Source organism: Maridesulfovibrio sp. (assembly GCF_963677005.1).
Classification (GTDB): domain Bacteria; phylum Desulfobacterota; class Desulfovibrionia; order Desulfovibrionales; family Desulfovibrionaceae; genus Maridesulfovibrio.
Genome location: NZ_OY781616.1, coordinates 230,687 through 287,367, shown reverse-complemented (window position 1 = coordinate 287,367; position 56,681 = coordinate 230,687). Strand labels below are relative to the sequence as shown.

At 50.1% G+C, this 56,681-nt stretch carries 62 protein-coding genes (2 of these 62 running past the window's edge); 18 read left to right on the top strand and 44 right to left on the bottom strand.

Annotated elements, in window-relative coordinates; translation table 11 throughout:
• The 3 genes from ACKU4E_RS01345 to ACKU4E_RS01335 all read left to right on the top strand — a co-directional run.
• Positions 1-2,235, top strand: the 3' portion of a protein-coding gene (locus ACKU4E_RS01345) for an EAL domain-containing protein (RefSeq protein WP_320169290.1). It extends 885 nt beyond the left edge of the window; 2,235 of the gene's 3,120 nt are visible here — the last part of the coding sequence; its start codon lies beyond the left edge, outside the window; its stop codon occupies positions 2,233-2,235.
• Positions 2,236-2,375: 140 nt separating this feature from the next.
• The gene (ilvN, locus tag ACKU4E_RS01340; protein ID WP_320169289.1) at positions 2,376-2,855 is read left to right on the top strand and encodes an acetolactate synthase small subunit; all 480 of its coding nucleotides are present in this window, start codon (positions 2,376-2,378) and stop codon (positions 2,853-2,855) included.
• A gap of 70 nt (positions 2,856-2,925) precedes the next feature.
• Positions 2,926-3,837 carry a phosphate acyltransferase gene (locus tag ACKU4E_RS01335; protein ID WP_320172602.1) on the top strand — a complete coding sequence of 304 codons (912 nt, stop codon included), beginning with the start codon at positions 2,926-2,928 and terminating at the stop codon, positions 3,835-3,837.
• A gap of 26 nt (positions 3,838-3,863) precedes the next feature.
• On the opposite strand, the gene ACKU4E_RS01330 is transcribed toward ACKU4E_RS01335, so the two are convergent.
• Positions 3,864-4,301, bottom strand: coding sequence for a hypothetical protein (locus tag ACKU4E_RS01330; protein ID WP_320169288.1), 438 nt, complete (start codon positions 4,299-4,301; stop codon positions 3,864-3,866).
• Between the two features lie 139 nt (positions 4,302-4,440).
• Here ACKU4E_RS01330 and ACKU4E_RS01325 point away from each other — a divergent pair, with 139 nt between their 5' ends.
• Both ACKU4E_RS01325 and ACKU4E_RS01320 read left to right on the top strand, forming a co-directional pair.
• Complete coding sequence (locus ACKU4E_RS01325; RefSeq protein WP_320169287.1) at positions 4,441-5,367, top strand: LysR family transcriptional regulator; 927 nt, start codon at positions 4,441-4,443, stop codon at positions 5,365-5,367.
• 162 nt (positions 5,368-5,529) lie between these two features.
• Positions 5,530-7,251, top strand: coding sequence for a bacteriohemerythrin (locus ACKU4E_RS01320; RefSeq protein WP_320169286.1), 1,722 nt, complete (start codon positions 5,530-5,532; stop codon positions 7,249-7,251).
• A gap of 249 nt (positions 7,252-7,500) precedes the next feature.
• Here the strand turns inward: ACKU4E_RS01320 and ACKU4E_RS01315 are convergent, their stop codons facing one another.
• Positions 7,501-9,465: a methyl-accepting chemotaxis protein gene (locus tag ACKU4E_RS01315; protein ID WP_320169285.1), complete on the bottom strand. Its 1,965-nt coding sequence runs from the start codon at positions 9,463-9,465 to the stop codon at positions 7,501-7,503.
• Between the two features lie 257 nt (positions 9,466-9,722).
• Here ACKU4E_RS01315 and ACKU4E_RS01310 point away from each other — a divergent pair, with 257 nt between their 5' ends.
• From ACKU4E_RS01310 to ACKU4E_RS01295, 4 genes are all read left to right on the top strand, one after another.
• Positions 9,723-10,826: an MlaE family lipid ABC transporter permease subunit gene (locus ACKU4E_RS01310; protein WP_320169284.1), complete on the top strand. Its 1,104-nt coding sequence runs from the start codon at positions 9,723-9,725 to the stop codon at positions 10,824-10,826.
• Position 10,827: 1 nt separating this feature from the next.
• Entirely contained in the window at positions 10,828-11,625 is a 798-nt protein-coding gene (locus tag ACKU4E_RS01305; protein ID WP_320169283.1) for an ATP-binding cassette domain-containing protein, read from the top strand.
• The gene (locus ACKU4E_RS01300; RefSeq protein WP_320169282.1) at positions 11,622-12,767 is read left to right on the top strand and encodes an MlaD family protein; all 1,146 of its coding nucleotides are present in this window, start codon (positions 11,622-11,624) and stop codon (positions 12,765-12,767) included. Before ACKU4E_RS01305 ends, ACKU4E_RS01300 begins: the two co-directional genes overlap by 4 nt.
• Before the next feature lie 197 nt (positions 12,768-12,964).
• Complete coding sequence (locus tag ACKU4E_RS01295; protein ID WP_320169281.1) at positions 12,965-13,612, top strand: hypothetical protein; 648 nt, start codon at positions 12,965-12,967, stop codon at positions 13,610-13,612.
• Between the two features lie 32 nt (positions 13,613-13,644).
• Here ACKU4E_RS01295 and ACKU4E_RS01290 read toward each other — a convergent pair whose 3' ends face one another.
• A complete protein-coding gene (locus ACKU4E_RS01290; protein WP_320169280.1) occupies positions 13,645-14,811 on the bottom strand; it encodes a diguanylate cyclase in 1,167 nt (388 codons plus the stop codon).
• A gap of 237 nt (positions 14,812-15,048) precedes the next feature.
• Between ACKU4E_RS01290 and ACKU4E_RS01285 the strand changes: the two genes are divergently transcribed.
• On the top strand, positions 15,049-15,651 hold the full coding sequence (locus tag ACKU4E_RS01285; RefSeq protein WP_320169279.1) for a DUF445 family protein: 603 nt from the start codon (positions 15,049-15,051) through the stop codon (positions 15,649-15,651).
• Positions 15,652-15,886: 235 nt separating this feature from the next.
• On the opposite strand, the gene ACKU4E_RS01280 is transcribed toward ACKU4E_RS01285, so the two are convergent.
• Entirely contained in the window at positions 15,887-18,907 is a 3,021-nt protein-coding gene (locus ACKU4E_RS01280) for a proline dehydrogenase family protein (protein WP_320169278.1), read from the bottom strand.
• A gap of 132 nt (positions 18,908-19,039) precedes the next feature.
• Complete coding sequence (locus ACKU4E_RS01275) at positions 19,040-19,516, bottom strand: Lrp/AsnC family transcriptional regulator (protein WP_320169277.1); 477 nt, start codon at positions 19,514-19,516, stop codon at positions 19,040-19,042.
• Between the two features lie 584 nt (positions 19,517-20,100).
• Between ACKU4E_RS01275 and ACKU4E_RS01270 the strand changes: the two genes are divergently transcribed.
• From ACKU4E_RS01270 to ACKU4E_RS01250, 5 genes are all read left to right on the top strand, one after another.
• A complete protein-coding gene (locus ACKU4E_RS01270; RefSeq protein WP_320169276.1) occupies positions 20,101-20,538 on the top strand; it encodes a C-GCAxxG-C-C family protein in 438 nt (145 codons plus the stop codon).
• A 5-nt stretch (positions 20,539-20,543) separates the two neighbouring features.
• Positions 20,544-21,428, top strand: coding sequence for an EamA family transporter (locus ACKU4E_RS01265; protein WP_320169275.1), 885 nt, complete (start codon positions 20,544-20,546; stop codon positions 21,426-21,428).
• Between the two features lie 73 nt (positions 21,429-21,501).
• Entirely contained in the window at positions 21,502-22,023 is a 522-nt protein-coding gene (yjgA, locus tag ACKU4E_RS01260; protein ID WP_320169274.1) for a ribosome biogenesis factor YjgA, read from the top strand.
• Positions 22,024-22,108: 85 nt separating this feature from the next.
• Positions 22,109-22,366, top strand: coding sequence for a hypothetical protein (locus ACKU4E_RS01255; RefSeq protein WP_320169273.1), 258 nt, complete (start codon positions 22,109-22,111; stop codon positions 22,364-22,366).
• A gap of 260 nt (positions 22,367-22,626) precedes the next feature.
• Positions 22,627-23,547 carry a DMT family transporter gene (locus ACKU4E_RS01250; RefSeq protein ID WP_320169272.1) on the top strand — a complete coding sequence of 307 codons (921 nt, stop codon included), beginning with the start codon at positions 22,627-22,629 and terminating at the stop codon, positions 23,545-23,547.
• A 9-nt stretch (positions 23,548-23,556) separates the two neighbouring features.
• On the opposite strand, the gene ACKU4E_RS01245 is transcribed toward ACKU4E_RS01250, so the two are convergent.
• Positions 23,557-24,405, bottom strand: coding sequence for a 1,4-dihydroxy-6-naphthoate synthase (locus tag ACKU4E_RS01245; protein ID WP_320169271.1), 849 nt, complete (start codon positions 24,403-24,405; stop codon positions 23,557-23,559).
• An 89-nt stretch (positions 24,406-24,494) separates the two neighbouring features.
• On the opposite strand from ACKU4E_RS01245, the gene mqnE reads away from it, so the two are divergent.
• From mqnE to ACKU4E_RS01230, 3 genes are all read left to right on the top strand, one after another.
• Positions 24,495-25,583: an aminofutalosine synthase MqnE gene (gene mqnE / locus ACKU4E_RS01240; RefSeq protein WP_320169270.1), complete on the top strand. Its 1,089-nt coding sequence runs from the start codon at positions 24,495-24,497 to the stop codon at positions 25,581-25,583.
• A 91-nt stretch (positions 25,584-25,674) separates the two neighbouring features.
• Positions 25,675-26,772, top strand: coding sequence for a cyclic dehypoxanthinyl futalosine synthase (gene mqnC / locus ACKU4E_RS01235; protein ID WP_320169269.1), 1,098 nt, complete (start codon positions 25,675-25,677; stop codon positions 26,770-26,772).
• A complete protein-coding gene (locus tag ACKU4E_RS01230; RefSeq protein WP_320169268.1) occupies positions 26,765-27,589 on the top strand; it encodes a menaquinone biosynthesis protein in 825 nt (274 codons plus the stop codon). Before mqnC ends, ACKU4E_RS01230 begins: the two co-directional genes overlap by 8 nt.
• A gap of 159 nt (positions 27,590-27,748) precedes the next feature.
• Here the strand turns inward: ACKU4E_RS01230 and ACKU4E_RS01225 are convergent, their stop codons facing one another.
• The 38 genes from ACKU4E_RS01225 to rplA form a co-directional block, all read right to left on the bottom strand.
• A complete protein-coding gene (locus tag ACKU4E_RS01225; protein ID WP_320169267.1) occupies positions 27,749-28,648 on the bottom strand; it encodes a selenium metabolism-associated LysR family transcriptional regulator in 900 nt (299 codons plus the stop codon).
• 87 nt (positions 28,649-28,735) lie between these two features.
• Positions 28,736-29,158 (bottom strand): 50S ribosomal protein L17, encoded by a 423-nt coding sequence (gene rplQ / locus ACKU4E_RS01220; protein WP_320169266.1) that lies wholly within the window; start codon positions 29,156-29,158, stop codon positions 28,736-28,738.
• Positions 29,148-30,188, bottom strand: coding sequence for a DNA-directed RNA polymerase subunit alpha (locus ACKU4E_RS01215; RefSeq protein WP_320169265.1), 1,041 nt, complete (start codon positions 30,186-30,188; stop codon positions 29,148-29,150). Before ACKU4E_RS01215 ends, rplQ begins: the two co-directional genes overlap by 11 nt.
• 13 nt (positions 30,189-30,201) lie before the next feature.
• Entirely contained in the window at positions 30,202-30,828 is a 627-nt protein-coding gene (gene rpsD / locus ACKU4E_RS01210; protein WP_320169264.1) for a 30S ribosomal protein S4, read from the bottom strand.
• Positions 30,829-30,846: 18 nt separating this feature from the next.
• Positions 30,847-31,236 carry a 30S ribosomal protein S11 gene (gene rpsK, locus ACKU4E_RS01205; protein ID WP_320169263.1) on the bottom strand — a complete coding sequence of 130 codons (390 nt, stop codon included), beginning with the start codon at positions 31,234-31,236 and terminating at the stop codon, positions 30,847-30,849.
• A 73-nt stretch (positions 31,237-31,309) separates the two neighbouring features.
• Positions 31,310-31,681 carry a 30S ribosomal protein S13 gene (rpsM, locus tag ACKU4E_RS01200; protein WP_320169262.1) on the bottom strand — a complete coding sequence of 124 codons (372 nt, stop codon included), beginning with the start codon at positions 31,679-31,681 and terminating at the stop codon, positions 31,310-31,312.
• Positions 31,682-31,693: 12 nt separating this feature from the next.
• The gene (rpmJ, locus tag ACKU4E_RS01195) at positions 31,694-31,807 is read right to left on the bottom strand and encodes a 50S ribosomal protein L36 (RefSeq protein ID WP_005027799.1); all 114 of its coding nucleotides are present in this window, start codon (positions 31,805-31,807) and stop codon (positions 31,694-31,696) included.
• Between the two features lie 197 nt (positions 31,808-32,004).
• The gene (map, locus tag ACKU4E_RS01190; protein ID WP_320169261.1) at positions 32,005-32,772 is read right to left on the bottom strand and encodes a type I methionyl aminopeptidase; all 768 of its coding nucleotides are present in this window, start codon (positions 32,770-32,772) and stop codon (positions 32,005-32,007) included.
• A 5-nt stretch (positions 32,773-32,777) separates the two neighbouring features.
• Positions 32,778-34,091, bottom strand: coding sequence for a preprotein translocase subunit SecY (gene secY, locus ACKU4E_RS01185; protein ID WP_320169260.1), 1,314 nt, complete (start codon positions 34,089-34,091; stop codon positions 32,778-32,780).
• Between the two features lie 3 nt (positions 34,092-34,094).
• Positions 34,095-34,541 carry a 50S ribosomal protein L15 gene (gene rplO / locus ACKU4E_RS01180; RefSeq protein ID WP_320169259.1) on the bottom strand — a complete coding sequence of 149 codons (447 nt, stop codon included), beginning with the start codon at positions 34,539-34,541 and terminating at the stop codon, positions 34,095-34,097.
• A complete protein-coding gene (gene rpmD, locus ACKU4E_RS01175; protein WP_320169258.1) occupies positions 34,538-34,711 on the bottom strand; it encodes a 50S ribosomal protein L30 in 174 nt (57 codons plus the stop codon). Before rpmD ends, rplO begins: the two co-directional genes overlap by 4 nt.
• Positions 34,712-34,722: 11 nt before the next feature.
• Positions 34,723-35,214 carry a 30S ribosomal protein S5 gene (rpsE, locus tag ACKU4E_RS01170; RefSeq protein WP_320169257.1) on the bottom strand — a complete coding sequence of 164 codons (492 nt, stop codon included), beginning with the start codon at positions 35,212-35,214 and terminating at the stop codon, positions 34,723-34,725.
• A 16-nt stretch (positions 35,215-35,230) separates the two neighbouring features.
• A complete protein-coding gene (gene rplR, locus ACKU4E_RS01165) occupies positions 35,231-35,590 on the bottom strand; it encodes a 50S ribosomal protein L18 (RefSeq protein WP_320169256.1) in 360 nt (119 codons plus the stop codon).
• 9 nt (positions 35,591-35,599) lie between these two features.
• Positions 35,600-36,139: a 50S ribosomal protein L6 gene (gene rplF / locus ACKU4E_RS01160; protein ID WP_320169255.1), complete on the bottom strand. Its 540-nt coding sequence runs from the start codon at positions 36,137-36,139 to the stop codon at positions 35,600-35,602.
• A 12-nt stretch (positions 36,140-36,151) separates the two neighbouring features.
• Complete coding sequence (gene rpsH / locus ACKU4E_RS01155; protein WP_320169254.1) at positions 36,152-36,535, bottom strand: 30S ribosomal protein S8; 384 nt, start codon at positions 36,533-36,535, stop codon at positions 36,152-36,154.
• Between the two features lie 15 nt (positions 36,536-36,550).
• Positions 36,551-36,736: a type Z 30S ribosomal protein S14 gene (locus ACKU4E_RS01150; RefSeq protein WP_015337847.1), complete on the bottom strand. Its 186-nt coding sequence runs from the start codon at positions 36,734-36,736 to the stop codon at positions 36,551-36,553.
• 11 nt (positions 36,737-36,747) lie between these two features.
• Complete coding sequence (rplE, locus tag ACKU4E_RS01145) at positions 36,748-37,287, bottom strand: 50S ribosomal protein L5 (protein WP_320169253.1); 540 nt, start codon at positions 37,285-37,287, stop codon at positions 36,748-36,750.
• 9 nt (positions 37,288-37,296) lie between these two features.
• Complete coding sequence (gene rplX / locus ACKU4E_RS01140; protein ID WP_320169252.1) at positions 37,297-37,614, bottom strand: 50S ribosomal protein L24; 318 nt, start codon at positions 37,612-37,614, stop codon at positions 37,297-37,299.
• Between the two features lie 25 nt (positions 37,615-37,639).
• Positions 37,640-38,008, bottom strand: coding sequence for a 50S ribosomal protein L14 (gene rplN, locus ACKU4E_RS01135; protein WP_320169251.1), 369 nt, complete (start codon positions 38,006-38,008; stop codon positions 37,640-37,642).
• A gap of 10 nt (positions 38,009-38,018) precedes the next feature.
• Complete coding sequence (gene rpsQ / locus ACKU4E_RS01130) at positions 38,019-38,285, bottom strand: 30S ribosomal protein S17 (RefSeq protein ID WP_320169250.1); 267 nt, start codon at positions 38,283-38,285, stop codon at positions 38,019-38,021.
• 3 nt (positions 38,286-38,288) lie between these two features.
• The gene (gene rpmC / locus ACKU4E_RS01125) at positions 38,289-38,483 is read right to left on the bottom strand and encodes a 50S ribosomal protein L29 (RefSeq protein ID WP_320169249.1); all 195 of its coding nucleotides are present in this window, start codon (positions 38,481-38,483) and stop codon (positions 38,289-38,291) included.
• Between the two features lies 1 nt (position 38,484).
• Entirely contained in the window at positions 38,485-38,898 is a 414-nt protein-coding gene (rplP, locus tag ACKU4E_RS01120) for a 50S ribosomal protein L16 (RefSeq protein ID WP_320169248.1), read from the bottom strand.
• Positions 38,898-39,539, bottom strand: coding sequence for a 30S ribosomal protein S3 (gene rpsC, locus ACKU4E_RS01115; RefSeq protein WP_320169247.1), 642 nt, complete (start codon positions 39,537-39,539; stop codon positions 38,898-38,900). Before rpsC ends, rplP begins: the two co-directional genes overlap by 1 nt.
• A gap of 9 nt (positions 39,540-39,548) precedes the next feature.
• The gene (gene rplV / locus ACKU4E_RS01110) at positions 39,549-39,881 is read right to left on the bottom strand and encodes a 50S ribosomal protein L22 (RefSeq protein ID WP_320169246.1); all 333 of its coding nucleotides are present in this window, start codon (positions 39,879-39,881) and stop codon (positions 39,549-39,551) included.
• Positions 39,882-39,894: 13 nt separating this feature from the next.
• Positions 39,895-40,176: a 30S ribosomal protein S19 gene (gene rpsS / locus ACKU4E_RS01105; RefSeq protein WP_015851071.1), complete on the bottom strand. Its 282-nt coding sequence runs from the start codon at positions 40,174-40,176 to the stop codon at positions 39,895-39,897.
• Between the two features lie 9 nt (positions 40,177-40,185).
• Positions 40,186-41,016: a 50S ribosomal protein L2 gene (gene rplB / locus ACKU4E_RS01100; protein WP_320169245.1), complete on the bottom strand. Its 831-nt coding sequence runs from the start codon at positions 41,014-41,016 to the stop codon at positions 40,186-40,188.
• A gap of 3 nt (positions 41,017-41,019) precedes the next feature.
• Entirely contained in the window at positions 41,020-41,310 is a 291-nt protein-coding gene (gene rplW / locus ACKU4E_RS01095) for a 50S ribosomal protein L23 (protein WP_320169244.1), read from the bottom strand.
• A gap of 2 nt (positions 41,311-41,312) precedes the next feature.
• The gene (rplD, locus tag ACKU4E_RS01090) at positions 41,313-41,933 is read right to left on the bottom strand and encodes a 50S ribosomal protein L4 (protein ID WP_320169243.1); all 621 of its coding nucleotides are present in this window, start codon (positions 41,931-41,933) and stop codon (positions 41,313-41,315) included.
• Between the two features lie 11 nt (positions 41,934-41,944).
• Positions 41,945-42,577 carry a 50S ribosomal protein L3 gene (gene rplC, locus ACKU4E_RS01085; protein WP_320169242.1) on the bottom strand — a complete coding sequence of 211 codons (633 nt, stop codon included), beginning with the start codon at positions 42,575-42,577 and terminating at the stop codon, positions 41,945-41,947.
• Between the two features lie 12 nt (positions 42,578-42,589).
• Positions 42,590-42,907: a 30S ribosomal protein S10 gene (gene rpsJ / locus ACKU4E_RS01080; RefSeq protein ID WP_320169241.1), complete on the bottom strand. Its 318-nt coding sequence runs from the start codon at positions 42,905-42,907 to the stop codon at positions 42,590-42,592.
• Between the two features lie 246 nt (positions 42,908-43,153).
• Positions 43,154-45,220, bottom strand: coding sequence for an elongation factor G (fusA, locus tag ACKU4E_RS01075; RefSeq protein ID WP_320169240.1), 2,067 nt, complete (start codon positions 45,218-45,220; stop codon positions 43,154-43,156).
• Positions 45,221-45,232: 12 nt separating this feature from the next.
• Complete coding sequence (gene rpsG / locus ACKU4E_RS01070; RefSeq protein WP_320169239.1) at positions 45,233-45,703, bottom strand: 30S ribosomal protein S7; 471 nt, start codon at positions 45,701-45,703, stop codon at positions 45,233-45,235.
• 25 nt (positions 45,704-45,728) lie between these two features.
• On the bottom strand, positions 45,729-46,100 hold the full coding sequence (gene rpsL / locus ACKU4E_RS01065; RefSeq protein WP_015337864.1) for a 30S ribosomal protein S12: 372 nt from the start codon (positions 46,098-46,100) through the stop codon (positions 45,729-45,731).
• A gap of 153 nt (positions 46,101-46,253) precedes the next feature.
• Positions 46,254-50,411, bottom strand: a complete 4,158-nt coding sequence (gene rpoC / locus ACKU4E_RS01060) for a DNA-directed RNA polymerase subunit beta' (RefSeq protein ID WP_320169238.1) — start codon at positions 50,409-50,411, stop codon at positions 46,254-46,256.
• 63 nt (positions 50,412-50,474) lie between these two features.
• On the bottom strand, positions 50,475-54,575 hold the full coding sequence (gene rpoB, locus ACKU4E_RS01055) for a DNA-directed RNA polymerase subunit beta (protein WP_320169237.1): 4,101 nt from the start codon (positions 54,573-54,575) through the stop codon (positions 50,475-50,477).
• A gap of 302 nt (positions 54,576-54,877) precedes the next feature.
• Positions 54,878-55,267 (bottom strand): 50S ribosomal protein L7/L12, encoded by a 390-nt coding sequence (gene rplL / locus ACKU4E_RS01050; protein ID WP_320169236.1) that lies wholly within the window; start codon positions 55,265-55,267, stop codon positions 54,878-54,880.
• A gap of 45 nt (positions 55,268-55,312) precedes the next feature.
• Positions 55,313-55,834, bottom strand: a complete 522-nt coding sequence (rplJ, locus tag ACKU4E_RS01045; RefSeq protein WP_320169235.1) for a 50S ribosomal protein L10 — start codon at positions 55,832-55,834, stop codon at positions 55,313-55,315.
• A gap of 147 nt (positions 55,835-55,981) precedes the next feature.
• Positions 55,982-56,681, bottom strand: partial view of a 50S ribosomal protein L1 gene (rplA, locus tag ACKU4E_RS01040; RefSeq protein ID WP_320169234.1) — the 3' portion only. It continues 5 nt past the right edge of the window; only the last 700 of its 705 coding nucleotides appear in the window; its start codon lies off the right edge, out of view; the stop codon is at positions 55,982-55,984.

Here is a 56,681-nt window from a genome sequence, read left to right as displayed (position 1 = left end):
CCGCTGAAATATCAGGGTGAAATTATGGGCGTAATGTCCATACAGTCCTACAGCAGGCGGTATGCGTACAACAATCAGGACATAGACATGATGGTGGCCATTTCCGAGCAGGTTGCCGCAGCGCTCCAGCGAAGCCAGACGGAATCGGCCCTTCTTGAGAGCGAAAAAAAATTCCGGTCTGTTTTCGAAAACGCTACCGTAGCTATCTTTCAGTTTTCGCGTAAGGGAAGAATCCTTATAGCCAATCCGGCCATGGCTTCCATTATGGGATACGGCAATGTGGATGAAATGATTGCCGAACGCCCTTCTGTATTCGATTATGTGTATAACCGCAGGAATCATTTCAAAATCCTGAGAAAACTGATCGCCGACGGTTCCATAAACGGGATGAGCGCCAGAGTAAGACACAGGTACGGAGAGGAAAAATGGATAACAATCAACGTACGGGCGCTGTTCGACAAAGACGGAAAACCGGAAATATATACAGGATCGGCTTTTGACTGCACGCCCCAGATCGTTGCGGAAAGAAAAATTTTTCGCCATAAATCCAGATTCATGCAGCTTTTCGAAAGCTCGCCCCAGGCTATAGCTCTCACTGATTCCAAGGGAAACGTGGTCGACATCAACAAGGCGTTTACCAGACTCTTCGGCTACACCACGGGAGAAATGGCCCCCTGCTGCAACAACTTATGCCCTGAAGGAAACGGAAGCATCAGGACAAATCTGAAAAAGATTCTGGCCGGAGAGACCTTCAGAACCGAAGCCCTGCGCCGGGCCAGAGACGGAAGCCTGGTACCGGTTTCCATACTCGGGTACCCTTTCATCTATGATGATGAAATCTCAGGCACATTCGTCATCTACGATGATATTTCACAGCGCAAGGAATATGAGCGGCAGCTTTCGCATCAGTCATTGCACGACGCTCTTACAGGGCTGCCCAACCGATCCTTTTTCCTGAAACGCCTTGAGCAGACAGTAAACCTCTCTCGGATGAATGCATCACACAACTTTGCCGTCCTGATGCTCGATATAGATATGTTCAAGCGCATTAACGACAGTCTTGGACACCATGCCGGGGACTCACTTCTCGTAAAGGTTGCAGAGCGGATAAATAACTGTGTGCGCAGCTCAGACACTGTTGCCCGTATGGGCGGAGATGAGTTTGCCGTGCTCATAGACGGATTCAGTACTCCGCAGCAGGTCATCCAGATAATCAGGGCAATCAGAAATGAAATATGCAAACCAGTTGCCATTGCCTCCAAGGAAATAGTCATAAGTTCAAGCATCGGAATTGTCTTCAAGACATCCAGCTATGAACAGCCGGAACACATTGTCCGGGATGCCGACATCAGCATGTACAAGGCCAAGGAACTGGGGGTAAACAAATTCAAGGTCTTCAACAAGGCCATGTATGAAAAGGCCCTCCAAAGCCTGATCGTTGAAACCGAGATCCGTCAGGGAATTCCAGAAAAAGAATTTTTTCCATATTTTCAACCTATCTACTGTCTGCGCTCCCGCAGACTGGCCGGTTTTGAAGCTCTGGTCCGCTGGAACCATCCGGAACGGGGGTTTCTGACCCCCAATCACATCATTCCCGTTGCAGAGGAAACAGGGCTCATCGTCGAACTGGACAGACTGATACTGCTTGAAGCGTGTAAAAGCCTCTCGCAATGGATGCGGCTGTATCCGGGTACGGATGATCTGTTCCTGACCGCAAACCTTTCGCCAAGCCAGTTATCCAAACCGGACCTTGCAGAATCAATAAAATCGATCATTGACCAGACCGGTGTATCACCGAAGAGCATCAAGCTCGAAATTACCGAATCAGCCATTATGGAACGCACGGCGACATCGATCCACAATCTTAAAAAGATTGAGGAAATGGGCATAAGACTCGCTGTGGACGACTTCGGTACCGGGTACTCTTCGCTGGCACAATTGCAGCGTTTTCCGGCATCCACGGTCAAAGTGGACCGCTCATTTGTCTGCCGCATGGCCGAAGACCACGAATCTCTGGAAATAGTCCGCGCCATCAATGCACTCGGCCACAGCCTGAACATGGACGTAATTGCCGAGGGAGTCGAAACCAGACAGCAACTGCTGCTTTTAAACGAAATCGGCTGCGACTGCGTACAGGGATTCTACTTCGACAAACCACAGGGAAAAGAAGACGCCGGAAAACTGGTCAAAATGCGCTCGGACGGATTCTGCCCCCCCGGTCTTACTTCCATCTGACCACCTGCCTCCCCCCGCCATCCAACGTATAACTGAATTCTCCTATCGCCGTATCACGACTATTAAACGATACGTCTTGTTAGTGCATGTATTTGCGTGTATGTTTCAACGCACTGCATACTGTCATTACAGGAGAAACAATGAAACGTACTATTTCCGCACTGGTAAAGAACAGGCCCGGCGTTCTGGCCGAATCATCAGCCGCCTTTCAGGACCATAAGATCAACATAACTTCCATTTCATGCGGAGAAACAGAAAACATGGATGTTTCACGCATGGTCATCTGCGCAGAAGGAAGTGAAGAAGACATAACAAAAGTCACGCACGAGCTTGCGGAAATGGACTTTGTCATCAAGCTTGACGACCTTGAACGCAGGGAATTTGTCGACCGCGAACTTGTCCTTATCAAAGTCGATGTCGACAAGGACAATATGTCCCAGATAATGCAGATTTTCGAAGTATTCAGAGCGGACGTTGTGGGCATGGGCCAAAAGACCATTACGGTTGAACTGAGCGGCGACCAGGAAAGAGTGGAAGGACTGATCAAAATCCTGCAACCCTTCGGAATAAGAAGCATGTGCCGAACCGGTATGATAGCCCTGAAACGCGGTGACGACTGAACCGGGACATCCAGTAATCCTGCCGAAAACAAATCATGAAACGGAATCTCCCGAACTGGAAGGTGCGCCCATGACCATTACCTCGCTGGCCGGAATAATCGAACATGTTCGCAGGGACACAAAGAAGCCCAGAGTAGCCATTGCCCCCTGTGCAGAGGAATTCGTTATTCGCTCCGCGCTGACGGCGTGTGCCGAAGGCATTGCGGAACCTATCTTTATCGGCAACAGGGAAAAAGCCATTAAAGTTGCGGCAGAGCACGACCTGAACATTGACGGCTATGAATTTCACGAAGAAAACGATGACCAGACCGCTGTTTCAATGGCCGTAAGATTTTTCAGGGAAGGCCGGGCCGACCTGATCATGAAAGGATTGATCAGCACCAGCGTGGTTCTAAAAGCGATCCTGAACAAACAGACCGGAGTACCCATCAGAGGAATAATCAGTCTGGTAACGGTCTTCGAAGCTCCGTCCGCAGGGAAACTGGTACTGATGACCGATGCCGGGGTAAATATCAAACCAAACCTGCAGCGCAAGGCGGACATACTGCGCAATGCGCTAGACGTGGCCCGTAAGCTGGGCATAGAAAAACCAAGGGCGGCAATACTGGCTGCAACGGAAAAGGTGAATTATCCGGCCATGCCTGCCACACTTGATGCAGACATACTTGCCAAAATGGGCGCAGAAGGAGCATTCGGCGATGCCAGGGTGGCCGGTCCGCTTGCTCTGGATATTGCAATATCCAGCACGGCGGCGGCCTGCAAAGGGGTGGACAGCCCGGTTGCAGGAGCGGCCGACATACTGCTTACCCCGGACATTGAGAGCGGAAATATTCTCTACAAGGCTCTGACCACAATAGCCGGAAAAACAATGGCCAGCGTGGTCGTCGGCAGTGATGTTCCCATAGTGGTTTCATCCCGCGGTGATTCGGACAGTTCCAAATTTCATTCCATCGCTCTGGCCTGCTATCTGGCAGGCTGCTGACCAGACAAGGGCACCGGAGGCATGAATCAGGCATGCCCGGAGGAAAGAATAAGCCAGATTCCGGAACCGATCAGCAAAAGCCCCAGCATGGAGGAAACCGTGACGGCCTCGCTGTAAATCAACGCTCCAAGCGGGACAAGACAGGCCATGACCACTCCGTTCACGATCATGGGCAGGGAATTTACATTGGCCCCGGACTTATATGTCAGAAGGACACCCACTTCTATGCCGAACACAGCCAGCCCCAAAACAGCCACCGGCCAGTTTCTCAGGCTGAACACCTCCCCTACTTCTATGCGACCGGTCTGGAAATACAATCCGGCAAGGCTGAAAAGCATGGCTATGCCGTAGGCCGCAGCCAGCGAACCGAAGACGGACCCGCCGGAGGCGAGACTTTTCTGGGCGATATGATATACAACTGTTGAGGCGACAGCTATCGCCAGGGAACCGTATAATGCAGACATTTCAATTTCCTTTTATCATCTTCTGGAAAACGCAACAGAACTGTTGCCAAAAACTACGTAATAAGCCGTAATAGCTGGGTTGTGTTTACGGATACTCCCGTCGGTATATTATGACCACTGAAAGGTATTCATCATCTGTATGAGCAAAACTAATCTGTCCAGCCTGGACCTCAACCTTCTGGTGATACTCGACCGGATATACACGGAACGTAGTCTTACCCAGGCCGGAAAAAGACTTTTCATGACCCAGTCGGCGGTGAGTCACGCCCTGGCCAAACTCCGCGATCACTTTGGAGACCGCCTGTTCATACGCAGGGGCAACAGAATGGACCCTACTCCGCTGTGTACAACCCTGCATAAGCGGATTTCATCGTCCCTTGCAGACATCATGCAGTCACTGGACGACCGGGGATACTTCAATCCGGCAACGTCACAGCGCACCTTCTGCATGGGACTAAGCGACTATCTGTGCAGACTCCTGCTTCCATCAATCCTCACTATCATCTCCAAGGAAGCTCCTGACATATCAATCCGCATAATCCAGACCACGGACGAACAACGCGCAGAACAGCTGAAAGAGGGAAAACTTGACCTGTTTCTTGGCTGCCAGCGGGACTACGGTTCCGGGATTATGCGCGAAAAGCTCTTTGAAGACAGTGAGGTCTGCATAGTGCGCAAGGATCATCCGGTAAAAGGGGAATACATGACGGAAGCAGAGCTTGCCTCCTGTAATTTCGTAGCGTTATCTCTTTCGGAGTCAGGATTGGGATTTCTTGAGGATTTCTTATACCGCAAGGGGGTGCAACGGCAGATTAAAGTGGTTGTCCAGCAGGAAACAGTTATTCCGGCTCTTGTTGAGAACAGTGACCTTGTAGGCAGTCTGGCAGAACGGCTGGCCCTGATGCATGCGGACAGCGGTAATATCAGAATTGTGCGCCTGCCGCTGGAAAATACCGGATTCAATATCTTCCAGCACTGGCATTCATTAAATAACGATGAACCGGCCCACAAATGGCTGCGTTCCATCATAAAAAAAGCTGCGGAAACTCTTCCGCAACCGAAATGAATTAAACCTCAGGCAATGCATTTCCTTGGAAGGAATCATAGATTTCTCATAAAAAAGGCATCACCATGTTTTTATAAACACAGTCTGCTTGCAGTAGCACCCTTTTTTTAATATCTTTAACATAACTGTCAGACATAGAAGATTATCATCAAGGAGCCCCTTATGTCGCCAAGATCAAAACTGATCATCTCAATCATACTCATTTTTCTGACTTCCGCAGCAATGGTTACGGAGGCCGCACTTTTTCCCCCCGATCAACCGGGGGTTACCACTTTGCAGATCACTTCCTTATGTATAGCAATCGCTGCAATGGTCCTGGCTCTGTTCACTGTTGCCACAGGTGTTTTTACTCAGCTTGAAAATCTGTGCAGATTCATGCGCGAACTGAATTCAGATAAAAAACCTACAATATCACCTGCCGACTTCAACGGCGAGTTTATGACTGCTGCGAATGAAGTGGAAAAGCTCTCTTCCGGAATGGCTGAAAAACTCAAACAGGCTGAGCAGGCAAAATCTGATGCCGAAAGCAGATCAAACGATCTGCAGCAGCAACTGGACAAGACATCAAAAGAGCTTGAAGACAAAACCACTGCCATGGACGCCATCCTGAAATCCTCCGCCAATGCACAGGGAATTTCCGGCAAGCTCTTCTCCGGCATCGAAGAATTGAGCGCTCAGGTAAACCAGGTTAACAGCGGCATGGAAATACAGCGTGACCGCATTACCGAAACTGCTACCGCCATGGAAGAAATGAACAGCACGGTACTGGAAGTTGCCCAGAACGCTTCTCTCGCGGCAACCAGTGCGAGCCGCTCAAAGGAAAACGCCCTGAACGGAGCCAAGGGAGTTTCCGAAGCAATCGCTTCTTTCGAGCAGATCAAGGAAACAATCCTCAATCTCAAGGAAACCATGAGCACCCTGGGCGAACAGGCCGACAATATCGGACAGATAATGACCGTTATCACCGATATTGCCGACCAGACCAACCTGCTGGCTCTGAACGCCGCGATTGAAGCTGCCAGGGCAGGTGAAGCAGGACGAGGTTTTGCCGTTGTCGCCGATGAAGTCCGCAAGCTGGCCGAAAAAACCATGGACGCCACAAAGGGCGTCGGTGAAGCCGTATCCAAAATACAGAACAATGCCCGCGAAAACATCGCCGCTGTGGAATCTGCCGCTGAAGATATTGTCAACTCCACCGAATCAGCTGCCAAATCAGGAGAACTGATGGAAGCCATCGTCGGAATAGTTGATGACACAAACACACAGGTGGAATCCATTGCCACCGCCAGTGAGGAGCAGTCCGCGGCATCGGAAGAAATCAACATGGCCATAAGCGATGTGGCCAGGGTGGCACAGGAAACATCCGAGGGCATGAACTCCTCGGCCCAGGCTCTTACCGAGATCGCCGGTATTGTCGAGGAACTGGATTCCATTGTGCAGGGCATATCCAGCGGCAGAATCATTGATACAAGCTCCGGAAAGATCGTCGAATGGACGGACGATCTCTCGGTGCATGTAAGAACAATAGACGAGCACCACATGACCCTTCTCGACCTGATCAACAAACTTTACTCGGCAATGCGTCAGCGCAGTGCCGGAAAGGTCATCGGGGAAGTAACACAGGAGTTGCTCGACTACACCAAGTACCACTTCGGTTACGAGGAAAAAATCTTCCACAAGCACGGATATCCTGAAACGGAACCCCATATTAAACTGCACCACTACTTCATTCAGAAAATCGCTGATTTCAAGGACGAAGTAGATGCCGGAAAAGTTACCGCTTCCACTGAAATAATCAGATTCCTCAAGGACTGGCTCATTAAGCATATTATGGTGGTTGACGCCAAATATACCGACTTCATGCACGAGCACGGATATCACTAAAATCCAGGCCAGCCTTATGAAAAACACTCGATAAGCCTTGAAGAGAAAATAGAGAATACAAAACGGTTAAGAATGTGCCGAATGCAAGGCGCAAAAAAAGCATGGAACAAAGCGTATGTAGACACACGCGAGTTTCATGCTTTTTTATTGCGAAACAGCAGATAGGAACTTTGTCAGCAATATGAGGGCATTCCTTTCGGAATGCCCATCCTTTTCCGTATAACAAATTCTGCGTGTAAGAGCAGTCAGCTAGTTGTTCCTACAGGTATTCAATTTGCCTGTCAGCTTCTTGAGATCTGAAGCCAGTCCGGTAATATTGCGGATAACCTTGAAAGACTGATCAACTCTCGCAGAGGTGTCATTGGATACCGAATGAATCTCTACGGTCGAAGAACTGATCTGCTCACAGGAGCTGGACTGTTCTTCGGTAGTTATGGCTATGGACTCAACCTGCCCAGCCGATTCACTGATAATGCTGACAATCTCTTTCAGGGAATCTCCGGCGACAGTTGCCTTTTCATGGCAAAGCTCAACGGCTTTTTCGGTTTCATCCATCAGGCCGAGGCTGGCAACAGTCCCGCTCTGAATGCCGGAGATGGCTGTTCCGACTTCCTGTGTGGCGGACATGGTCTTTTCGGCCAGTTTGCGGACTTCATCGGCTACAACGGCAAAACCGCGCCCTGCCTCACCTGCCCTGGCCGCTTCAATGGCGGCGTTCAAGGCCAGCAGGTTGGTCTGGTCTGCGATGTCGGAAATTACGTTCATGATCTTGCCGATGGATTCAGCCTGATTGCTGTACTCGGACAAAGCCTGCTTGAGCGAACGGGTCTGTTCCTTCACCCTGTCAGTTGCTTCTCCGACCTGTCCGACAATCCTGAAACCTTCATCGGCCTTGCGGCTTGCTGCGACCGTTCCTTCGGATGCTTTGGAGGCTCTTTCCGCCACTTCCACAATTGAAACGTTCATCTGGCGGACAGCGACGGCTGTTTCATCTGTCCTTATCTTCTGATTATTTGCTCCATTGCGGATTTCCTCGGACTCCAGCGCCAATTCATTTGCCACATCGTGCAGTTCCCCCGTTATCACATCCACCTGTTCGGAAATGGCGGACATGGTATCCAAAAGAGCGCTTGCATGCTCTTTCTCACGGTGAGCTTCCTGCATTGCCGATTCCGCTTTTTGGGCCTGAAGCTCGGCCTCACGACTTTTATCGTCCGCCTGGTCCATGCTCTTCTTCAGTTTGACTATCATCATTGCCATGATTTCCCGCAGGGACTCAAGCTCACCGGTAAGAGAAATTTTTTCGCAGGCCTCGTAGATTCCCTCGCTGACCTGCTCGGCACAGACTTCCAGTGACCGCAAAGGTTCGGCAATGGATTTGATAATGAGAGACACAGCAAAAAGGAGCAGCAGAATGGTTACCACTTCAGCTCCTATTGTTATGTTGTAGATCATATCCCGTCTGCTCTTGAGCATCACTGCCGCATCACTGGCCAGCTTTTCCAGCAGCGGCTCCATGCTTCGCACGGCATCAATAAAGCCTTGTTTGTTGGCAGCTATTTTTTCAGCCAGCTCGGAATAACTTTTTACAAGCTGATGATAACGGTCCAATTGAACCAGAAGTTTATTGGACAGGTCGTTGGAAAAACCGGACTCACGGATCAGACAGCGAACTCCGGCGACTTCATTTTCCAATTTTTCCAGATGTGAACTTTCACGGGAAAGAAGATAGTTCTTTTCATGCCTGCGCAACCGCAGAATTGCGGCCTCAATACGCGGATCATCATTCACTGCAAGGCTCTCCACGTTTCTTATGGCCTCACGCAATTTCCCCTGAAGTCCTGAATTGCTGTCCATACCCATGGCCTTGAAATCTTTGGTCACACTTGTAAACGCTGCAAGGTATGCGGAAACTGCATCAAGCCCCTTCTTTGAATACTCGCCAAGAGCAGTATCATTCAAAGCGGTAAGCCTGCTCTTCATGACTTTTGAATATTTTTCAACAGAATCGATATAGGAACTATCGTGGCGCAAAAGAAAATTCTTTTCCGCTCTACGAGCCTGAAGCATGGCAACTTCAATGCCGGATGCGTGCTCTGCAAGAATCGTTGCTTTCTTTATAAGCGTTTCCCCGACCAACCCGACGATAAATATGGTGATAAAACCTATGGTTGCCACCAAGGCAATCAACCACAACTTAGCTTTGATAGTCATTTTTATTCTCCCGCATTATTTACATACCACAGTAATAAATAATATGTTTTTATATTTTTTTGCTGTATGATATTTAGTTTTGCCACAAAACAGCAACAAAAAAATAGTAAAATAAGTGTTAAAAATCTTCTGAACCCCATAAAAACAATAGCTAACGCCAGACTGACGCTAAAGTTCCCCTTTCCTTTACAGTCCTCTCCTGTTAAATCACGAAGAAACTCAGCAATGATACAAATGCAAAAATAACGGAACCGGGATTGATAAAAATCACAACAACGGGAAAAACCCTGAAATTATCCGGACGTCTGGACGCAGATGGAGCAGGCGAAATCTGGGACACAGCCCGCAAGGCTGTAAGCTCCGGAGCAATTGAAGTTGATTGCTCCGAGCTTGATTATCTGGACGGCGGAGGAGCATCACTTTTCATGATGATGCAGGTGCTCGGAAGGAATGCCGGGACCGGGATAACGATAAAAGGGCTCAGCCCTGAATTCGCAGAATTCCTGAATCTTTTCGATGTGGATAAGGCAGCTCCGCCTCAGGATCAAGGAAAAATCCACCGGGGCATAAAAGGCTGGATCACAACAATAGGTCTTTCCGGGCAGACCGTTGCCGCGGACATGCGGGCCCAGATCGAATTCACAGGCAACTGCATTCTGGCGGCCTTAAACACCGCTTCCCGCCGCAACCGGCTTCGCTGGCCGGACTTCTGGCTTACCTGTGAAAAAGTCGGGGCTGACGGACTGCCCATCATACTGCTGATCGGATTCCTTATGGGGCTGATCATGTCCTTTCAGTCCGCTGTTTCCCTGATGCGCTTCGGGGCCGAAATTTTCGTTCCAAATATGCTTGGGCTGGTCATGTTCCGGGAACTCGGCCCCATGGTCACCGCCATACTGCTCGCCGGGCGCACCGGATCAGCCTTTGCCGCGGAAATAGGCACCATGAAAGTCAACGAAGAATTGGACGCGCTGAATACCATGGGCCTTAATCCGGTAAATTTCCTCGTGCTGCCGCGAGTGCTGGCCACAATTTTCGTTACCCCGCTTCTTACGCTTTTCTTCAATTTCATGTCGCTTGTAGGCGGTGCTCTGGTAATGCTTTCCATGGGATACCCACTGGCCACCTACTGCAGCCGGGTCTTCCAGAATGTACAGTGGACCGACTTCAGCGGCGGAATGCTCAAGGCGCTCGTATTCAGCTTTCTGGTCGCAGGTATAGGCTGCCAGCGCGGCATAGTGACCAAGTCCGGAGCAAGTGCTGTCGGAGACTCAACCACCAGCGCAGTTGTCAGCGGAATTATTCTGATTGCTGTATTTGACGGAATCTTTGCCGTCATTTTCTTTCTTGCAGGTATCTGACATGACCGGAAAGACTGAAAATATAATAACCGTCAGTAACCTGACCTGCGCTTACGGGGAAAGTGTTGTCATAGACAATATTTCATTCGGCGTGCAGGAAGGAGAGATCTTTATAATTCTCGGAGGGTCGGGCTGCGGCAAGAGCACTGTTCTCAAGCATATGATCGGACTCTACCCTCCGGCGAACGGAACCATCCTTATTGAAGGTGATGACATAGGATCAGCCTGGGGCAACAAAAGACTGGATATTCTGCGGCGTATCGGAGTCATGTATCAGATGGGCGCCCTCTTCGGCTCCATGACCCTCCTGGAAAATGTCCGCCTGCCGCTTGAAGAATTCACTTCCATGCCTCGCGAGGCCATGGACTACACTGCCCGCATGAAGCTTTCCCTTGTGGGACTGGAAGCGTCCGCAGACAAAATGCCTTCCGAGCTATCAGGCGGAATGCTCAAGCGCGGAGCCATAGCAAGAGCCATGGCCCTTGATCCGAAAATTCTATTTCTTGATGAACCTTCCGCCGGCCTTGACCCCATTACCTCCGCGGAACTGGACGAGCTTATCCGCAACCTTTCCCGATCGCTGGGCGTGACCTTTGTAATCGTCACCCACGAACTGCAATCCATCTTTTCCATTGCGGACAGGGTAATAATGCTCGACAAAAGCACTAAAGGAATCATCGCAGAAGGAGACCCGAGAAAACTCCGCGATGAATCGGACCACCCTATCGTCCGCAGCTTCTTCCTGCGCGATATTAAAACCAGAGACGAAAAATCCTCATTAACGACGGAGAAAATATGAGTCGCAAAACCAACCCGTTCAGAGTGGGACTCTTCATAATCATCGGTACCATGCTGTTGGTCGTGGTTCTGGCGATTCTGGGTGCAGGGAAGATATTCCAGCACTCGGTAAAAATGGAAACATACCTCAACGAATCCGTAAACGGACTGGAAATAGGCTCCCCCATAAAATTCCGAGGAGTCAAGATCGGCTCGGTAAGCGAAATAGGATTTGTCACCGACCATTATACAAAGATGGACCAGACGGACATGCGCTACGTGTACGTTCAGGGTGAAATAACCCATGAAATGTTCAAGAGCAAAGAAGTAAATGACATCATGAAGTATCTCAACAAAGAGATAAAACTGGGGCTGCGTGCTCGAACAGTATCTCTAGGGCTGACCGGACAGCTTTTTCTGGAAATAGACTATGTGGACCCGACCAAAAATCACCCGCTGAAAATAACCTGGAAACCGGAAAATATATATGTCCCCTCCGCCCCGTCCATGCTCAGCAGGGTTGAAGGAGCAGTTGCGTCTATCAGCGAAACTCTTGAAGACATCAACCAGGCCAAGATTTCCGAAGCGGTGGAAGATGTCCGCTCAGTAGCCCAGAGCCTCTCCAAATTCCTTGAGAGTTCCGATGCAGGGGCCATAAGCAAGAAACTGACCGGAACCCTTGCACAGACCGAAAAATTCATGACCAGGATCAACCAGTTGCTCGCAGCGCCGGAGATTGACACTCTCATGCCGGACGTGGCCGCATCCGCCGCCAACCTGCGCAAGGTTATGGATAGTTCTTCCGGAGATATTGTTATGGCACTGCATGACATCCGCATTGCCTCGGCAAGCGCCAAAAATGTTGTCGGGGGGATGGAAACATATATCAACAGCAACCAGACCAAGCAGACTCTTACCGATCTTTCCAAAACGCTCAACAATATCAGCGATGCTTCGGACAGGATAAAGGCTGCTGCTGTGCGCTTTGAAAGCACTCTTTCGCGGGTGAATATGACCGTGGCCGGTCAGCAGGGCAACATAGATTCCATACTGGATAACGTGCGGCGTCTGGTAGAAAATCTGCGGGAACTCAGCAACGAGGCCAGACAGTATCCGTCAGGTGTTCTTTTCGGTGAACCGCCCAGAAAAGGTCATGTTAAATAGCCGAAGGCCCGTCCGGGTGTGCCGGGGACGGCCAAACGGGACACATATACGAAGGTTCCAGAACCACCGTATGGATAAATCATGACGCCGGGTGTAAAAAGATAATTCAATCAGGTATGAAAACGACTGCGATGGATAAATCGCAAGGCAAAATGGCAACTTTACCGAGCCGGATATATCTTAGAATGGAGATGAACATGAGAGATTATTTAGGTAATTCAAATATACTGCAAAAAGCAGCAGTCCTGCTTCTGATACTCGGCATAACGGCCATCTCAGGGTGCGTAAAGCTTGAACGCCCGTCTCTGGAACGTAAATACTTCACCATTGATATTCCAAGGGACAAGGCGGAACCGAAGAAACCGGAATCAACCACAAACCTTACTATCCGCAGGGTAAAGATATCCCCAAGGTATGAAGACAGAAATCTGGTCTACAAAACAGGACCAAACTCATTTGAATCGGATTACTACAACGCGTTTTTCATCACCCCGGCAGCCATGATGACTCAGGAGCTGCACTCCTGGATGTCTGATTCAGGACTCTTCGCCAATGTACTGGGGCCGGAAAGCATGGGGACCGGAAACCTTATTCTTGAAGGGGTCGTAAACGCAATTTACGGGGATTACTCAAGCGATCCGCACAAGGCGATACTGAAAATGCAGTTTTTCCTGCTGGATAATGAAAATCCCGGCCTGCCGATAATTTACTCACGAAACTTCAGCCGGGCAATTGAACTGAAAGACACAGAAGCGAAAACTCTTGTCTCTGCACTGAACTGCGGGGCAAAAGAAATATTCACCGAGTTGGAGAGGGATCTTTCCGAAACGGTTGCAAAAAAATAGGTAAAAATGCTCCGTACGACAAAACAAAGGTTTTAACCGAACTGTGAATCTCCTGTCTCACAGGAAAAATATACCTTGTTCTTGCCGCGAATTTTCGACTTGTACATATTGTCATCTGCCCGTTTGAGCACTTTTTCCAGCGGCTCACCGATGAGATACTGCGCAACGCCTATACTCATGGTCTTCTGAACAACTCCGTTTCCGGCAGGATAATATCTCTCTCTTGAAACGGCTTTTCGTATTTCCTCGGCCAGCTGCATTGCAGTAGGGCCGTCAGTTACAGGCAATACAATTAGAAATTCCTCTCCGCCATAACGAAATGCAAGGTCCGTATCCCTCACGGTTTCGCGAATTATGCGTCCTACACGTGCGAGCACAACATCCCCGGCTGCATGGCCGTAGGTATCATTGTATACCTTGAAATCGTCAATATCCATGAGGATAAAGCTGAGCGGGCTGTTCATCTTATTGCTGACGGAAACTTCCCTTTCAGCAACGTCCACCATATGCCGCCGGTTGAAAAGCCCTGTCAGCTGATCGGTAATGCTCAGATTTTTGAACCGTTCCTCACTTTCCCGCAGCAGAGCTTCCGCTTTTTTCCTTTCCGCAACTTCCGTTTCAAGCTCCAGATTCTTTTCGTCCAGTTCGTGCAGCAGCATGGTCAGCCTTGCGGAGTTGTCCTCCTGCAGTTCCTTGGCTTCCATCAGCTCCTCGATGAGTTCTTCTCGCCGCATCTCGTTTTCACGTTCACTGGTCACATCCGAAAAAATACAGATGCTGTTCCGCTGCCCGGAACCGATGTCGACATTAGCTATGCTCAGGTCCACGTAATGCTGTTCCTGATGTCTATCAACGATGGGCATACTCAGATTCGAACGTAAATCCGGAGTACTGAAAATATTTTCCAGAAATTCACGCCCCTCGGTATCGCCAGATTTAGTTACAATTTGGCACAAAGGTTGACCAATGATTTCACTTGAAGCATAACCGCTCAAATCCCGGAAGGCATTGTTAATGCAAAGGACATTCCCCAGAGAGTCCAGAACGGCAATGGCTGAAGCAGCTCCATCGAAAAGATCCCGAAACCGGACCTGTCCGCATTCGGGGCACTTTTCCAAAGTCAACTTCTTTAATTCTTCGTATGCTTTCTTCAATTGACCATACTCTACTGTATCTTCAGTATCAGGAAACCTACTCACAACTCCCCTCCAGTGATTGATTCCCCCAATGCAGAAAACGCATATTACACTGATTTTACAACTAATCAAGCATTTTTACACTTAGGTTACGATTTTGCATCATTAAAACAAGGCACAATACATAATATATACGACATTGCATTGTATTTACTTGCTCTTTTCATCATTTTAGACAACTATGTCACCGCGTTTCCGTATCACGGAGAACTACTACAACAACAAGAGGTTTATAGAATAATGATAACAATAAAGCTGCTGCTCTCACCTGTAATCTGCGCTCTCATCGGGTGGTTCACCAACTATCTTGCTGTAAAAATGCTTTTCCACCCGCATCATCCTATAAAAATAGGTCCGTTTACAATTCAGGGCATATTTCCCAAACGACAGAAAGAACTGGCAGCCCGTCTCGGCGAGATGATAGAACGCGAACTCATCTCTCATACAGATATAAAAAATGTCATTCATGACCCTAAGTTCATAGACAGCCACAAGGAAGTTGTTCTGGATTATCTGGACGTTTTCTTTCGTGAACGGCTGACAAGCCTGCATCCGATGGTAGGAATGTTTCTGAATGACGAAACAATGAAAACTGTCAAGGGAATGCTCTCCAAAGAACTTGATGAAATGCTGCCTAAACTCATTGAAACCACTTCGTCCCAACTTGAGTGTTCACTGGATTTCAAATGTCTGGTTCAGGACAAGGTTGAATGTTTTTCCATGGAACAACTTGAGGCAATCCTTTTCTCCATAATGAAAAAGGAATTCAAATTTATCGAAGTGATCGGCGGAGTACTTGGTTTCCTCATCGGCCTGATCCAGGTTCTCATCTTCATGCTGTAAAGAATATCAGCTTATTACAGGTGCATTGATGAACAGATTATATCTCTTTCATCAAAACAGGAATTATTTTTTCTTAACATAGGCTGACACATTCAGTTTTCGGTCAGCACCCTATCCAAAAGAAAAAATATCTGTAACAAACGAAAATTACGAATAAGACAAATACGAAAACCCCCGGCGAGGAAAAAATCCTGCCGGGGGTTTTTGTTACATTAAAAGGAGTAGGCAATCGGATTTATTCGACCCAGTCATCATCATCGGAAATGGGAGTGAATCCACGCCGAATGGTATTTTCGCAGACTATTCTTGGATCCATGAACTGCAGCAGGTAATCGGGACCGCCCGACTTGGAACCCACGCCGGACATCTTGAATCCGCCGAACGCATGCCGTTCCACCAAAGCCCCGACACTCGGTTTATTGAGGTAGAGGTTGCCGACCCGAAATTCTCTGGATGCCAGCTCCAGATGTTTCGGGCTCCTGGAATATACTGACCCGGTCAGCCCGAACTTGGTAGCGTTGGCAATGTCGATGGCCTCACTGAAGTTACCGGCACGCATTACAGCGAGAACCGGCCCGAAGACCTCTTCCTGCGCAATACGGTGGTCCTTTGTGATACCATCAACAATGAGCAGCGGTGCGTAGCAGCCTTTTTCAAGGTATTCCGGTGCAGCTTCGCGTTTGACGACAACCGATCCTTCGGACTCGGCTATGCGGCAGTACTCCAATACGTTCTGCTTTGCACCCTCATCCACAACAGGGCCCATATAGTTGGCCGGGTCCTCGGCAGGACCGATTTTTATGGAGCCGGCGGCTTCCTTCAACCTGTGCAGGAAGCGGTCATAGATGGAATCCAGCACGATTACCCGGGAACATGCTGAGCATTTCTGCCCCTGAAAACCGAAAGCGGCATAAAGCACGCCCAGCACGGCTTCGTCAAGATCGGCATCGTCATCAATGATAATGGCATTCTTACCTCCCATCTCGGCAATGACTTTCTTGCACTGTTCCTGCCCGGGATGAACTTTGGCGGCACGTTCCTGAATACGCAGCCCCACTTCCATGGAACCGGTAAATGCGATTACCGCAACATCCGGGTGGTCCACCAGATGGTCGCCCATGACTGACCCACGCCCCGGAACATAGTTGAAAACACCGGCGGGAAGTCCTGCGGCCCGGAACATATCGACAATTCCGAAACCGACTGCCGAGGAAAGACCGGCGGGTTTATACACAACCGGACATCCTGCAACGATTGCAGCGGAAACCATACCCACGCTGATGGCCAGCGGGAAGTTCCACGGAGCAATAACCGCAGCCACCCCTTTACCCTGATAGAAATAACGGGAGTATTCTCCGGGAGCCTTACCCATGCGCCGGGGCTCGCCCAGCCGGATCATTTCACGGGCGTAGTATTCCATGAAGTCTATGGCTTCACCTATATCGGCCTGAGCCTGATCCCACTGCTTGCCTACTTCAAGCACCTGCATGGCACACAGGTCATAAACATTTTCCTTGAGATAATTGGCGGCTTTCAGCAGATATTCAGCCCGTTCACGCGGTTCCACATTGCGCCAGTCCAGATAAGCCTCGCGGGCGACAGCGACAGCCTGATCCACTTCGGCAGTACCGGCCTGACATACGGTCCCGATAATTTCTGAGGTATCGGCCGGATTATATGAATCCAGAGTATCGTCAGTTACAATTTCCCTGCCGCCGATGTAGAGCGGATAACGTTTGCCCAGCTTGCTGCGCAAGCGGGCTATGGCTGCGGGAAAGGCTTCGCGCTGTTCCTTGACCGTAAAATCGGCCGGGGCGAAGTTGATAAAGGTCGGCAGCTCCCCTTCAGCGGCTTCCGGCTTGGTTCTGCGGGGCTTTGCGGCAAGCTCGCGCTCAAGGGTTTTTTCCGGATTTTCAAGAAGGAGATTAACATCGGCCTCATCAGCAAAGGTCTGTTTGAGAAATGATTCGTTGGCAGTATTTTCCAGCAGTCGCCGAACCAGATAAGCCATTCCGGGAATCAGATCACCGTACGGGCAGTACAGGCGGACTCGCTTGGCCACATTTTTAAGCCCCTTGCGCACCGGCTCCGCCATCCCGTAAAGGACCTGAAACTCGTACCGGTCTTCCGGAACGCCCATGGCCTGAGCCATTTCCATGATTGCGGAAATGGTACGGATGTTGTGGGAAGCGCAGGCATAGTGGCAGATATCGTGATTTTCAAGAATCATACGGGCCACGCGCTCGTATGCCATGTCCGATTCAGGCTTGCGGGTCCAGACCGGAACAGGCCAGTCGTTCTGCTTGGCTGTTACCGTTTCCGAATCCCAGTAGGCCCCTTTTACCAGCCGGATTGAAATCGGCAGGTTTTCATCTCTGGCCCAGGCAATCAATCCAGCCACATCGTTATCGACACTTTTGAGATATGCCTGAAAGACTATTCCCAGATGAGGATAGTCGGGATATTTCTTGCGAAGACGCTTGTACATCTCCACGGTAGGCTCTTTGTACTTGAGCTGTTCCATATCGATGCACATGAATCCGCCCATGTCCATTATCTTGCGGTAAACCGGTTCGATACTGGCGATCATGCCCTCGACTGTTCCTTCGAGATCAACCGGTTTGGACTGGGAGTAAAAGGCTGAAGGCTTAACGGCAACGTTGATTTTCGGGGCATGTCCCCAATCAAGTTCTCCGCCGGTTCCCAGTCCGTCCCACTTCCTGTATTCCTTCTCAATGGCATTTAGGACTTCCATGTAGCCTTCGCGGTAGGCATCGGCCTCTTCAGCCGAAACAGTGGCTTCTCCGAGCAGGTCCAGGACAAAGGCAAAACCGTCCTTGCGGAGCTTGCGGATCCCTTTTACAGCCTCCTTGGCCTCCTGCCCGATAATGAACTGCCGGGCCATTCCCTCGATATTCGAACGGATCGTCTTGTTGAGAACCTTGGCGACAAGTCCGCCGCCGAAGCCGGTCTTGGTGGCTCCCCACTTGAGAACGTCGGGAATATTGCTGTCATCTCCGGCAAAGTATTCCTCAATATGTCTGGAAAGGGATTCCGAAGTGTTCAAATACGGCAGGACATCCACAAAACGAAACATCTGGACCTTGAACTCTTCGTTCTGCATGGCCCAGTCCATTACCTTTCCCGTCCACCAGCCCTTGTTGAAGACAGAGGGGGCTTCACCGGAAATGGAACTGAAAAAAAGTTTTCCGCGATCAATGATCTTGCTGTCGAGGGAGGAGATTTCAACGCTCATACCTTTTCTCCTTGGATCTTTAATGGTTCATCAAAAGATAAATTTTGCAGACCGATCAAAGACCTTCCCCGGGGCATGCTTAGAGCACCTGCCCACAGCCGCCCTGTTCGCGGAAATTTTCCCAGTCTGCGTCTAATTCAAATCTTCATCTTCCAAAGGAATTGCACGTGATTCCCTGATCGTGTTCAGAACAATGGTGGAATTGGTGTCGCGGACAGTTTCAATACGGCCGATCTGTCCCAGCATGATCGCAAGCCCGTCGGTATCTTCACAGCGGACTTTGATCAGATAACTGTCCCGCCCGGCACAATAGTGAACCTCAAGGACGCCTGGAACCTTGGCAAGAGCCAGCCCTGTTGAAGTTGCACCGACACCTTCGTTTACGTTTACAAAGATAAAGGCGGTAAGTGATCTGCCCACAGCTTTTGGATCGACTATGGCTTCATAGCCCACCAGCACGCCCTTGCGCTCAAGCTTACGCACTCTTTCCAACACTGCCGAAGGAGCCATGCCCACTTTGCGGGCTATATCAGCATTGGAGACTCTGCCACTATTCTGAAGTATCGTCAGAATTCTACGATCAGTTTCGTCAATTTTTCTCTTACTCATTGCTCTTTAAGAATAAAATTCAATTTTAAAGGTTTTGTCAAGACAAAAGCACACAGCTAACCACAAAAACAAGACAAAAATTAAGTAAAATACGTTAACACAAGAACATTTACCGCGTAACTCTATTTATAGCAGAATTTTCAACTTATAGATACCGATTTGTCCAGGCAGGGCAAACTTGATTGATGGTAAGATCAAACGTTCTTGCAACCCGATCCGTCATATACAAACAATTTTGTACAAAATGATGAATAATACACCATTCAGGACATAACGGCGAAACCGGTCAACAAAAAACCGTAAAAAAGTGCAGAGGTCAGAGGCGCGGATTACTGCATTGCAAAATGCCGGATTGTGATTTAGATGTCGGGCAACTCTTGACGAATTAAGTTCGTACATTATGTAATTATGCAGAACAAAGCAAGCACAGAGAACAATATTCGATTTGCACAATTATCAACGCAAATTTCCCGTACAATCCAAACTTTTTTTACGACAATCCCGGCAAAAAAGCAATTTATTCCCTCTCTGCCTTACATACACGCAAGAATATTATTCATTAACCCTGTTCCACGGAGCTGAATATGAAAAAAAATAACGCGCGCGAATACTTCCAAGAAGGCTACCTCTGTGCCGAAAGTATACTTTTGGCCGGTGCCGAGACATTGGGAATAAAAAACCCGGCCATTCCGGCCATGGCAACCGCTTTCTGCTCGGGGACATCGAGAACAACAGGAACATGCGGCGCCTATCAGGGAAGCCTGCTGCTGATAAGCCTGCTCCATGGAAGGCAGCACCCGGAACAGGACCTGGATTACTGCTATGCACTGGCGCAGGAATTCACCACCTGGTTCGAAACACGTTTCGGCAGCACCAACTGTTACAAACTTTGCGGATGCGACTTTCGTGAAGACCGAGACCGCATAAAATTCCAGAAAGATGGTATCAAGGAAAATATTTGCTACCCGCTTGTGGAAGATGCAGCCGAATTCGCCATAAACCTGCTAAGGAATAATATTTAAGCCATATGCCAAGCACTACCCTGCTCTATCTCAAACTCATTGGATCAGTTATTTTCTGGGGCGGAACATGGATTGCCGGCCGCACACTTGCCGGACATCTGACCCCTTACTCGGCAGCATTCCTGCGCTTTCTTTTTGCCACAGTATTCATGTTTTTCCTGGTCTGCAGAGGAACAGGCCACAAGCCCAGATGCAGCAGAAAGGATATTCTGCCGTTGGCATTTCTCGGATTCACCGGGGTATTTCTCTACAATATTCTTTTCTTCAGCGGCCTGAAGACCGTCCCCGTAGGAAGGGCCGCATTGATAATCGCAGCCACCCCGAGCTTCATCGCTCTGGGGTCCGCGCTGATATTCAAAGAAAAATTTCCTCCCGGAAAAGCTGTAGGGTTCGTCTTGGCCCTGCTTGGAGTCAGTACCATCATAGGCCATGGAAACCCTGTATCCATATTAACCGAAGGCGCAAATTTCGGAGACCTGTGCATCATCGGCTGCGCATTAAGCTGGGGAACTTATTCGCTGGCCGGAAAGCCGGTGCTTCGAAGAGTCTCCGCTCTTGAATCGGTATACTGGTCCTGCCTGTTCGGCACCTTTATGCTGATAGGACCTGCGTTGTACCATGGACTCATAAACGAAGCGATGAATGCTTCATTTGTGGATTACATATGTGTCCTGTACCTTGCCCTGCTCGGTACCGGGCTCAGCTTCAGCTGGTATTTTTCGGCAATAAGGGAGATAGGACCTTCAAAGACAGGGATATTTATAAACCTTGTCCCGGTTGTTGCTATTTTCCTTGGAGTTGTAATGCTGGGAGAGCAGGTTGACATGTTCCTTGTTATAGGTGGCACGCTTACCATCGCAGGAGTTTGGTTGACAAACCGCAGCAAGTAGCCTGGGCTTGTGCTGTGCAGCAAAAAAGTGGATGATGAACTTATAAAAACGAAAACAACCCGGACAGCAATATATGTACGACTCAGAAGACCTGTATGATGACAAGGAACAATACTCCGGCCCGAGCCGCTCACAGAAAAAAAGGGACATGATCGCCCTGCAGGACCTGGCTGAACGGTTGATGAAACTCAGCCCGGAACTGGTAAAAAAATGCGGTCTTCCCGATTATTTCATCACGGAAGTACTGGATGCCATCTCCATGACTTCGCATGAAGCAAGACGCAGGCAGACACAATATCTGGGAAAGCTCATGCGGGATATGGACTCCCGGCCGCTGATCGACTTCCTTGATGATATTGAGGACGGCAACAGGAAGGACAACAAAAAATTCCACCAACTGGAAAAGTGGCGCGACTCCCTTGTCGAGGGAGACATGTCTATCCTTGACGAACTGCTGGAAATTTACCCGGATGCGGACAGACAGAGGCTGGCCCAGTTGGCGCGCAATGCCAAAAAGGAAAAAGCCCAGAACAAGCCGCCGAAAGCTTCAAGAGCCCTTTTCAAGGCATTAAGGGAATTATCTGAAGCCAAATGACTTGACTGTCGCAAACGACAACTTAAATACAGTTGTGAAATAATTCACACCATACCAAACAAGGAAAAGATCAAGGAGAGTTATCGTGACTTATACTTTTAAAGGCGTCGAACTTGAAGAAAGGACCTGCCCGCACTGCGGAGAACCTCTTTCCCCTTGGATTGCTCCTCCGGAATCCGGCTGGGGGGTCATTGTCGTCTGCAACAACAATGAATGCCCGCACTACGCAGGATCTGATCAGGACATCATCAATAAGCGCGACGACTCAAATCTCGGTTGCCGTTACGCTGAAAATCCCGATAACGGCTACTCCTCGTTCAACCTCCTCGCATGGTGCAGATAGCTCGACACCGCATATAAAGGAAAAACCCGGAGCCGCGAGGTTTCCGGGTTTTTCTTATTTCAACGATTGTTTTTTTCAGCTATCCGCAACAAACATCCCGTTGACAAAGCATTTCACAACTCATATTCAATCCTGACGGGACAATCTACAAGTCTTAATCCCGTTCCACCCCTAGTATTTCCCTGCAGGGAACAGCCAGATTCTTCAACCGGACACGAACGTGCCCGAACCCGGAAAACCGGAATATAAGGGAAGATCCCGTGTCCAGATTCCTGTCCAGATATATTGCGGTGCTGGCTTTGCTGCTTGCAGTTCTTCTCTGGTCCAGCTCCTTCATAGCACTTAAAATTTCCATGGCTGTATACGATCCTACCGTGGTCATTTTCGGCAGGATGATGCTGGCATCCCTCTGCTTTGTATTTTTCATTCCCGGCTTCAGAAAGCAGCCTATCCGCAAGGGAGATTTCAAATGGCTGGCAATCATGGCATTTTGCGAACCGTGCATGTACTTTGTGTTCGAAAGCCACGCCCTGCTCCACACTTCCGCCGCACAGGCAGGTATGATCTGCGCGACATTGCCGTTGCTGATGGCTGTCTCGGCACGCTTCGTGCTCAATGAAAGACTCAGCCGCAAAACACTTACCGGATTCATACTGGCGGTAGCTGGCGGCATATGGCTTTCCCTGTGCTCCGAATCAACAGATTCCGCACCGAATCCGATACTCGGTAATTTTCTGGAATTTCTGGCCATGTGCTGCGCTGTGGGCTACATGACCATTCTCAAAAAAATGACCGCCTACTACTCGGCCCTTTTCCTGACCGCGTTTCAGGCTTTCATGGGCGCAATATTCTATCTGCCGCTGCTGGTCCTGCCCTCCACAACCATGCCGACAACCTTTGACCCCCTTGCGCTGGGCATGATCATTTATCTTGGTATCTGCATAACCCTTGGGGCCTACGGATTATATAATTTCGGCATGAGCAAACTGCCCGCCAACCAGACTTCGGCTTTCATCAACCTTATCCCGGTATTCACCCTTGTCCTGGGATGGGTCATACTGGACGAACGATTCACGGGCATCCAGTTTACGGCCGCAGCACTGGTCATGACCGGCGTCATACTCAGTCAGGACAGAAACAGGGACAGATCGGATAAAGATAAGGCCGAAGCCCCGGTCTAAAAACAGCGGTCACGCATCAATAAAGACAGGTAGGTCGGGCAGGACAATATTGTCCATCAAAGCAGCTTCACGCAGAAGTCTGGAAACAGCCTGCTCACCTTCTTCACCGACATCCATTGAGTAATCGGTAACGAACGTTTCAATGTGCTCGCGGATGACCGCATCATCCATCTCCTGCGCATGTTCTTTGATATAAGGCCAGGCCAGACTTGAATCCACGTGTGATAACGTCAGGCTCTTGCGGATGGCAGAATTGACGAGTGAAGCGATCTCCGGTCCAAGAGAGCGTTTGATGGCAATGGAGCCAAGCGGTATGGGCAGACCGGAAAAATCCTCCCACCATCGACCAAGGTCCTCTATTTTTGACAATCCCATGGTCTGATAGGTGAAACGGCCTTCGTGAATGACTACCCCGGCCGCAACTCTGCCCTCTTTCACCGCAGGCATGATCCGGTCGAAAACCATTTCCTCGGTTTCAACCCGAACCCCGGACTCCCGGCAGAGAAGACCGAAAAGGAGATTTGCTGTGGTGTTGCGTCCAGGTATGGCTACGCGCTTGCCATTCAGGTCACCTATGGTACAAGGTTCTCCGGAAAGCAGAAGAGGACCGACTCCGCGCCCCATGGCTCCGCCTGCACGCAGCAGGACATAATCATTCATGATATGGGCGGCAGCGTGTGCCGAGACCTTGCAGACATCCATACGTCCCGACCGGGCCAGGGAATTGAGCTCTTCCACATCGGCAAGGGTGATATTCAGGCTGAAAGGCTCAATCCGGACAGCACCGCTGGCAAGGGCATGGAATATAAACGTATCATTGGGGCATGGAGAATAGCCCACTTCAAGTATTTTTCTCATACCCTGATTTCTATATCGTAACGAGCCGGAAATCCAGTATTGACATGGCCGGACCCGACTTTTATCTACTGCAGAACAAAGGTGAACAAATGATTTCAAAAAATTACTTTCAAAACGCAGGACTCGGCTCCATTCTGGATAAGGTTCTCGCCGGAGAGCGGCTGTCCGTTGAAGACGGTCTTAAACTCTACAGCTGCCCGGACCTGAACGCCCTTGGAGCCCTGGCATCAATCAAACGCCGCGCCCTGCACGGGAATAAGACTTTTTACGTCATAAACCGCCACATCAACTACACAAACATATGTGTTAACGGATGCCTTTTCTGCGCCTACGCCCGTGTTCGTGGCGAAGAAGGAGCCTTCAGGCTCAGCAGGGAGGAAATCATCCGGAAACTTAAAGACGCTCCGATTCCCCCGCGTGAGGTCCATGTTGTCGGCGGATGCCATCACGACATCCCGCTTGAATTTTTCGAAGAAACCTTCGTGGAGATAAAAAAGGAATTCCCCGACTCGGCAATCAAGGCCTTTACAGCAGTGGAGATAGACCATCTTGCCAGCACATCCGGCATATCGACAGTAGAAGTACTGAAAAAACTGCGGGAAGTCGGTGTGGAGATGATGCCCGGAGGCGGTGCGGAAATATTCGATCCCGAGATACGGCAAAAACTCTGCCCTAAAAAAATAGATGCCGACAGCTGGCTGCGCATACACGGCGAAGCCCATGAACTGGGTTACACAACCAACTGCACAATGCTGTTCGGACACATTGAAACAGCTGAGCAGAGAATCGACCACCTGAACAGACTGCGCCTCCAGCAGGACAAGAGCGGAGGGTTCAACTGTTTCATCCCCCTGCCCTTTCTGCCGGAAAACAGCCGCCTGAAAATAGATGAACCGCTGACCGGTGTTGAAGAGCTTCGGACCATCGCGGTGAGCAGGCTCATGCTCGACAACATTCCCCATGTCAAAGCCTACTGGGTAATGCTGGGAGTCAAGCTGGCCCAGACGGCACTTCATTTCGGAGCCGATGATTTCGATGGCACCGTGGTGGAAGAAAAAATAGGACACATGGCCGGAGCCTCCTCCAGCCAGGCGTTAAGCCGTACCGAGCTTGAGGAAATGATCAGGGGCTGCGGATTTGTTCCCGTTGAAAGGGATGCCGTCTTCAACGAAGTATGATCCCCTGCGGAATAACGGCCACTTTCCCGGTCCGGTAAAACTCATGCTCCAAAGGACCCTGCCGGTCCTGTTTACAGAAGGTAAAGCTATCATGATGAATTTGACTCAAAGTCCTGCTGAACTTACGGATATATTTGCGAAAATCGAAGCCGGGGAACGCATTGATTTTGCTGAAGCTCTGGCCCTTCTTGAAAAGGCCGACCTTTTCGACCTGGCCAACCTCGCACATGGAATACGGATGAAAAAACATCCGGAACCGATCGTCACATATGTAATAGACCGCAATATAAACTATTCCAATATATGTGAATGCGGGTGCAGATTCTGCGCCTTCTTCAAGGCTCCCGGACAGGACGGAGGTTTTGTCATCAGCCGTGAAGAACTGGGAATGAAAATTCAGGAGACACTCGACCTCGGCGGCACCCAGATACTCATGCAGGGTGGGCACAACCCGGATCTGCCGCTCACATTCTACGAGGAAATGCTCCGGTTCATCAAAGACAACTACCCGATCCATATCCACGCCTTTTCCCCGCCGGAAGTAGTCTATTTCAGCGAACTTGAGGGCATATCCATAGAAGAAGTGCTGAAGCGCCTGATCGATGCCGGGCTGGCATCAATTCCGGGCGGCGGGGCTGAAATTCTGGTAGATGAGGTGCGCAAGAAAATCGCACCGAGGAAGTGCTCCGCATCCAGATGGCTTGAGGTTATGGAAACCGCGCACAATATGGGCTTGAGGACTACCGCGACAATGATGTTCGGACACGAGGAAACACCTGCGGACAGGGTTAAGCATCTCTTTGCCCTGCGCGAGGTTCAGGACCGCACCGGGGGCTTCACAGCGTTCATCCCCTGGACTTTCCAGCCGGACAACACCAATATTCCCAATGCCCGCAAAATGACCAGTGTTGAATACCTGCGCATGCTTGCTGTTTCGCGCATTGTGCTGGACAATTTCGACAATCTGCAGGTTTCATGGGTAACCATGGGCCCGAAGATTTCTCAACTGGCCCTTTATTACGGCGGGAACGATTTCGGGTCCACAATGATTGAAGAGAACGTGGTCAAGGCAGCCGGAGTAAGCTTCAGACTTTCCGAGCAGCAGATTCACACACTGATCAAAAAAGCCGGATTTATCCCCAGACAACGTCTCATGGACTACACTCTTGCCGAGGCTGAAAATGAATAGGGTCAAGGTCGGCAGAATCTCATATCTCAATGTACTGCCTATTTATTATCCGCTTGAATCGGGGATAATTGAAAACGACTTCGATTTCGTCTACGGACCTCCTGCACATTTGAACATCATGATGTCCGAGGGACTGATGCATGTGTCATCAAACTCGTGCATCGAGTATCTGCGCCACTCGGAACAGTATCTTCTGCTTCCGGACCTGGCCATAGGCAGCCGGGGCCCGGTCCAATCTGTAATCATGATCAGCCGCAAACCGCTGGAACAACTCAAGGGCTGCAATATTCTGGTCAGTGCCCAGACCCATACTTCCGCCGCTCTGCTGAAAATTCTCTTAACCGAATACATTCCGCTCAATCCGACCTATGAAACAGGAAACGCCTCCAGCAAATTGGAACAGGGTGAACGCCCCGAAGCAATCCTGTGCATCGGCGATGAAGCACTGAATCTTCGTAAGCACGAAGATTATCCATACATATTCGATCTCGGCGAAGAATGGATAAGGTGGACGGGCCTGCCTTTCATTTTCGGTATCTGGCTTGTAAGGCGCGATGTCGCCCATAGAGAAGATGTGAAAGAAGCGATCAGGGCGCTGATCAGGGGCAAGGAATGGGGGCAGAAAAACATTGCCCGCATGTCCGAACTTACGGCGGAAAACAGTATCCTCACACCGGAAGAAACTGCCTCATACTATGAAGGACTTGTTTACGATCTGGGAGAAAAGGAAATTGAAGGGATGAAAGTCTTTGCCAAATATCTGCTCAAGACTAAACAGATCTCACAAATTCCCGAACTTGAATTCATCAGGATTTAGAGCAACTACAGTTAATAAAACAAAAGGCTGCAATACCATACACGGTATTGCAGCCTTTTGTTTTGAAGATCAAATCTACCTGCTTCCAGAGCTTGCTGCGTTTATCAACAAGAAGCTTGCCTTATTGATGGGACCGCAAAACTACCCGGATTTGAGTTGCTAAATTTTAAACGATGAACGTTTAACGTGGTCAATAAAATAGCGGACGGCAGGGAAAAATTCGCGCCCTTCAAGATGCGCTAGGTAAAAACTGCGCTCAAGATTAAGCGGCAGTCCCTTAATGTGAACAAGCTCACCTGAATCAATCAGGGATTGGGCTGCAAGTTTTGAAGTAACGCTGACTCCAAGACCGGCCCGTACGCACTGAACCACAGCCTGGGTAGATTCCACCCATACAGTGACATTAAGATCGCGCACACTGGTTCCGAGCTCGGACAAACCTGTTTCAAGGGCCTTGCGGGTACCTGAACCGCCTTCACGCATTACCCAGGGAAGTTCCGCAAGCAATTGAATATCGTCAATCCCGTCATAATTGCTGACCAGTACCGGAGGAGCAACAATAACAAGCTCATCACGCAGTATGGGGAAAAACTCAAGGTTGGGTATATCCAGCTTGGCGCCTACAACGCCGAGAATAAGCTCTCCGGACCGAATCTTCTGTATGATTTCGTTAGTATCCCCAACCGAAAGATGGACACTTACATCAGGATATTTCTTGCAGTAATTATAAAGAATTTCCGGCAGCAGGTAGTGAGAGGGAATTGTGCTTCCACCGATTTCAAGATCTCCAACAACCTTGTCGCGAAGAATATTGATTTCAGACTGGGCCTTGTCAATCAACCCATAAATATCCTTGGCGTTGCGGTAAAGAACTTCTCCGGCCTGGGTAGCCATAATAGAACGACCTAGACGATCAAACAGTTGCACGCCAAGTTCTTCCTCAAGGGTTGAGATATGAGCACTGATTGTCGGCTGAGAAAGAAAAAGTTCCTTTCCTGCCTTTGAAAAACTCTTCAGTTCATAAACCTTGCAGAACGCTTCCAGTCTACGTAAGTCCATCTAATAACTCTTATCGAAATTTTCTATAGGTTAATATTAAAAAAAGGGGCGGAACTGGTCCGCCCCTATAAACAGCATTAAATCTGCCTATGCTTCCGCTTCCTCAGCAGGAGCTTCTGCTACCGGCGCTTCAACAGCGGCTTCGGCAGTTGCTCTCTTGGTGAGTTCGATGATGCACATGGGAGCGCAGTCACCTTTACGGGGATCGGCAAGCTTGATGATACGGGTGTAACCACCGCCTCCGCCGTTGTAGCGGGGACCGATTTCATCGAAAAGCCTTTTTACAAGACCGTGGTTCTCAAGAGTCTTGTATGCAAGACGGCGAGAATGCAGGTCATTGCGAAGAGCAAGGGTGATCAGCTTTTCAACGGAGCTTCTCAGTTCCTTTGCCTTGGGCTCGGTGGTACGGATATGTTCATAGGTCAGCAGTGAACGGACCATGTTTCTCAGCATGGCCTTCCTGTGGGAATTGCTCCTGTTGAACTTTCTTCCGGACTTTTTATGCCTCATTTTTCTCTTTCCTCTTCAGCCATTCCTGATGCTTTTTATCGAAATCCTCGAGGACCATGCCGAACTTGAGTTCCATGCTGTCAAGGACCCTGCGGATTTCGTCCAGAGATTTACGGCCGAAATTCTTGGTCTTGAGCATCGTCTGCTCGGTGCGCTGCACAAGTTCGCCGACAATACGGATATTGGCAGCCTTGAGACAGTTGGTTGCACGAACGGACAGTTCGAGTTCGTCAATAGATTTGAACAGATTGGGGTTCAGGTCGAGGTTGCTTTCCTTGGACTCTTCCTGTTCAGATCCCATTTCATCAAAGTTGATGAATACGGAAAGCTGCTCCTTGAGGATTTTGGCGCTGTAAGCGATAGCATCCTCGGGAGTTACGGAACCGTCAGTGTAAACTTCAAGAACGAGCTTGTCATAGTTGGTCATCTGACCGACACGAGCCTGTTCCACGTTGTACGCTACCTTGCGGATCGGAGAAAAGCTCGAATCGAGAATGATGTGACCGATTTCATTGACAAGACCCTCATGCATATCGGCAGGAACATAACCCTTGCCCATGCGGATCTCGAAAGTCATTTCCATGTCCATCTGCTCGGAAAGAGTCGCGATAATCTGCTCAGGATTGAGGACTTTGACGTTCTGGTTTTCCTGAATATCAGCTGCGGTGACGGCCCCCTGTTTGTTTACCTTAAGGGTAAGAAACTGAGGTTCATCGGTAGTCATTGCGAATCTGATCTGTTTGATGTTCAGAACGATCTCAGTCACGTCCTCCATTACACCTTCGATGGTGGTGAATTCGTGCTGTACGCCTTCAATCTTCACAGCAACCGCGGCTGCACCCTGCATGCAGGAGAGCAGTACTCTTCTCAGAGAGTTACCGATGGTTGTGCCAAATCCGCGCTCCAGGGGTTCACAAATGAACTTACCGTAAAGCTCGTTTGACTTGGGGTCACGCACAAGCTGTTCCGGCTTAACCAGCTCGGCCCAGTTGCGGGTGTTGATGAGTTTGTCACCGTCTTGAATAAGCATGCACTAATCCTTCTTATTTGGAGTACAGCTCGACAATCAGCTGTTCGTTGATAGGGAACTGGATATCTTCCCTTGTCGGCATCGCTTTAACTTCACCTTTGAAGTTTGCACCGTCGGAGGCAAGCCATTCGGGGCAGCCACGGCGTGCGATAACTTCCTGAGCTTCCATGATAACGGGAATCTTGCGGGCTTCTTCACGAACCTCCACAACATCACCGGGTTTTACCTGCATGGAAGGAATGTTAACACGTCTGCCGTTCAGTTTGAAGATACCGTGTCTCACGAGCTGGCGAGCCTGATCGCGAGAGTTGGCGAAACCGAGACGATAAACGGTGTTATCAAGGCGGGTTTCAAGAAGCATGAGCAGGTTGGCGCCGGTAACACCTTTCATGGAGTCCGCGCGATGAAAATAGCTGCGGAACTGTCCTTCAAGGATACCGTACATACGACGAACTTTCTGCTTCTCACGAAGCTGAACGGCGTAGTCACTCATTTTCTTTCTCATGCGACCGGCAATACCGGGAGCATAAGGACGACGTTCATAAGAGCACTTATCGGTAAAGCAGCGGTCGCCTTTGATGAAAAGCTTTTCACCTTCACGGCGGCACAGTCTGCATTTTGCTTTAGTATATCTGGCCAAGGTTCTACTCCTTCGTAATTAGACCCTGCGGCGTTTCGGCGGACGACAGCCGTTGTGCGGGATGGGTGTGATATCGCGAATGAAGCTGACCTTCATACCGACGTTACCGATTGCGCGCATTGCTGCTTCGCGACCGGAGCCGGGGCCTTTGACGAAAATACCAACGGTACGCATACCCTGGTCCTGAGCTTTTCTAGCAGCGGTTTCAGCAGCTACCTGTGCAGCAAAAGGGGTCGACTTTCTGGAACCCTTGAAACCGGAAGCGCCGGAAGTTGCCCAGCTGATGACGTTACCTTTCAGATCAGTAAAGGTAATGATGGTATTGTTGAATGTTGCCTTAACGTGGGCGATGCCCACCGGTACATTCTTTTTCTCTTTTTTCTTGCCGGAACGGCGAGGTCTAGCCATACCATTCTCTCCAGATGGATGAATTTATATCAGCAGCAAAGACCCTAGCATGGTCTGAAAACTGCGGATTGAATTATTTCTTCTTCCTGCTCATTACAGAGCGACGGGGACCCTTGCGAGTTCTTGCGTTGGTCTTGGAACTCTGACCACGAACAGGCAGTCCACGACGATGGCGAAGTCCGCGGTAACAACCGATATCCATGAGACGCTTGATGTCAGCGATCTGATCACGGCGGAGGTCACCCTCAACTTTGTAATTATCTTCAAGTTCCTTACGGATGGTATTAACCTGTTCGCCACTGAGATCATCGGTAGAGATGGTCCAGTCGATACCCACGGTATCAAGGATCTTGAGAGCGGTAGTCCGACCTACACCGTAGATGTAAGTCAATGCAATATCCAAACGCTTGTTTCTCGGAAGGTCTACTCCAGCGATACGAGCCACAGTTATACCTCTCTATCCTTGACGCTGTTTGTGTCTGGGGTTTTCACAAATAACCCTCAGCACGCCCTTGCGTCTGATTACTTTGCATTTGGGACAAATCTTCTTAACAGATGGTCTTACTTTCATGACCGTCTCCAAATAATGCAGTTTTACAGATTATCAACCGGGAGCTAGCCGGTCGGGGGCCATTCAATGTGTTCAACTGCCCGGCTAATAGGCAGTTAAATCCATGCCAGTCTTTCGTTGCCGCGAAATTCAAGACGTGAACATTACAGAACGATTCTAGAAAAATCAAGCCCTGCAACCTACTCTTTTAAAAAAAGTCAGGACAGACTTAAAATTACCGGTCCGTCAACGGTTACGGCAACTGTGTGCTCAAAATGCGCGGACAGCTTCCTGTCCTTGGTAACGGCAGTCCAGCGATCTTCGAGAATCTCGATATCATAGCTGCCTTGAGTGACCATCGGTTCTATGGCCAAAACCATTCCGCTCTTGAGCTGGACTCCGGGAAGTCCTGAAGGGACAAAATTGGGTACTTCCGGTTTTTCGTGCAGGTTCCGGCCGATGCCGTGCCCCACAAACCTTCTTACCACACCGAACCCTTCGGCTTCTGCGTAATCCTGAACCGCTTTTGAAATATCATAAAGGTTGTTTCCGGGGATTGCCTGCTTGATGCCGAGCATCAGGGACTCGCGGGTGACATCCAGGAGACGAGAAATTTCATCGGAAACATCCCCAACAGGATAAGTACGGGCTGAATCGCCGTAGAAACCCTGAAAGATGACGCCCATATCGATACTTACGATATCGCCGACATTCAAAATCCGTTTGTCGGAAGGAAATCCGTGCACAATCTCCTCGTTCACGGAACAGCACAGTGCAAACGGGAAGCCGTGATAACCTTTAAAAGCCGGCTTGACATCAAAGTCATCGCAGGCTTTGCAGGCGATCTTTTCCAGATCCATCGTAGTTATACCCGGACGAATGGCTTCACCGAGCATATCCAGTATCTTGGAAACAAGACGATTGGCCTCACGCATGAGGCCAATCTCCTTGTCATTTTTGAGGTAGATACCTCTGTACTTTTTCAAAGCAACTACCTGCCCTTGAGTTTGCTGCCCTTACCCATGAGTCCTTCATATTGACGCGAAATCATGTAGGATTCAATCTTACCCATAAAGTCCATTGCAACACCTACAACAATCAGCAGTGCGGTTCCACCGAAGTAGAACGGGACATTCAACTGGGAGATCATGATCATGGGCAGTACGCAGATAGCAGCCACGTACAGAGAACCCCAGAGAGTAATCCTGGCAAGAACGCGGTCTATGTACTCGCGAGTCTTGGCGCCGGGACGGATTCCGGGGATAAAACCTCCCTGCTTCTGAATATTCTCTGCAATTCCTTTGGGATCAAAAATGATCGCGGTGTAGAAGTAACAGAAAAATATGATCAGGGAGATGTAAATAACATTATAAATTATGGCATCAGGTCTGAAGTATGCGGAAACCTGGGAAAGAACTTCATTCTTGGGGAAGAAGTTCGCCAGAGTTGCGGGGAACATCAGAATACTTGAAGCAAAAATGGGGGGAATAACACCTGCGGTGTTGATTCTCAAAGGAAGATGAGTGGTCTGTCCACCCATCATCTTGCGTCCCATCATTCGCTTGGCATAATGAATTGGAACCCTTCGCTGTCCGCGTTCCATGAATACGATAAATGCCAGAATGGCTATCATGAAAACCATTACAAACAAAAGCAGGAAAAGGGTTATTTCCCCTGCCTGCATAAGTCTGACGGTATTGAAGATCGCACGGGGCAACCCGGCAACAATACCGGCAAAAATAATCATGGAAATTCCGTTTCCGATACCTTTCTCGGTCATCTGTTCACCGAGCCACATCAGGAAGACGGTCCCTGCAGTGAGGGTCAGGATGGTTATCAGTCTGAAAGACCATCCTGCATGCAGCACAATAGGAGCACCTGTCGGACTGGTCATGCTTTCAAGGCCGATAGCGATACCGAAGCCTTGAACGATTGTAATCAGTACGGTGCCGTACCTGGTGTACTGGGTGATCTTCTTGCGTCCTTGAGCCCCTTCCTGACTAAGCCGCTTGAGTTCAGGACTAACTACATTAAGAAGTTGGATGATGATAGACGCGGAGATATAGGGCATGATCCCTAACGCGAATATGGACAAGTTACGCAACCCGCCACCGGAAAACATGTCAAAAAGGCCGAAGAGAGTGTTGGAAACACTCTCAAAAAAATCGGCCAATGCTGAACTGTCTACGCCCGGGACCGGGATATGAATCCCGACCCGGTAGACAGCCAGAAGAAGAAAAGTCCAGAAGATCTTTTTCTTCAGTTCCGGCATGCGGGAAAGATTATCAACGCCAGACAATGCCACGTTTTATCCTTCCAGGGCTTTAGCCGTACCACCGGCCTTTGTGATCTTTTCAGCTGCGGACGCGCTGAAGCGATGAGCCTCTATGGTTACCGCGCCACTTACTTCACCCATACCGAGAACTTTTACCAGAGCGCCTTTTTTGCAAAGACCTCTTTCGTAAATGTCATCAAGGGTGATTTCGGTTTTGCCTTCGAAAGCTCCAAGAATCTGACCTACGTTAAGAGATGCATACTCTTCACGGAAGGGGTTCTTGAAACCGCGCTTGGGCAGACGACGGGCCAAAGGCATCTGACCGCCTTCAAACCAGGCCGGAACACCACCGCCGGAGCGGGCGTTCTGTCCTTTATGACCCTTGCCGGAGGTTCCACCCCAGCCGGAGCCACCGCCGCGACCTACGCGCTTGCGATTTTTACGTTCTTCTTCGAACGGATATATTTCGTGCAGCCTCATGATTTGGTTACCTCCACAAGGTGCTCAACTTTGCTGATCATCCCTCTGGTGGAGGAAGTGTCATCGAAGCTCTTTTCCTGCCGGATCTTCCGCAGTCCCATAGCCTTCAGAGTGGCACGCTGTTTGGGAGTGCAGCCGATCTTGCTGCGTACGAGTTTAACCTTAAGCATTTTCAGTCCTCCTACTTTCTGGGAGTCACAACTGTCTTCCCGCGGAGCTGAGAAACTTCGTCAGCACTGCGAAGGGAAGCAAGTCCGGCGATAGTCGCGCGAAGGACATTATGCGGGTTGTTGGTGCCGATAGCCTTGGTAAGGATATCGTGTACGCCCACGACTTCAAGTACCGCACGCACAGGACCGCCGGCAATAATACCGGTACCTTTAGATGCGGGCTTGAGCATAACGCGTCCTGCACCGTAGCGGCCGAGGACTTCGTAAGGAAGTGTTCCGTCCAGAAGAGGAACGGCAATCATTTCCTTGCGGGCTTTTTCGGAAGCTTTCCTGATAGCTTCAGGAACTTCGTTAGCCTTACCAAGTCCGAAACCGACCTGACCTTTACCGTCACCTACCACAACCAGGGCACTGAAGGAAAACCTTCTACCACCCTTCACAACTTTAGCGACTCGGTTGAGATAAACGATTTTTTCAATCAGACCCAGATCATTCTGTTCCATGGATATTCCCATAAGTTTAGAATTTCAGGCCACCCTCACGAGCGCCGTCTGCAAGGGCCTTAACCCTGCCGTGATATATATAACCGCTACGGTCGAATACGACCTGCTCTATATTGAGTTCCTTAGCCTTGGCTGCGATGTCCTTGCCTACGGCAGCAGCAGTTTCGCAGGTAAGCTTCACTGCTTCGCCGTCTTTGGCGAGAGCCTTTGAAGAAGAAGCGGTCACGGTTTTGCCAATGAGATCATCCACGAGCTGAGCGTAGATGTACTTATTTGAACGGAAAACTACAAGACGCGGGCGATTCGCGGTTCCGCTGATTTTTTTGCGGATACGGATCTTTTTGCGGCGTCTTGCCTGTTCTTTAGTCATTTTCATGGCTATACCCTACTTTTTACCGGACTTACCGGCTTTACGTCTGATCTGTTCATCAATGTACTTGACACCCTTGCCTTTGTAAGGTTCGGGCGGACGTACACGACGAAGCTGAGCGGCGACTTCACCGACCATCTGCTTGTCAATACCGCTGATGGTCAGTTTGGTGTTGCCCTCGGCAGTGGCTTCAATCCCAGCAGGCAATTCAAAGTTGACAGGGTGGGAGAAACCGACGTTGAGAACGACGTTTTTACCCTGTACGCCAACTTTATAACCGACACCGACCACTTCCAAAGTCTTGGAGAAGCCTTTGGTGACTCCTTCAATGCAGTTGGAAAGCAGGGAGCGGTGCAGTCCGTGCTGAGCACGTTCCTGACGGGTATCGCCAGACCTCTTCACCTCGACCGCATTGTCAGCTACATTGAAGCTGACCATGGGGTGTACCGGGGTGGTGATGGTACCTTTGGGGCCCTTAACGGAAACCACTTCGGCACCAACGGTAACTTCCACTCCGGCAGGTATTTCAATAGGTTTTTTTCCAATTCTGGACATTTTAAACCCTCACTACCAGATTTCGCACAAGAGTTCGCCGCCGACGTTAAGCTCTTTGGCTTTAGCGCCGTCAACTACACCCTTGGATGTGGAAAGTATACAAATCCCAAGTCCGTTGAGAACGGAGGGAATATCTTCAACGCCTACGAAAACGCGACGTCCGGGCTTGCTGATTTTCTTCATGCCGCTGATAAGGGCTTTTCCATCAACATACTTAAGGGTGAGGCTGATATCGCGACCTTCGGTTTCGAAGTCGGAGATGTAGCCTTCTTCCTTAAGAATCCCGGCGATAGCTGTTTTGATATTGGACCCGGGAATGCAGACGGACTTGTGATAAGCACCGTGAGCATTACGAATGCGGGTCAGCATATCGGCGATAGGATCGACAACAGGCATTTTAAACTCCTTATATTACCAGCTGGCTTTACGCACGCCGGGAAGTTCACCCGCAAGGGCCTTTTCCCTGAAGCAGATACGGCAGATGCCGTATTTGCGCAGGAATGCGCGAGGACGTCCGCAGATGGGACATCTGTTGTATTCGCGTACCTTGAACTTCGGCTTACGTTTTGCCTTAACTTTTAAAGCTGTCCTGGCCAAAACGATTCCTCCTATTTCTTGAAGGGCATACCAAGAAGCTCGAGGAGCATCTTGCCTTCTTTGTCTGTTTTAGCGGAGGTGACGATAGTCACGTTCATCCCTTTGGTTACCTCGACTCTGTCGAGCTGAATCTCAGGAAAGATAGTCAGTTCCTTGATTCCGAGGGTGAAGTTGCCGCGGCCATCGAAGCCCTTGTCAGGAATTCCGCGAAAGTCGCGGACGCGGGGAAGTGCAAAGCTGATAAGCTTGTCCAGGAAGTCCCACATGAGCTCTCTACGGAGAGTCACACGGGAACCAACGGGCATTCCTTCGCGCAGTTTAAAAGCTGCAATTGACTTTTTCGCTCTGGTGACAACTGCTTTCTGACCGGAAAGTGCGGTCAGTTCATCAACAGCGCCATCAATGAGCTTTGAGTTCTGGCTTGCTTCACCGAGTCCGATATTGAGAGAGATTGCCTTGATACCGGGAATCTCCATCGAACTCTTGTACCCGAACTCCTTGTTGAGAGCCGGGGCGACCTTGTCCGTGTATATTTTTTCGAGACGTGTCATCGCAAAACCCTAGTCGATGATTTCGTTACATTTTTTACAAAAACGGACATTCTTTCCGTCTTCGGTCTCACGAACTCCAACTCTGGTGGCCTTGGTGCACGAGGGGCACACGACCTGTACGTTGGAAATGTGAACAGGGGCTTCTTTCTCAACGATGCCGCCGGGCTGGTTAGCATAGGGATTAGGCTTGGTGTGCCTTGAAACCATGTTTACCTGCTCAATAAGGACAGTGTCCTTCTTGCGGCTGATCTTGAGGACCTTACCGATCTTCCCCTTATCCTTGCCGGCGATGACCATAACTTTGTCATCAACATGTATCTTGTTCATGCCGTTTACCTTCTTGTGATAAGGATTACAGAACCTCTGGTGCCAGGGAAACGATCTTCATGAAGCCTGCGGCTCTGAGTTCTCTGGCTACGGGCCCGAAAATACGGGTCCCCAGGGGTTCCATGGAGTTGTTCAGAAGAACGGCAGAGTTATTGTCGAACTTGATGTAGGAACCGTCGGGACGACCAATTTCTTTCTTGGTACGAACAACGACTGCTTTCATCACAGCGCCCTTCTTCACTTTGGAATGGGGCATCGCTTCCTTAACGGAAACCACAATAATGTCTCCGACACTGGCGTAACGCCTCTTGGAGCCACCAAGTACCTTGATGCAGGATACCTGCTTGGCGCCAGAGTTGTCTGCTACGTCAAGTTTAGATTCTACCTGAATCATAGCTTATCCCCTAAACTGCTTTTTCCAGTATTTTATCTAAATGCCACCTTTTGCGCCGGCTAAGGGGGCGGAATTCAACAATCTGTACCTTATCGCCTACGCCGCATTCATTGGCAGGATCATGCGCCATGAATTTGGTGTGACGACGGATGAATTTTTTATACAGGGGATGCTTCACGAGGGTCTCAACGCGGACGACAATAGTCTTGTCGGCCTTGTCGCTGATAACCACGCCGGTCAGCACGCGCCTGTTTCCTTTCAGATTAAGCTCTGCCATGGCTTATGCTCCCAGTTCCTTTTCACGCTGAACGGTGAGAATCTTAGCGATGTCTTTTTTGACATCGGACAGTTTCTGGGTGTTTTCCAGCTGTGCGGTTGCGTGCTGAAAACGAAGATTGAAAAGCTCCTTGCGGGCTTCTGCAAGCTTCTCGTTCAGAGCAGCGCCGTCGAGTTCACGAAGTTCTGTGGCTTTCATTCTACATTACCTCCTTAACTACAATAGCAGTCTTGACAGGAAGCTTGTGGGATGCACGGACCAGAGCTTCTCTGGCCAGTTCAATGTCCACACCTTTTACTTCGTACAGAATGCGACCGGGTTTAACCGGAGCGCACCAACCGACCGGGGAACCTTTACCTTTACCCTGTCTGACTTCAGCAGGCTTGGCGGTAACGGGTACATCGGGGAAAACCCTGATCCATACCTGTCCGCCACGCTTGATGTGACGCATGATAGCGATACGTGCTGCTTCAATCTGGTTGTTGCTCAGCTTGCCGTGTTCCAGAGTCTTGATGGCGATATCGCCGAATGCGATAGTGGAACCGCGCTGCGCTTTACCTTTCAGACGACCTTTCTGACGTTTACGGAATTTAACTTTCTTAGGTGATAACATTACTGGTCCACCTCGTGGTCGAGAATTTCACCTTTGAAGATCCAGACCTTAACGCCGATAACACCGTAAGTGGTGTTGGCTCTTGCTACACCGTAATCGATGTCGGCTCTGAGAGTCTGAAGGGGCACACGGCCTTCGCGATACCATTCGGTACGTGCGATTTCAGCACCGGCGAGACGGCCGGCACATGCCACTTTGATGCCCTCTGCGCCGAACTTCTGGGCCAGGCCCACAATGCGCTTCATGGCGCGGCGGAAAGCCACACGGCGCTCAAGCTGCTGAGCAATATTCTCTGCAACGAGCTGCGCGTCGGTTTCCGGACGGCGGATTTCACTTACTTCGAGAGCGAATTCTTTATTGAATTTTCTACGAAGATCTTCACGAAGCTTCTCGATTTCAACACCTTTACGGCCGATGATGATACCGGGACGCGCAGTGTGAATGATGAGACGAATCTTGCCACCGGCACGTTCGATCTCGATCTTGGAAACGCCTGCGTGAAAGAGCTTCTCTTTTACATATTTACGAATGCTGTCATCTTCAAAGACGAAAGCGGGATAGTCCTTGTTGCTGAACCATCTGGAAAGCCAGTTCTTGGTGTATCCAAGTCTGAAGCCGTATGGATGTACTTTCTGACCCATGACACTACCCTACATTTCTTTAACTACGACGGTTATATGGCTGGTGCGCTTGCGAATGCGATACGCACGACCCATAGCCCTGGGCTGAATCCTCTTCCAGGTGGGGCCTTCGTCGATCTTGACGGAGTCCACGCAAAGAGAGTCAACATCCACACCGGGAATCTGCTCTGCGTTTGCAACGGCAGAGTAGAGAACCTTGCTGAGCATTTCAGCACCCTTTTTGGGTGTGAACTTCAGAATGTTGAGGGCTTCCTCAACAGGCTTTCCCTTGATGTTTTCCGCTACCAGACGCACCTTCCTAGCGGAGATGCGCATATATTTTGCAATAGCTCTTGCTTCCATTGCTCAACACCTTCTAGCGTTTGGCCTTGCTTTTCTTATCCGCAGCATGACCGTAGTAGGTACGGGTGGGAGAAAACTCACCAAGTTTGTGTCCTACCATATTTTCAGTCACGAATACAGGGATAAACTTGCGGCCATTATGAACTGCGAAGGTCAAGCCAACCATTTCAGGAATGATTGTGGAGCGGCGGGACCAGGTCTGAATAACCTTGCGGTCACCTGATTCCTGAGCTTTTACGACCTTTTTAAGCAGATGATCGTCAATAAACGGGCCTTTTTTCAGTGATCTTGGCATTACAGTCTCCTACTTCTGCCCGCGGCGTTTAACGATGAGCTTGGAAGAAGGTTTCTTCTTACTGCGGGTCTTGTATCCCTTAGCAGGCATACCCCAAGGAGAACATGGGTGTCTGCCACCGGAACTGCGACCTTCACCACCACCGAGGGGGTGATCGATCGGGTTCATCGCTACACCGCGAACTTTAGGTCTGCGACCGAGCCAGCGGTTACGGCCTGCTTTGCCGAGGCTGATGTTTTCATGGTGGATGTTACCCACCTGACCAACAGTAGCGCAGCAGGTTGCGAGAACCTTGCGAACCTCGCCGGAGGGCATGCGCAGCAGTGCGTACTTGCCTTCTTTAGCGATAAGCTGGGCATAGGTTCCGGCAGCGCGGCAGAACTGGCCGCCTTTGCCGGGGTACAACTCTATATTGTGAACAACAGTACCAACAGGGATGTTCTTAAGCAGAAGTGCGTTGCCGGGTTTGATATCGGCACCTTCGCCTGCGAGAATCTGGTCGCCCTTATTGAGTCCAACGGGAGCGAGGATGTAGCGTTTGTCACCGTCTGCGTAGTTGAGCAGAGCGATGCGTGCGCTTCTGTTGGGATCATATTCAATTGCTGCAACAGTTGCGGGTACTTCAACTTTATTACGTTTGAAGTCGATTACACGGTAAAGGCGTTTTACGCCGCCACCGCGACGACGGGAAGTAACCCGGCCGTTGTTATTTCTACCGGCCTTTTTGGTCAGTCCCTTGGTAAGGGACTTTTCCGGTGCAGACTTTGTGATCTCCTCAAAGGTGGAGATAGTCTGGAACCGGCGACCTGCGGAGGTCGGCTTCAGTTTACGAGTAGCCATCTCTTAAACTCCTTCGAAGAATTCGATTTTTTCGCCTTCGGAAAGCTTTACGTAGGCTTTCTTGTAGCCGGAAACTTTACCGACTACACGGCCGAACTTTCTGCGGAGACCGGGTCTTTTACGTACGATGCGTACGTTGTCGACCTTGACGTCAAATGCGGATTCAACCGCTTTCTTGACTTCAGTCTTGTTGGCAGAAGGCAGCACAAGGAAGGTTACCTGATTTGAGGATTCCTTAATGTCAGTGGCCTTTTCCGTGATGACCGGTTTGATAAGAATCTGAGTATAGTCCATGACTATTTCAACCTCTCCTGCAGGTCCTGAGCTGCGTTCTCAAGCATAACAACCTGACGAGCTTTCAGAATGTCGTAAACATTCAGCTGATCGGCAGAGATAAGCTTAATGCCGGGGATGTTCCTCGCAGAAAGGAGGAGCTTGTTATCTGCGTCCTTGACGACAATCAAGGCCTTGTTGAGACCCAGAGCTTCAGCTACTTCAACGAAGAGCTTGGTCTTGATCTCAGGAAGGTCGATTGACTTCACAACCATCAGCTTTTCTTCGCTGAAACGGGAAGTGAGGGCCATCTTAAGAGCAAGACGGCGGACCTTTTTATTTACCTTGAAGGAATAGTCGCGGGGCTGGGGTCCGAAAACGGTACCACCGCCGCGCCACAGGGGCGAACGGGTGGAGCCGGAACGGGCACGTCCTGTGCCTTTCTGACGCCAGGGTTTGGCGCCGCCGCCTCTTTTCATGCCGCGAGTCTTGGTGGCATGAGTGCCGCTGCGTTTTGCAGCAAGCTGAGAGCGGACAACCAGGTGCAGGATTTCAGGCTTTACCGGAACTTCAAACACTTCCGGAGCAAGATCCATGCTCCCGACTTCCTTTTTAGTTTGATCATATATAGTAATGGTAGCCATTTTTTATTCCTCTAGCGGGTCTTGCGGATCATCACCAGGCCGTTCTTGGGTCCGGGAACCTGTCCCTTGACAACCAGAACATTTTCCTCGGCGCGAACGTCTACGATTTCAATGTTGGAAACAGTAACGCGCTCGTTACCCATCTGACCGGGCATTTTCTTACCCTTAAAGACTTTGCCAGGGAAAGTAGCGTGGCCGATGGAACCAGGGGAACGGTGTACCTTTTCAGCACCGTGAGTAGCGCGGAGACCCTTGAAGTTCCAACGCTTCATAACACCCTGAAAACCTTTACCCTTGGAGGTGCCGGTCACTTTGACCTTTTCACCTGCGGTAAAGATATCCACGGAGATTTCCTGGCCCAGTTCATATTCGGCTACGGACTCAAGAGGAAACTCGCGCAGGTGACGGAAATAACCTTTACCGGCTTTTTCCTGATGGCCTTTTGCGGGTTTGTTCATCTTGCGCTCGGGAAGAACGTCATAGCCGAGCTGGATGGCATTGTAGCCTTCCTTATCTTCGGTCTTTACCTGCATAACAGGACAGGGGCCGACTTCAAGAACAGTAACAGGCACGATAGAACCGTCGTCAGCGAAGACACGGGTCATGCCCAGTTTTTTACCGAGTAAACCGATAGTTTTTGCCATGTTGAACCCTCCCTAGAGCTTGATTTCAACGTCAACACCAGCGGGCAGGCTGAGCTTGCCAAGAGCGTCGACGGTCTGCTGGGTAGGTTCAAGAATATCAAGCAGACGCTTGTGGATTCTCATCTCGAACTGCTCGCGGGACTTCTTGTCAACGTGTACCGACCGCTGAATGGTGGTACGCTGAACCTGAGTGGGCAGCGGGATGGGACCAGCGATAGCGGCGCCGGTATTGCGGGCAGTATCCACAATCTCGGTCACAGCTTTATCAAGGATACGGTAATCGTAAGCCTTGAGCTTGATCCTGATACGATCACTTGTCATAGAAACCATGTCAATTTCTCCTAAATAAATTCAGAGACGGCCTTTTACTTGCAACGGTAAGAAGGATTGTGAGGTTTGCCCTTCCTGGCCTGGTATGGTCGTCCAGCCAGCATGCCGGACCTTATACCTTATCTCTGTGGTTTCACGGGGTGGTCCCGTAAAAAAAGGAACCTCCCGAACACTATGGGGTCCGGGAGGTTTACTGCTTTTTAAGCTACGCTGTCAAGTAAAATTCAGACTAAACTTAAATTTAGTCTAATTTTTATTGATCAGCTCTTCTGCGATAGATGCAGGAACAGGTTCGTAGTGGTCGAACTGCATGGTGAAGGTTGCGCGTCCCTGAGTCTTGGAGCGAAGATCGGTTGCGTAACCGAACATTTCACTAAGAGGAACGTCGCACTTAACAACCTGTGCGTTGGCACGGGCTTCCATGCTTCCGACACGACCACGACGACCGTTGAGGTCACCCATAACGTCTCCGAGGTACTCTTCGGGAGTAACAACTTCAACAGACATGATGGGTTCGAGCAGCTGAGGTGCTGCCTTCTTAACGGCTTCCTTCAGAGCCATGGAACCAGCGATGTAGAACGCCTGTTCAGAGGAGTCAACATCGTGGTAGGAACCGAAGGTAAGAGTTGCTTTGATATCTACAAGGGGGAAGCCGGCGATAACACCGTTCTTCATAGCATCGTGGATACCGCGGTCAACTGCCGGGATATATTCTTTCGGAATGACCCCGCCCTTGATCTCGTCAACGAATTCATATTCGCTTTCGGGGTTGGGCTCGATAGTGATGACAACATGACCATACTGACCGCGACCACCGGACTGCTTGGCGTACTTGTGGTCGACATCAACTTTCTTGGTAATGGTTTCACGGTAGGCAACGCGGGGTGCACCGACGTTTGCGTTAACATTGAACTCGCGCAGCAGGCGGTCGACGATAACTTCAAGGTGAAGTTCGCCCATACCTGCGATAAGGGTCTGTCCTGTTTCCTCGTCACCTTTGACGCGGAAAGAGGGGTCTTCCTTGGCGAGTTTTGCAAGACCCTGGCTGAGCAGATCGCGGTCGGCCTTGGTCTTGGGCTCGATAGCGACCTCGATAACCGGTTCAGGGATATCGAGGGATTCGAGAACTATGGGATTCTTCATTTCTGCCAGGGTATCACCGGTAGCCATGTTCTTGAGACCAACGGCTGCGACGATATCACCGGCATAAGCTTCCTTGATTTCCTCACGCTTGTTAGCGTGCATCTTCAGAAGACGACCGATACGTTCTTTCTTTCCGGTTGCGCCGTTGATAAAGGTATCGCCGGAAACAATCTTACCGGAATACAGACGCAGGAAGGTCAGGTGACCGACGAAGGGGTCGGTCATGAGCTTGAAGGAAAGAGCTGCAAGGGGCAGGTCATCGTCACACGGACACTCGACAGACTCTTCATTATCGGGATTGATACCGACCATGGCAGGAATGTCGAGGGGAGAAGGAAGATAATCGACAACAGCATCAAGCAGAGGCTGAACACCCTTGTTCTTGAATGCGGTGCCGCACAGAACAGGACAGATGGTCAGGTTGATTGTTGCTGCACGAATGCCCTTGACTATTTCTTCGGGGGTGAGTTCTTCACCGCCGAGATATTTATCAAGAAGTTCTTCATCTTCTTCGGCAATGGCTTCAATCATTTCGAGGCGCATGGCTTCGTACTGATCCATCATATCGGCAGGGATGTCTTCAATTGCGTAGTCCTTGCCCATGACATCAGTATAGATGAAAGCCTTTCCTGTTACGAGGTCAACGGCACCCTGATATTCATCTTCAGCTCCGATGGGGATCTGAAGAGGAACAGCTTTCGCACCGAGACGGTCCTTGAGCATTTCAACACAACGGAAGAAATCTGCTCCGATACGGTCCATCTTGTTGACGAAAGCCATACGGGGAACTTTGTACCTGTCAGCCTGACGCCATACGGTTTCAGACTGAGGTTCAACACCGGCAACCGCGTCGAAAACGGCTACTGCGCCGTCAAGAACACGCAATGCACGTTCAACTTCCATTGTGAAGTCAACGTGACCGGGGGTATCAATAATGTTGATACGGTGGTCTTTCCAGAAGCAGGTTGTGGCAGCACTGGTAATGGTGATGCCGCGTTCCTGTTCCTGAACCATCCAGTCCATGGTGGCTTCGCCGTCATGAACTTCACCGATTTTATGAGAAACACCAGTATAAAACAGAATGCGCTCGGTAGTGGTGGTCTTTCCCGCATCAATGTGGGCCATGATACCGATGTTACGCTGTTTATCTCTTGCAACCTTTCTAGGCACTTTGCACTCCGATTACCAACGATAGTGAGCAAAAGCCTTGTTGGCTTCGGCCATACGATGGGTGTCTTCCTTTTTCTTCACAGCTCCGCCGCGCTTGTTGTAAGCGTCGAGGAACTCACCGCTCAGGCGGGATACCATACCTTTTTCCCCTCTGGAACGTGCGTAGCTGATCAGCCATCTGATAGCCAGAGAGACCTGGCGCTCGGGGCGGACTTCAACAGGCACCTGGTAGGTAGCACCACCGACACGGCGGGACTTGACTTCCACGTGGGGTTTAACGTTCTCAATAGCTTTTTCGAAAGCTTTGATAGGATCTTCCTGGGTTTTGTCACCGAGGAATTCGAGAGCCTGGTAGAATATATTTTCAGAAACACTCTTCTTACCGTCGTACATGAGTCTGTTCATGAACTTGGTGGCGAGCTGAGAGCCGTATACCGGATCGGGAAGAATCTGTCTCTTGGGTACCGGACCTTTACGAGGCATATTGGATACTCCTTGGAATTAAATGCTATTTAGGACGCTTTGCGCCGTACTTGGAACGACCCTGACGACGATCTGCAACACCGGCGGTGTCGAGAGAGCCGCGGACAATGTGGTAACGAACACCAGGTAAGTCTTTTACACGACCACCACGGATCAGAACCACGGAGTGTTCCTGAAGGTTATGACCTTCACCACCGATGTATGCTGTTACTTCGATGCTGTTGGTCAGACGCACACGAGCGACCTTACGCAGTGCGGAGTTAGGCTTTTTAGGGGTGGTGGTATACACTCTTGTGCATACGCCACGACGCTGGGGGCAAGCCTGAAGCGCAGGAGTTTTCTTACGCTTGAGCTGCTTTTCACGCCCTTTTCTTATAAGCTGGTTGATGGTTGGCATGAACCCTCCAAATTTTATTTTATTGCAAAGACCGACGCAGTTAGACCAAAATTTTCCGTTTTGTCAAGCACAAAAAAGGAAACATCCGGGTCTCATTTTCAGATCAGGTTGCAACTACCTGCCTGTAAAATGTTTCTGCGTACTGGCGCCGCACTATCTTTCATTAACGAGCAGCGGCTCTTCCTCAAGTTCTTCAAGGAACTTATCGGCACGTTCCGGCTGATCGGGAACGATTATATCGGTACGTGCATACTTGCGGAAACCGGTTCCTGCAGGAATCAGTCGGCCGACGATTACGTTTTCCTTCAAGCCGCGCAGGAAATCCTTCTTGCCGCACAGGGAAGACTCGGTAAGAACCTTGGTGGTCTCCTGGAAAGATGCGGCAGAGATAAAGGATGCGGTAGACAGGGATGCCTGGGTAATACCCAGAACATGCGTCTGTGCAACAGCGGGCTTGAGTCCGTTGGCAATAGCTTCCTGGTTGGTTTCCATGAACTGCTGCTTATCCACCTGCTCACCCACGAGGAAATGGGTTTCACCGGGATCAACAATGCTGACCTTTTTGAGCATCTGGCGGACAATAACTTCGATGTGCTTATCGTTGATTCCAACACCCTGAAAGCGGTAAACGTCCTGGATTTCCTCGACAAGGAAACGTGCGAGGTATTTCTCGCCCTTAACCTTGAGGATATCGTGCAGCTCGGGAAGTCCTTCAGTCATCAGGTCACCGGCTTCTACGAAGTCGCCTTCCTGCGCTGTTATGTGACGACCCTTGGGCACGAGGTATTCCTTGGATTCCCCGACTTCCGGTGTAACAATAATTTTGCGCTTGCCTTTGGATTCAGGTCCATAGGAGACCACACCATCTATCTCCGAAATGATTCCAAGTTCCTTGGGTTTGCGCACTTCAAACAGCTCCGCAACTCTCGGGAGACCACCGACGATGTCTTTGGTCTTGGAGGTTTCGCGAAGTTTACGGGCGATAATGTCACCGGCGTTGACGACATTACCGTCTTTAACCATCAGAATCGCACCTACGGGCAGCGGATAAATCGCTTTGAGGGTTGAGCCGGGACGAACCATAGGCTCACCGTTCTCATCGCAGATGGACAGTGAAGGTTTAAAGTTGGTGGTACGATATTCGGTAATTGTGTAGGTAGCCTGTCCTGTGGCTTCGTCAACACGTTCCTGAAAGGTCTTACCTTCAACGAGGTCGTTGAATTTGACCGTACCTGTCACTTCAGTGATGAAGGGTTCTGCGAGAGGATCCCACTCGGCCAGCATAGTTCCTTGTGCGATCTTCTGCCCTTCTTCCACGTAAAGTTTTGCTCCGAGCGGAAGAACGTATTTTTCACGTTCCCTGCCCTGCTCGTCCACAATACCGATCTGGCAGCTCTTACCCAGAACCATCTGGTGGCCTTCGGAGTTGCGGACTGAACGCATACGGTTCAAAACGACCGAACCGTTATGCTGAGCTTCAAAAGATGATTGCTGAATTTCACGGCTCGCCGTACCACCGATATGGAAGGTACGCATGGTAAGCTGTGTTCCCGGTTCACCGATCGACTGTGCGGCGATGATACCAACTGTTTCCCCTACATTGACAAGATGTCCGCGAGCAAGGTCACGTCCGTAACACATGGCGCAGACGCCGTGCTTGGAGCGACAGGTAAGCGGGGAACGGACAGTCATTGAATTGATACCGTTTTCATCGATCAGCTTGGCACCCCTTTCATCTATCAGGGTGTCGGCAGGGATGAGAATTTCACCGGTATCTTCTTTGACAACGTCATGGATGGTCACACGACCCAGAACCTTTTCAGACAGTCTTTCCTTGATCTCGCCGCCCTTGATGTAGTGGGTGAGTTCAAGTCCGTCAACAGTTCTGCAGTCGTGCTCGGCAACGGTAACATCCTGAACAACGTCAACAAGACGGCGGGTCAGGTAACCGGAGTTTGCGGTCTTAAGTGCGGTATCCGCCAGACCTTTACGAGCACCGTGAGTAGAAATGAAGTACTGCAGAACCGAAAGCCCCTCGCGGAATGAAGAGGTAATCGGAGTTTCGATGATTTCACCGGAAGGTTTGGCCATCAGACCACGCATACCGGCAAGCTGCCTCATCTGGTCCTGGTTACCACGAGCACCTGAGTGAGCCATCATGAAAACCGGGTTGAAACTTGAGTTGGTCACGGACTTACCGGTTTTTGGATCAACCATGACATCCGTTGACATCTCAAGAGTCATTTCGGAAGAAACGTCATTGGTAACCTTGGTCCATACGTCGACGACCTTGTTGTATTTTTCAGTACGGGTAATGATACCTTCACGGTACTGTGCTTCAATGTCTTCAACTTCGGTATAGGCGTCTTCAAGAAGCTTTGCCTTTTTGGCCGGAATGGTCAGGTCTTTTACGCCGATAGTTACAGCCGCCCTTGTGGCATGCTCGTAACCGAGATCCTTGAGGCGGTCACAAAGAATGACCGTGGCCTTGCTGCCGGAAGTCCGGTAGGCGCTGGATACGAGTTTGGCAATATTCTTCTTGGTCATGACCACGTTTGCGTATTCAAAACCCATTGTGTCGGGCAGAAGTTCGCCAACGAGAATACGGCCGGGAGTGGTCTCGACAAGTTTGCCTTCCATACGCACCTTGATGCGTGCATGCATGCTGACAACACCGGCATCCTGAGCAGCGATAACTTCCCAGGGAGCAGTGAAGACCATGCCCTCGCCCTTGGAGAAAGAACGTTCAACGGTCAGATAGTAAAGACCGAGGACGATATCCTGTGAAGGGTTGATGATCGGCTGTCCGTTTGCAGGTGACAGGATGTTGTTGGAAGACATCATCAAGACACGGCATTCGATCTGAGCCTCAACGGAAAGAGGAACGTGAACCGCCATCTGGTCACCGTCAAAGTCGGCGTTGTAGGCGGAACATACCAGAGGATGCAACTGAATTGCCTTGCCCTCTACGAGAGTCGGCTCAAAAGACTGGATACCGAGTCTGTGCAGAGTCGGAGCACGGTTGAGCATGATCGGGTATTCGCGAACAACATCATCAAGGATATCCCAGACGACCAGATCTTCGCGCTCGACCATTTTCTTGGCACTCTTGATGGTTGTGGCAATTTCCCTGCGTTCCAGTTCCGAATAGATAAACGGCTTGAACAGTTCAAGAGCCATCTTTTTCGGAAGTCCGCACTGATGCAGCTTGAGCTTGGGACCGACAACAATAACGGAACGACCGGAATAGTCGACACGTTTACCGAGCAGGTTCTGACGGAAACGGCCCTGCTTACCCTTGATCATATCGGAAAGGGACTTCAACGGGCGCCCGTTGGTACCGGTGATGGCACGGCCGCGACGTCCGTTGTCGAAGAGCGCATCCACGGATTCCTGAAGCATCCTCTTTTCGTTGCGGATGATAATATCGGGAGCGCCGAGTTCGATCAGGCGTTTGAGTCGGTTGTTCCTGTTAATGACGCGACGATAAAGATCGTTCAGGTCGGAAGTTGCGAAGCGTCCGCCGTCAAGAGGAACAAGCGGACGAAGCTCAGGCGGAATAACCGGAATAACGTCCATGATCATCCACTGACAATCGTTGCCGGATTCAAGAAAAGCCTCAACGATCTTGAGACGCTTGGTCAGCTTTTTCTTCTTGGTCTGACTTCTGGTGGTCAGAGATTCCTCACGCAGTTCGTGTCTGAGGGTGGGCATATCGATCTTGGCCAGCAGGGTCTTGATGGTTTCAGCACCCATACCCACTTCGATGGCTTCTTCGCCATAGTGATCAATTACCTGAAAATACTGATCTTCGGAAAGAATCTGGTACTGCTTGAGGGGGGTATCTCCGGGATTAAGCACGATGTATGAATCGAAATACAGTACCTTTTCAAGGTCGGCCATGGTAATATCAAGCAGTGTACCGATCTTGGACGGAAGAGTTTTCAAAAACCAGATATGAGCCACCGGAGCAGCGAGCTCGATGTGGCCCATGCGTTCACGTCTGACCTTGGATGCGATGACTTCAACTCCGCATTTTTCGCAGACGATACCGCGGTGTTTCATGCGTTTGTATTTACCGCAGTTACACTCATAGTCTTTTACAGGTCCGAAAATCTTGGCACAGAAAAGTCCGTCCCTTTCCGGCTTGAAAGTCCTGTAGTTGATGGTCTCGGGCTTCTTTACTTCCCCGTAGGACCATTCCCTGATCTTCTCGGGAGAAGCAATGGAAATCTGAATTCCTTTGAGGCCGCGTCCGGCAAGGCCTGCGCCGGATGTTCTACGCATAGTGAACAGTTCGTCCAGACTCATTAAATATACCCCTTACATGAAAAGGTTTATCTAGTCGCGGGGCCGTACTCGGCCCCGCGTTCATTATTTATTTTCGGCAGGTTCTTCTTCGTCATCCTGAAGCAGGTTAACATCAAGGCCAAGAGACATAAGCTCCTTGACCAGAACGTTGAACGATTCAGGCAGACCGGATTCAAGGAAGTTGTCTCCCTTGACGATCTTTTCATACATCTTGACACGTCCGGTAACGTCATCGGATTTGACGGTGAGGAATTCCTGAAGCAGATAGGCTGCGCCGTATGCTTCAAGAGCCCATACTTCCATCTCACCCAGACGCTGACCGCCGAACTGTGCCTTACCGCCGAGAGGCTGCTGGGTAACCAGCGAGTAAGGTCCGGTGGAACGGGCGTGAATCTTTTCGTCAACAAGGTGGTGCAGTTTGAGGATGTACATGACCCCAACCGTTACCCTGTTGTAGAAAGGATCTCCGGTACGTCCGTCGTAAAGGGTAACTTTACCGTCGTCGGCAATTCCGGTTTTTGCGACAAGATCCCAGATTTCTTTTTCCGTTGCGCCGTCAAAGACCGGTGTTTTGGTGACGATACCTTCTCTGGCCTTGCTTACTGCACGCCTGAAATCCTCGTCATCCAACGAATCCACGAGATCAATCACATCTTCGGTCTCGAATATATCCTTGATTTCCTGACGAATAACTCCGAGAGCTTCGCCGGTATCAAGCATTTTCGCAAACTTCTGTCCCAGAGCGAGAGCGGCCCATCCCAAATGGGTTTCCATGATCTGCCCGATGTTCATACGAGAAGGAACACCCAGGGGGTTGAGAACGATGTCCATGGGGGTACCGTCTGCAAAGAACGGCATATCCTGTTCCGGGAGGATGCAGGATACAACACCCTTGTTACCGTGACGACCGGCCATCTTGTCACCGACGGAAAGTTTACGCTTAACAGCAATGTAAACCTTGACCATCTTGATGACTCCGGGGGGAAGGTCGTCACCCTCGGTTACTTTTTCGCGTTTGACATCGTAGATGGCTTTGATCACGCGCAACTGCTTGTCATATTCCGCGAGAAGCTGTTTTACAGCCTCGTTGGTATCCTTGTCGGTAAAAAGTCCGGCAAGTTTCTTAAGCGGAACTTCGTTCAGCATTTCTTCAGTAAGGATATGACCGGCTTCAGCAAGCACCTCGCCCTTCCTACGGCCCATAAGGGTCTGGGAAATCTGCTTGTTGACGGCAACAACTGCTACCTTTGCACGAACCTTGGTGGTCAGGGACTCGATGTGCTTGCTTTCCTTCATGTCATGCTTGGCAAGCTCGAAATCCTCGATAGCCTTGGTACGGTCATCCTTTTCACCGGAGCGCCGGTTGAAAACTTTAACATCAACGATGGTCCCTTCGATTCCCGGTGGAACCTTGAGGGATGTGTTCTTCACGTCACGGGCTTTATCGCCGAAAATGGCGCGAAGAAGCTTTTCTTCGGGGGTAAGCTGTGTTTCACCTTTAGGAGTGATCTTACCTACAAGTATGTCATCGGGAGCGATGCGCGCGCCCAGACGAATGATTCCGCATTCGTCAAGATTGCGAAGCATGTCTTCGCTCACGTTGGGGATATCTCGGGTAACTTCTTCGGGTCCGAGCTTGGTGTCACGGGCAACAAGTTCAAACTCCTCAATATGAACGGAGGTGAAGACATCTTCCTTGACCACACGTTCGGAAATGAGAATGGAGTCCTCAAAGTTGTATCCGCACCAGGGCATGAAAGCGACCAGGAGGTTCTTACCGAGGGCAAGCTCGCCATCCTTGATTCCGGGTCCGTCAGCAAGAACATCGCCCTTGCTTACGCGGGTTCCGATTGGCAGGCGCGGACGCTGTCCGTAGCAGGAGTTCTGGTTGGACTTATGCCACTTCTGCAGTTCATAGTGCTTGATGCCGCCGGTGTTAGGATAAATATCTCCGTCATAACGCATGACCAGACGCTCTGCATCGACATAATCGATGTAACCGTCGGCTTCTGCGAGCACGCAGCTACCGGAATCCTGAGCAACGTTGGCTTCCATTCCGGTTCCAACCAGAGGCTGAGCAGTCTTGAGCAGAGGCACAGCCTGACGCTGCATGTTTGAACCCATGAGAGCGCGGTTAGCATCATCGTGTTCAAGGAACGGAATAAGCGCAGCGGAAACCGATACGGTCTGTGAAGGACTGATGTCCATGAGCGTTACGTCTTCACGAGGCCACATGGATACATCGCCGTTAAGCCTTGAAGTAACCAGAGGGTTGGTGAACTGCCCTTCCTTGTCAATAGGAGCGTTGGCCTGTGCAACAACGTGGCCTACTTCGCGGGTCGCATCATAGTAAAGGATTTCATCAGTCATGGTGGAATCCTTGATTGTCCGGTAAGGACTTTCAATGAAACCGAAATCGTTTACCTTTGCGTAGGTGGTCAGGGAAACGATAAGACCGATGTTCGGACCTTCAGGAGTTTCAATCGGGCAGATACGACCGTAGTGAGAGACGTGAACGTCACGTACTTCAAAACCTGCGCGTTCACGGGTCAGGCCGCCGGGTCCGAGCGCGGAAAGTCTGCGCTTGTGAGTAACTTCAGAAAGCGGGTTGGTCTGGTCCATGAACTGGGACAGCTGTGAAGTTCCGAAGAATTCCTTAAGCACAGCTGCAACCGGTTTGGGGTTGATCAGGTCATGCGGCATGAGTGTGGCCACTTCCTGGAGACTCATACGCTCCTTGATGGCTCTTTCCATGCGAACAAGCCCGATACGGTACTGGTTTTCGACCAGTTCGCCGACCGGACGCACACGTCTGTTGCCGAGGTTGTCGATATCATCGGCAGGACCATGGCTGTCTTTCAGTTTGCACAGGACCTTGACCGCAGTGAGGATATCCTCATTGGTCAGGGTACGCAGTTCAAGCGGAGTTTCTATGTTAAGACGTGCGTTCAGTTTGTACCGACCGACACTCGAAAGGTCGTAGTAGTCGGAACTGCGAAACAGATTTTCAAAAAAGTTGGCCGCAATTTCAGCCGTGGGCGGAGAACTGGGACGCAGTCTTCTGTATATTTCAATCTGTGCGGATTCGACGTCAGTAGTCTTATCCAGCTGCATGGAATCGCGCAGCGCGGAAGAAACATCAGCACCCTGAGTATGCAGGACTTTGATTTCCTTGAGGCCAACTTCCATGATGCGATCAAAGATATCTTCAGTGATCTCGTCGGCAGCTTCGGCAATTACTTCGCCGGTATCAGGATCGGTAATGTCGTTGTAGGCAAACTGCCCTACCAGAGACTTGGGATCAACTTCAATGTACTCGACATTGCCGCGGATAAGCTTTTTCCAACCGAACTTGGTAACAGGCTTGTCACGCTGGATAACGACCTTGCCGTCTTCAAGAGAGAGGTCAACCCAGGCGTTTTCCTTACGGTACTGATTCTCCACAACCTTGCGGCGTACAATGTGGCGATCGATCTTGTACTCTTCCACCTCGTAGAAGTAATCGATGATGTCCTGCTTGGACAATCCCATGGCTTTGAGCAGCACGGTGGCAGGCATCTTGCGGCGGCGGTCGATACGTACATAGAGTATGTCTTTGTGGTCGAAGTCAAAATCGAGCCAGGAGCCGCGCATGGGAATGATTCTGCAGCTGTAGAGAACCTTGCGGCTGGTATGAGTCTTGCCTGAATCGTGCTCGAAAATGATACCGGGCGAACGCTGAAGCTGGTTCACTATTACACGTTCAGTACCATTTATAATGAAGGTTCCCTGGTCGCTCATGAGCGGCACGGTCCCGAAATAGATATCCTGCTCTTTAATATCGCGGATAGTCCTGCTTTCGGTTTCTTCGTCGACGTCGAAAACCACGAGACGAACCTTGATACGGATGGGCGCTTCGTAGGTAAGGCCCTTGGAGATACACTCGTCCATATCGTACTTGGGCTCACCTATATCGTAGCTTACGTATTCCAGACTGGCAGTCTTGTTGAAGTCTTCAATCGGAAAAACCGAACGGAAAACCCCTTCAAGGCCGATGTCCGCCCTGCTGGCAGGGGCAACGCCTTCCTGAAGGAATTTCTTGAAGGAATCCACCTGCAGTTCAAGCAGGTGGGGAATCGGCAATGTGACTTTGATCTTTCCAAATATTTTTCTGAGCTGACCCATCGTATCCTCAATCAAGTGAGAAGGTTAGGGTTGGAATGAAGCAATTTGACGTACATCAACCACTTAAGATTAAATAAGTCAAAAAGTACAAGATAAACAGAGGGCGGCAGAACAAACTTGCCTATGGAAGAAATTTTTTTGTCGTTATTTTGAGTGAGCTGTAAAATCCGGCTGCGCCTTTTCCGAATCTTCTCAAAATAATAGATCAGGCAACTTTGTCAATCTTTTTAACAGCGAGAAGAGCGCAACCCCGTTTTAGCGGGGTTTGCGCTCCTCTTGCTTTAGCGGTAAATTCGCTTCAATTACTTCATTTCAGCGTCAGCACCGGCTTCCTGAAGCTGCTTGAGAGCTTCTTCAGCTTCTGCTTTTTCTACGCCTTCTTTGATAGCAGCGGGAGCTTCGTCAACTTTGGCTTTGGCTTCTTTGAGGCCGAGACCGGTCAGAGCGCGAACAGCCTTGATAACAGCAATCTTGTTGCCGCCTGCGCCTTTCAGGATAACGTCGAATTCGGTCTTTTCTTCAGCTTCAGCAGCTCCGCCGGCAGCAGCGCCGGGCATAGCAGCAACAGCAGCTACGGGAGCGGCTGCGGATACGCCGAATTTTTCTTCGAGTTCTTTGATGAATTCGGAGAGTTCAAGAACGGTCATGTTGGCGATAAAATCTACTACCTGATCTTTGGTGATATCTGCCATGGAAATTTCCTCCTGGGAATACTTTGAATTGCCTTGACTAGGCTGTTATGCAGCGTCCTTCTGATCTTTCAATGCGGAAAGAACATTCAAGAGGCCGCGAGGTACGTTTGCGAGCAAGCTCACAAAGTTGGTGGGTACAGCGTTCATTGTACCCAGAGTTTTGCCGAGGAGCTCTTCCTTGCTCGGGAGCTTGGAAAGCGCCTGCACGCCATCTTCGTCAAGATATTTGCCCTCAAGGGATGCGAAACGCATGGAGAACTTTTTACTGTTCTTTGCGAAGTCCGCTGTTGCTTTTGCAGCTGCTACCGGATCTTCATACCCGATAACAATTGCGCAGTTTTCCTTGAATTTGTCGGAGAGGATCTCGTGATCGGTACCCTCGAAAGCCAACCGGGCCAGAGTGTTCTTGACGACCTGGCAATCGACACCGACTTTTCTCAGGTTGGCGCGGAGTTCAGTGAACTCTTCAACACCAAGGCCTTTAAAATCGGTAACGATGGCAATACTCGCCCTTTCAGCCTTAACTTTCAGCTGCTCGATAATCTGGGCTTTTTCTTGCCTGTTCACCTTAACACTCCTAATGTTTTGACCCGGAAAGCAAGTCAAAGTGTTGTCTGAGCAGGATATTAAGGGACCATCCCTCCTGCCTTCTTCGACTGAACTTCCCGTGTATTGCTATATTGACGGCCGTCCTTACGAACAGCCGTCAATATTTTAGGACTCTGAGTATTTTCTTGCTGCCAGAGGATCAACTCTGAAACCGGGGCCCATGGTGGTGGCAACAGCCACAGCCTTCATGTAGGTACCCTTTGCAGTGGTGGGTTTCAGTTTGTTCACTGTTTCCAGCAGGGCTTTAAGGTTCTCAAGAAGCTTTTCAGCTCCGAAAGAAACCTTGCCTATGGGAGCATGAAGAACACCGGCCTTGTCGACCTTGAATTCCACACGTCCTGCTTTAACTTCTTTAACGGCACCGGCCACGTCAAAAGTTACGGTACCGGTCTTGGCGTTCGGCATCAGACCGCGAGGTCCGAGTACACGACCGATCTGACCGACTTTGGCCATCATGTCGGGAGTGGCGATGGCTTTATCGAAATCAAGCCAGCCGTCCTTTACTTTGGCCACCAGGTCATCGCCACCGACAAAATCGGCACCGGCTTCCTTGGCTTCCGCTTCCTTTTCACCGCTTACGAAACAGGCAACCCTTACTTCCTTGCCGAGGCCGTTGGGCAGGGTTACTGCACCGCGAACCATCTGATCGGAGTATTTGGGGTCAACGCCGAGGTTGATGGCTACATCAACAGTTTCGTCAAACTTGGCAAACGCCTTTTCAACAGCCAATTTTACCGCATCTTCAACGGACAAACCGCGAAGATCGGCACCTTCGGTTGCTTTTCTGTGATTTTTTCCGTGCTTA

What these genes read in the sequence shown, in the direction of transcription:
- ilvN (WP_320169289.1), top strand. Translation starts at nt 2,376, where the DNA reads ATGAAACGTACTATTTCCGCACTGGTAAAGAACAGGCCCGGCGTTCTG.
- ACKU4E_RS01335 (WP_320172602.1), top strand. Translation starts at nt 2,926, where the DNA reads ATGACCATTACCTCGCTGGCCGGAATAATCGAACATGTTCGCAGGGAC.
- ACKU4E_RS01330 (WP_320169288.1), bottom strand. Translation starts at nt 4,301, where the DNA reads ATGTCTGCATTATACGGTTCCCTGGCGATAGCTGTCGCCTCAACAGTT.
- ACKU4E_RS01325 (WP_320169287.1), top strand. Translation starts at nt 4,441, where the DNA reads ATGAGCAAAACTAATCTGTCCAGCCTGGACCTCAACCTTCTGGTGATA.
- ACKU4E_RS01320 (WP_320169286.1), top strand. Translation starts at nt 5,530, where the DNA reads ATGTCGCCAAGATCAAAACTGATCATCTCAATCATACTCATTTTTCTG.
- ACKU4E_RS01315 (WP_320169285.1), bottom strand. Translation starts at nt 9,465, where the DNA reads ATGACTATCAAAGCTAAGTTGTGGTTGATTGCCTTGGTGGCAACCATA.
- ACKU4E_RS01305 (WP_320169283.1), top strand. Translation starts at nt 10,828, where the DNA reads ATGACCGGAAAGACTGAAAATATAATAACCGTCAGTAACCTGACCTGC.
- ACKU4E_RS01300 (WP_320169282.1), top strand. Translation starts at nt 11,622, where the DNA reads ATGAGTCGCAAAACCAACCCGTTCAGAGTGGGACTCTTCATAATCATC.
- ACKU4E_RS01295 (WP_320169281.1), top strand. Translation starts at nt 12,965, where the DNA reads ATGAGAGATTATTTAGGTAATTCAAATATACTGCAAAAAGCAGCAGTC.
- ACKU4E_RS01285 (WP_320169279.1), top strand. Translation starts at nt 15,049, where the DNA reads ATGATAACAATAAAGCTGCTGCTCTCACCTGTAATCTGCGCTCTCATC.
- ACKU4E_RS01280 (WP_320169278.1), bottom strand. Translation starts at nt 18,907, where the DNA reads ATGAGCGTTGAAATCTCCTCCCTCGACAGCAAGATCATTGATCGCGGA.
- ACKU4E_RS01275 (WP_320169277.1), bottom strand. Translation starts at nt 19,516, where the DNA reads ATGAGTAAGAGAAAAATTGACGAAACTGATCGTAGAATTCTGACGATA.
- ACKU4E_RS01270 (WP_320169276.1), top strand. Translation starts at nt 20,101, where the DNA reads ATGAAAAAAAATAACGCGCGCGAATACTTCCAAGAAGGCTACCTCTGT.
- ACKU4E_RS01265 (WP_320169275.1), top strand. Translation starts at nt 20,544, where the DNA reads ATGCCAAGCACTACCCTGCTCTATCTCAAACTCATTGGATCAGTTATT.
- yjgA (WP_320169274.1), top strand. Translation starts at nt 21,502, where the DNA reads ATGTACGACTCAGAAGACCTGTATGATGACAAGGAACAATACTCCGGC.
- ACKU4E_RS01245 (WP_320169271.1), bottom strand. Translation starts at nt 24,405, where the DNA reads ATGAGAAAAATACTTGAAGTGGGCTATTCTCCATGCCCCAATGATACG.
- mqnE (WP_320169270.1), top strand. Translation starts at nt 24,495, where the DNA reads ATGATTTCAAAAAATTACTTTCAAAACGCAGGACTCGGCTCCATTCTG.
- mqnC (WP_320169269.1), top strand. Translation starts at nt 25,675, where the DNA reads ATGATGAATTTGACTCAAAGTCCTGCTGAACTTACGGATATATTTGCG.
- ACKU4E_RS01230 (WP_320169268.1), top strand. Translation starts at nt 26,765, where the DNA reads ATGAATAGGGTCAAGGTCGGCAGAATCTCATATCTCAATGTACTGCCT.
- ACKU4E_RS01225 (WP_320169267.1), bottom strand. Translation starts at nt 28,648, where the DNA reads ATGGACTTACGTAGACTGGAAGCGTTCTGCAAGGTTTATGAACTGAAG.
- rplQ (WP_320169266.1), bottom strand. Translation starts at nt 29,158, where the DNA reads ATGAGGCATAAAAAGTCCGGAAGAAAGTTCAACAGGAGCAATTCCCAC.
- ACKU4E_RS01215 (WP_320169265.1), bottom strand. Translation starts at nt 30,188, where the DNA reads ATGCTTATTCAAGACGGTGACAAACTCATCAACACCCGCAACTGGGCC.
- rpsK (WP_320169263.1), bottom strand. Translation starts at nt 31,236, where the DNA reads ATGGCTAGACCTCGCCGTTCCGGCAAGAAAAAAGAGAAAAAGAATGTA.
- rpmJ (WP_005027799.1), bottom strand. Translation starts at nt 31,807, where the DNA reads ATGAAAGTAAGACCATCTGTTAAGAAGATTTGTCCCAAATGCAAAGTA.
- rplO (WP_320169259.1), bottom strand. Translation starts at nt 34,541, where the DNA reads ATGAGGCTGCACGAAATATATCCGTTCGAAGAAGAACGTAAAAATCGC.
- rpmD (WP_320169258.1), bottom strand. Translation starts at nt 34,711, where the DNA reads ATGCTTAAGGTTAAACTCGTACGCAGCAAGATCGGCTGCACTCCCAAA.
- rpsE (WP_320169257.1), bottom strand. Translation starts at nt 35,214, where the DNA reads ATGGAACAGAATGATCTGGGTCTGATTGAAAAAATCGTTTATCTCAAC.
- rplR (WP_320169256.1), bottom strand. Translation starts at nt 35,590, where the DNA reads ATGAAAATGACTAAAGAACAGGCAAGACGCCGCAAAAAGATCCGTATC.
- rplF (WP_320169255.1), bottom strand. Translation starts at nt 36,139, where the DNA reads ATGTCCAGAATTGGAAAAAAACCTATTGAAATACCTGCCGGAGTGGAA.
- rpsH (WP_320169254.1), bottom strand. Translation starts at nt 36,535, where the DNA reads ATGCCTGTTGTCGATCCTATCGCCGATATGCTGACCCGCATTCGTAAT.
- rplE (WP_320169253.1), bottom strand. Translation starts at nt 37,287, where the DNA reads ATGACACGTCTCGAAAAAATATACACGGACAAGGTCGCCCCGGCTCTC.
- rplX (WP_320169252.1), bottom strand. Translation starts at nt 37,614, where the DNA reads ATGAACAAGATACATGTTGATGACAAAGTTATGGTCATCGCCGGCAAG.
- rplN (WP_320169251.1), bottom strand. Translation starts at nt 38,008, where the DNA reads ATGATTCAGGTAGAATCTAAACTTGACGTAGCAGACAACTCTGGCGCC.
- rpsQ (WP_320169250.1), bottom strand. Translation starts at nt 38,285, where the DNA reads ATGGCAGAGCTTAATCTGAAAGGAAACAGGCGCGTGCTGACCGGCGTG.
- rpmC (WP_320169249.1), bottom strand. Translation starts at nt 38,483, where the DNA reads ATGAAAGCCACAGAACTTCGTGAACTCGACGGCGCTGCTCTGAACGAG.
- rplP (WP_320169248.1), bottom strand. Translation starts at nt 38,898, where the DNA reads ATGTTATCACCTAAGAAAGTTAAATTCCGTAAACGTCAGAAAGGTCGT.
- rpsC (WP_320169247.1), bottom strand. Translation starts at nt 39,539, where the DNA reads ATGGGTCAGAAAGTACATCCATACGGCTTCAGACTTGGATACACCAAG.
- rplV (WP_320169246.1), bottom strand. Translation starts at nt 39,881, where the DNA reads ATGGAAGCAAGAGCTATTGCAAAATATATGCGCATCTCCGCTAGGAAG.
- rpsS (WP_015851071.1), bottom strand. Translation starts at nt 40,176, where the DNA reads ATGCCAAGATCACTGAAAAAAGGCCCGTTTATTGACGATCATCTGCTT.
- rplB (WP_320169245.1), bottom strand. Translation starts at nt 41,016, where the DNA reads ATGGCTACTCGTAAACTGAAGCCGACCTCCGCAGGTCGCCGGTTCCAG.
- rplW (WP_320169244.1), bottom strand. Translation starts at nt 41,310, where the DNA reads ATGGACTATACTCAGATTCTTATCAAACCGGTCATCACGGAAAAGGCC.
- rplD (WP_320169243.1), bottom strand. Translation starts at nt 41,933, where the DNA reads ATGGCTACCATTACTATATATGATCAAACTAAAAAGGAAGTCGGGAGC.
- rplC (WP_320169242.1), bottom strand. Translation starts at nt 42,577, where the DNA reads ATGGCAAAAACTATCGGTTTACTCGGTAAAAAACTGGGCATGACCCGT.
- rpsJ (WP_320169241.1), bottom strand. Translation starts at nt 42,907, where the DNA reads ATGGTTTCTATGACAAGTGATCGTATCAGGATCAAGCTCAAGGCTTAC.
- rpsG (WP_320169239.1), bottom strand. Translation starts at nt 45,703, where the DNA reads ATGCCTCGTAAAGGTCCGGTACCCAAGAGACAGATTCTTCCCGATCCG.
- rpsL (WP_015337864.1), bottom strand. Translation starts at nt 46,100, where the DNA reads ATGCCAACCATCAACCAGCTTATAAGAAAAGGGCGTGAAAAGCAGCTC.
- rpoC (WP_320169238.1), bottom strand. Translation starts at nt 50,411, where the DNA reads ATGAGTCTGGACGAACTGTTCACTATGCGTAGAACATCCGGCGCAGGC.
- rpoB (WP_320169237.1), bottom strand. Translation starts at nt 54,575, where the DNA reads ATGGGTCAGCTCAGAAAAATATTTGGAAAGATCAAAGTCACATTGCCG.
- rplL (WP_320169236.1), bottom strand. Translation starts at nt 55,267, where the DNA reads ATGGCAGATATCACCAAAGATCAGGTAGTAGATTTTATCGCCAACATG.